The 56,798-nt window shown below is 62.3% G+C and carries 48 protein-coding genes and 4 pseudogenes; 20 read left to right on the top strand and 32 right to left on the bottom strand.

The features are described from left to right. The 5 genes and pseudogenes from OOJ09_RS29430 to OOJ09_RS29410 form a co-directional block, all read right to left on the bottom strand. Positions 1 to 728: pseudogene (locus OOJ09_RS29430) on the bottom strand (hypothetical protein); the annotation flags it as partial. A gap of 966 nt (positions 729 to 1,694) precedes the next feature. Beyond that, positions 1,695 to 2,087: a hypothetical protein gene (locus tag OOJ09_RS29425; RefSeq protein ID WP_269908569.1), complete on the bottom strand. Its 393-nt coding sequence runs from the start codon at positions 2,085 to 2,087 to the stop codon at positions 1,695 to 1,697. Positions 2,088 to 2,127: 40 nt separating this feature from the next. Further along, positions 2,128 to 3,468, bottom strand: coding sequence for a hypothetical protein (locus OOJ09_RS29420; protein WP_269908568.1), 1,341 nt, complete (start codon positions 3,466 to 3,468; stop codon positions 2,128 to 2,130). Positions 3,469 to 4,142: 674 nt separating this feature from the next. Next, positions 4,143 to 4,802 (bottom strand): acyl-homoserine-lactone synthase, encoded by a 660-nt coding sequence (locus tag OOJ09_RS29415; protein ID WP_269908567.1) that lies wholly within the window; start codon positions 4,800 to 4,802, stop codon positions 4,143 to 4,145. An 83-nt stretch (positions 4,803 to 4,885) separates the two neighbouring features. Further along, entirely contained in the window at positions 4,886 to 5,608 is a 723-nt protein-coding gene (locus OOJ09_RS29410) for a helix-turn-helix transcriptional regulator (protein ID WP_269908566.1), read from the bottom strand. A gap of 340 nt (positions 5,609 to 5,948) precedes the next feature. Between OOJ09_RS29410 and OOJ09_RS29405 the strand changes: the two are divergent. From OOJ09_RS29405 to OOJ09_RS29395, 3 genes and pseudogenes are all read left to right on the top strand, one after another. Then, positions 5,949 to 6,173 (top strand): annotated as a pseudogene (locus OOJ09_RS29405) (hypothetical protein); the annotation flags it as partial. Between the two features lie 225 nt (positions 6,174 to 6,398). Continuing rightward, entirely contained in the window at positions 6,399 to 7,019 is a 621-nt protein-coding gene (locus OOJ09_RS29400) for a hypothetical protein (RefSeq protein WP_269908565.1), read from the top strand. A 69-nt stretch (positions 7,020 to 7,088) separates the two neighbouring features. Further along, a pseudogene (locus OOJ09_RS29395) lies at positions 7,089 to 7,325 on the top strand (hypothetical protein); the annotation flags it as partial. Between the two features lie 45 nt (positions 7,326 to 7,370). Here OOJ09_RS29395 and OOJ09_RS29390 read toward each other — a convergent pair. Then, positions 7,371 to 8,057 carry a D-lyxose/D-mannose family sugar isomerase gene (locus OOJ09_RS29390; protein WP_269908564.1) on the bottom strand — a complete coding sequence of 229 codons (687 nt, stop codon included), beginning with the start codon at positions 8,055 to 8,057 and terminating at the stop codon, positions 7,371 to 7,373. Positions 8,058 to 8,348: 291 nt separating this feature from the next. On the opposite strand from OOJ09_RS29390, the gene OOJ09_RS29385 reads away from it, so the two are divergent. Beyond that, entirely contained in the window at positions 8,349 to 9,407 is a 1,059-nt protein-coding gene (locus OOJ09_RS29385; RefSeq protein ID WP_269908563.1) for a D-TA family PLP-dependent enzyme, read from the top strand. A 146-nt stretch (positions 9,408 to 9,553) separates the two neighbouring features. Beyond that, positions 9,554 to 9,844 carry a hypothetical protein gene (locus OOJ09_RS29380; protein ID WP_269908562.1) on the top strand — a complete coding sequence of 97 codons (291 nt, stop codon included), beginning with the start codon at positions 9,554 to 9,556 and terminating at the stop codon, positions 9,842 to 9,844. A 57-nt stretch (positions 9,845 to 9,901) separates the two neighbouring features. On the opposite strand, the gene OOJ09_RS29375 is transcribed toward OOJ09_RS29380, so the two are convergent. From OOJ09_RS29375 to hutI, 9 genes are all read right to left on the bottom strand, one after another. Next, a complete protein-coding gene (locus OOJ09_RS29375) occupies positions 9,902 to 10,660 on the bottom strand; it encodes a heme ABC transporter permease (protein ID WP_269908561.1) in 759 nt (252 codons plus the stop codon). A 107-nt stretch (positions 10,661 to 10,767) separates the two neighbouring features. After that, positions 10,768 to 12,549: a glucan ABC transporter ATP-binding protein/ permease gene (locus OOJ09_RS29370; RefSeq protein WP_269908560.1), complete on the bottom strand. Its 1,782-nt coding sequence runs from the start codon at positions 12,547 to 12,549 to the stop codon at positions 10,768 to 10,770. 519 nt (positions 12,550 to 13,068) lie between these two features. Next, the gene (locus OOJ09_RS29365) at positions 13,069 to 21,657 is read right to left on the bottom strand and encodes a GH36-type glycosyl hydrolase domain-containing protein (RefSeq protein WP_269908559.1); all 8,589 of its coding nucleotides are present in this window, start codon (positions 21,655 to 21,657) and stop codon (positions 13,069 to 13,071) included. A 267-nt stretch (positions 21,658 to 21,924) separates the two neighbouring features. Beyond that, positions 21,925 to 22,512: a HutD family protein gene (locus OOJ09_RS29360; RefSeq protein ID WP_269908558.1), complete on the bottom strand. Its 588-nt coding sequence runs from the start codon at positions 22,510 to 22,512 to the stop codon at positions 21,925 to 21,927. Between the two features lie 318 nt (positions 22,513 to 22,830). Beyond that, positions 22,831 to 24,501: a urocanate hydratase gene (gene hutU / locus OOJ09_RS29355; RefSeq protein ID WP_269908570.1), complete on the bottom strand. Its 1,671-nt coding sequence runs from the start codon at positions 24,499 to 24,501 to the stop codon at positions 22,831 to 22,833. Next, the gene (locus OOJ09_RS29350) at positions 24,501 to 24,875 is read right to left on the bottom strand and encodes a hypothetical protein (protein ID WP_269908557.1); all 375 of its coding nucleotides are present in this window, start codon (positions 24,873 to 24,875) and stop codon (positions 24,501 to 24,503) included. The genes hutU and OOJ09_RS29350 overlap by 1 nt, the downstream gene beginning before the upstream one ends. 27 nt (positions 24,876 to 24,902) lie before the next feature. Continuing rightward, positions 24,903 to 25,721, bottom strand: a complete 819-nt coding sequence (gene hutG, locus OOJ09_RS29345) for an N-formylglutamate deformylase (RefSeq protein ID WP_269908556.1) — start codon at positions 25,719 to 25,721, stop codon at positions 24,903 to 24,905. After that, positions 25,721 to 27,262, bottom strand: coding sequence for a histidine ammonia-lyase (hutH, locus tag OOJ09_RS29340; protein WP_269908555.1), 1,542 nt, complete (start codon positions 27,260 to 27,262; stop codon positions 25,721 to 25,723). The genes hutG and hutH overlap by 1 nt, the downstream gene beginning before the upstream one ends. Next, a complete protein-coding gene (gene hutI / locus OOJ09_RS29335; protein ID WP_269908554.1) occupies positions 27,259 to 28,491 on the bottom strand; it encodes an imidazolonepropionase in 1,233 nt (410 codons plus the stop codon). Before hutI ends, hutH begins: the two co-directional genes overlap by 4 nt. 98 nt (positions 28,492 to 28,589) lie before the next feature. On the opposite strand from hutI, the gene OOJ09_RS29330 reads away from it, so the two are divergent. Further along, entirely contained in the window at positions 28,590 to 29,942 is a 1,353-nt protein-coding gene (locus OOJ09_RS29330; protein ID WP_269908553.1) for a formimidoylglutamate deiminase, read from the top strand. Beyond that, positions 29,939 to 30,679, top strand: coding sequence for a histidine utilization repressor (gene hutC, locus OOJ09_RS29325; protein ID WP_269908552.1), 741 nt, complete (start codon positions 29,939 to 29,941; stop codon positions 30,677 to 30,679). The genes OOJ09_RS29330 and hutC overlap by 4 nt, the downstream gene beginning before the upstream one ends. A gap of 208 nt (positions 30,680 to 30,887) precedes the next feature. Here the strand turns inward: hutC and OOJ09_RS29320 are convergent, their stop codons facing one another. Next, the gene (locus OOJ09_RS29320; protein WP_091577489.1) at positions 30,888 to 31,232 is read right to left on the bottom strand and encodes a RidA family protein; all 345 of its coding nucleotides are present in this window, start codon (positions 31,230 to 31,232) and stop codon (positions 30,888 to 30,890) included. Between the two features lie 226 nt (positions 31,233 to 31,458). Here OOJ09_RS29320 and aztA point away from each other — a divergent pair, with 226 nt between their 5' ends. From aztA to OOJ09_RS29290, 6 genes are all read left to right on the top strand, one after another. Further along, positions 31,459 to 32,280 carry a zinc ABC transporter ATP-binding protein AztA gene (gene aztA / locus OOJ09_RS29315; RefSeq protein WP_269908551.1) on the top strand — a complete coding sequence of 274 codons (822 nt, stop codon included), beginning with the start codon at positions 31,459 to 31,461 and terminating at the stop codon, positions 32,278 to 32,280. Then, positions 32,280 to 33,155: a zinc ABC transporter permease AztB gene (gene aztB, locus OOJ09_RS29310; protein WP_269908550.1), complete on the top strand. Its 876-nt coding sequence runs from the start codon at positions 32,280 to 32,282 to the stop codon at positions 33,153 to 33,155. Before aztA ends, aztB begins: the two co-directional genes overlap by 1 nt. A 33-nt stretch (positions 33,156 to 33,188) precedes the next feature. Continuing rightward, positions 33,189 to 34,130: a zinc ABC transporter substrate-binding protein AztC gene (gene aztC / locus OOJ09_RS29305; RefSeq protein ID WP_269908549.1), complete on the top strand. Its 942-nt coding sequence runs from the start codon at positions 33,189 to 33,191 to the stop codon at positions 34,128 to 34,130. A gap of 145 nt (positions 34,131 to 34,275) precedes the next feature. Next, positions 34,276 to 34,698, top strand: a complete 423-nt coding sequence (locus OOJ09_RS29300) for a YeeE/YedE family protein (protein WP_269908548.1) — start codon at positions 34,276 to 34,278, stop codon at positions 34,696 to 34,698. 4 nt (positions 34,699 to 34,702) lie between these two features. Continuing rightward, on the top strand, positions 34,703 to 35,140 hold the full coding sequence (locus OOJ09_RS29295) for a DUF6691 family protein (RefSeq protein ID WP_269908547.1): 438 nt from the start codon (positions 34,703 to 34,705) through the stop codon (positions 35,138 to 35,140). 67 nt (positions 35,141 to 35,207) lie between these two features. Next, positions 35,208 to 35,546, top strand: coding sequence for a TIGR01244 family sulfur transferase (locus OOJ09_RS29290; RefSeq protein WP_269908546.1), 339 nt, complete (start codon positions 35,208 to 35,210; stop codon positions 35,544 to 35,546). A 10-nt stretch (positions 35,547 to 35,556) separates the two neighbouring features. Here the strand turns inward: OOJ09_RS29290 and OOJ09_RS29285 are convergent, their stop codons facing one another. Next, positions 35,557 to 36,024, bottom strand: a complete 468-nt coding sequence (locus OOJ09_RS29285) for an Lrp/AsnC family transcriptional regulator (protein ID WP_269908545.1) — start codon at positions 36,022 to 36,024, stop codon at positions 35,557 to 35,559. A gap of 139 nt (positions 36,025 to 36,163) precedes the next feature. Between OOJ09_RS29285 and hppD the strand changes: the two genes are divergently transcribed. Next, positions 36,164 to 37,273, top strand: a complete 1,110-nt coding sequence (gene hppD, locus OOJ09_RS29280) for a 4-hydroxyphenylpyruvate dioxygenase (protein WP_269908544.1) — start codon at positions 36,164 to 36,166, stop codon at positions 37,271 to 37,273. Between the two features lie 55 nt (positions 37,274 to 37,328). On the opposite strand, the gene OOJ09_RS29275 is transcribed toward hppD, so the two are convergent. The 5 genes from OOJ09_RS29275 to hmgA all read right to left on the bottom strand — a co-directional run bounded on the left by OOJ09_RS29275 (position 37,329) and on the right by hmgA (position 41,466). Continuing rightward, the gene (locus OOJ09_RS29275; RefSeq protein ID WP_269908543.1) at positions 37,329 to 37,871 is read right to left on the bottom strand and encodes a DinB family protein; all 543 of its coding nucleotides are present in this window, start codon (positions 37,869 to 37,871) and stop codon (positions 37,329 to 37,331) included. Between the two features lie 4 nt (positions 37,872 to 37,875). Continuing rightward, positions 37,876 to 38,169 carry a hypothetical protein gene (locus OOJ09_RS29270; protein ID WP_269908542.1) on the bottom strand — a complete coding sequence of 98 codons (294 nt, stop codon included), beginning with the start codon at positions 38,167 to 38,169 and terminating at the stop codon, positions 37,876 to 37,878. A gap of 14 nt (positions 38,170 to 38,183) precedes the next feature. Beyond that, positions 38,184 to 39,197: a fumarylacetoacetate hydrolase family protein gene (locus tag OOJ09_RS29265; RefSeq protein ID WP_269908541.1), complete on the bottom strand. Its 1,014-nt coding sequence runs from the start codon at positions 39,195 to 39,197 to the stop codon at positions 38,184 to 38,186. A 90-nt stretch (positions 39,198 to 39,287) separates the two neighbouring features. Further along, positions 39,288 to 40,142 carry an MBL fold metallo-hydrolase gene (locus tag OOJ09_RS29260; RefSeq protein ID WP_269908540.1) on the bottom strand — a complete coding sequence of 285 codons (855 nt, stop codon included), beginning with the start codon at positions 40,140 to 40,142 and terminating at the stop codon, positions 39,288 to 39,290. 10 nt (positions 40,143 to 40,152) lie between these two features. Further along, a complete protein-coding gene (hmgA, locus tag OOJ09_RS29255) occupies positions 40,153 to 41,466 on the bottom strand; it encodes a homogentisate 1,2-dioxygenase (RefSeq protein WP_269908539.1) in 1,314 nt (437 codons plus the stop codon). Positions 41,467 to 41,582: 116 nt separating this feature from the next. Here hmgA and OOJ09_RS29250 point away from each other — a divergent pair, with 116 nt between their 5' ends. Next, a complete protein-coding gene (locus OOJ09_RS29250; RefSeq protein WP_269908538.1) occupies positions 41,583 to 42,020 on the top strand; it encodes a MarR family winged helix-turn-helix transcriptional regulator in 438 nt (145 codons plus the stop codon). Between the two features lie 78 nt (positions 42,021 to 42,098). Here the strand turns inward: OOJ09_RS29250 and tdh are convergent, their stop codons facing one another. Continuing rightward, on the bottom strand, positions 42,099 to 43,133 hold the full coding sequence (gene tdh / locus OOJ09_RS29245; RefSeq protein ID WP_269908537.1) for an L-threonine 3-dehydrogenase: 1,035 nt from the start codon (positions 43,131 to 43,133) through the stop codon (positions 42,099 to 42,101). Between the two features lie 52 nt (positions 43,134 to 43,185). Continuing rightward, positions 43,186 to 44,373 (bottom strand): glycine C-acetyltransferase, encoded by a 1,188-nt coding sequence (locus tag OOJ09_RS29240; protein ID WP_269908536.1) that lies wholly within the window; start codon positions 44,371 to 44,373, stop codon positions 43,186 to 43,188. Positions 44,374 to 44,683: 310 nt separating this feature from the next. Here OOJ09_RS29240 and OOJ09_RS29235 point away from each other — a divergent pair, with 310 nt between their 5' ends. Continuing rightward, positions 44,684 to 46,753, top strand: a complete 2,070-nt coding sequence (locus OOJ09_RS29235; protein ID WP_269908535.1) for a putative bifunctional diguanylate cyclase/phosphodiesterase — start codon at positions 44,684 to 44,686, stop codon at positions 46,751 to 46,753. A gap of 72 nt (positions 46,754 to 46,825) precedes the next feature. On the opposite strand, the gene OOJ09_RS29230 is transcribed toward OOJ09_RS29235, so the two are convergent. Next, entirely contained in the window at positions 46,826 to 47,254 is a 429-nt protein-coding gene (locus OOJ09_RS29230; protein ID WP_269908534.1) for a MarR family winged helix-turn-helix transcriptional regulator, read from the bottom strand. Positions 47,255 to 47,368: 114 nt separating this feature from the next. On the opposite strand from OOJ09_RS29230, the gene OOJ09_RS29225 reads away from it, so the two are divergent. After that, entirely contained in the window at positions 47,369 to 47,776 is a 408-nt protein-coding gene (locus tag OOJ09_RS29225) for a hypothetical protein (protein WP_269908533.1), read from the top strand. 151 nt (positions 47,777 to 47,927) lie between these two features. On the opposite strand, the gene OOJ09_RS29220 is transcribed toward OOJ09_RS29225, so the two are convergent. Beyond that, a complete protein-coding gene (locus OOJ09_RS29220) occupies positions 47,928 to 49,121 on the bottom strand; it encodes a phytanoyl-CoA dioxygenase family protein (protein ID WP_269908532.1) in 1,194 nt (397 codons plus the stop codon). A gap of 112 nt (positions 49,122 to 49,233) precedes the next feature. Here OOJ09_RS29220 and OOJ09_RS29215 point away from each other — a divergent pair, with 112 nt between their 5' ends. After that, on the top strand, positions 49,234 to 50,253 hold the full coding sequence (locus tag OOJ09_RS29215; protein WP_269908531.1) for a LacI family DNA-binding transcriptional regulator: 1,020 nt from the start codon (positions 49,234 to 49,236) through the stop codon (positions 50,251 to 50,253). A gap of 12 nt (positions 50,254 to 50,265) precedes the next feature. Here OOJ09_RS29215 and OOJ09_RS29210 read toward each other — a convergent pair whose 3' ends face one another. Beyond that, positions 50,266 to 52,311 (bottom strand): NADH:flavin oxidoreductase, encoded by a 2,046-nt coding sequence (locus tag OOJ09_RS29210; protein ID WP_269908530.1) that lies wholly within the window; start codon positions 52,309 to 52,311, stop codon positions 50,266 to 50,268. Between OOJ09_RS29210 and OOJ09_RS29205 the strand changes: the two genes are divergently transcribed. Together OOJ09_RS29205 and queF are read left to right on the top strand one after the other, a co-directional pair. Further along, positions 52,301 to 52,456, top strand: coding sequence for a hypothetical protein (locus tag OOJ09_RS29205; protein WP_269908529.1), 156 nt, complete (start codon positions 52,301 to 52,303; stop codon positions 52,454 to 52,456). The two genes, OOJ09_RS29210 and OOJ09_RS29205, sit on opposite strands and share 11 nt — an antisense overlap. Continuing rightward, positions 52,453 to 52,914: a preQ(1) synthase gene (gene queF / locus OOJ09_RS29200; protein WP_269908528.1), complete on the top strand. Its 462-nt coding sequence runs from the start codon at positions 52,453 to 52,455 to the stop codon at positions 52,912 to 52,914. Before OOJ09_RS29205 ends, queF begins: the two co-directional genes overlap by 4 nt. Before the next feature lie 29 nt (positions 52,915 to 52,943). On the opposite strand, the gene OOJ09_RS29195 is transcribed toward queF, so the two are convergent. The 5 genes and pseudogenes from OOJ09_RS29195 to OOJ09_RS29175 all read right to left on the bottom strand — a co-directional run. Then, the gene (locus OOJ09_RS29195; protein ID WP_269908527.1) at positions 52,944 to 54,128 is read right to left on the bottom strand and encodes a mandelate racemase/muconate lactonizing enzyme family protein; all 1,185 of its coding nucleotides are present in this window, start codon (positions 54,126 to 54,128) and stop codon (positions 52,944 to 52,946) included. 8 nt (positions 54,129 to 54,136) lie between these two features. Beyond that, positions 54,137 to 54,745, bottom strand: a complete 609-nt coding sequence (locus OOJ09_RS29190; protein ID WP_269908526.1) for a hypothetical protein — start codon at positions 54,743 to 54,745, stop codon at positions 54,137 to 54,139. Between the two features lie 4 nt (positions 54,746 to 54,749). Continuing rightward, positions 54,750 to 55,229 (bottom strand): DUF3828 domain-containing protein, encoded by a 480-nt coding sequence (locus OOJ09_RS29185; RefSeq protein WP_269908525.1) that lies wholly within the window; start codon positions 55,227 to 55,229, stop codon positions 54,750 to 54,752. Positions 55,230 to 55,408: 179 nt separating this feature from the next. Further along, complete coding sequence (locus OOJ09_RS29180; RefSeq protein WP_269908524.1) at positions 55,409 to 56,518, bottom strand: mandelate racemase/muconate lactonizing enzyme family protein; 1,110 nt, start codon at positions 56,516 to 56,518, stop codon at positions 55,409 to 55,411. Positions 56,519 to 56,617: 99 nt separating this feature from the next. Continuing rightward, a pseudogene (locus tag OOJ09_RS29175) lies at positions 56,618 to 56,798 on the bottom strand (cobalamin-binding protein); the annotation flags it as partial.

Below are 56,798 nucleotides of genomic sequence, written 5' to 3'. Positions count from 1 at the left end.
AATACCCAGCCAGTGTCCGTTGCTCTGGGGTCTTTTACTGCGATGTCGACCTGTAGCAGACGCACAGTTCGGAGCGACCGCTGTTCGACGGGACGAGAATCGCTACCTGACCCCGCAGCATCGATAATCGCGTCAAATTCAGGAGCGTCCTTGAGATAGGCAACGTCGTCCGTTGAGGCGTCTGTGAACAGAAACTTCACCGAGGCAGTGTCTGCGGGAAACTTCAACGCTACCGGAAGGGAGGGATTGCACGGTTCGGCAAAGATGTCTCCCAGAACGACGGCTCCCGGAAGGTTGTAAAACCCGACGGCCCAGACCTGATATCCAGCGGCACTTGTTTGAGACAGATCACCAGGGTTCGGGCCGCGCTCTTTCGTGAGACCCATGTGAGGTTCTCGGCCCGATGTTCCATAGTCGAGCCACTCCGAAATCCACCAGGGTTCTTTGCCAGTGCCTACCAACCGGCGATCCTTGAGGCTAAAGGAATCTCGGGCGCTTTTCAGAACCGCGTTCATATAATCCACGGGCTGAGTGGCAAAGTTGAAACGCTCCCATGCCTGCATGTCCTTAGGGTTGGGATACCTAACTGGGTAGTCGGTACGCCAGTTGGCGGTAGGAACCTCCCTGTGCCCCTTCATCGTGCTTCCGACAAATGACTGACAAAGCTCAGCTTTAGCCGACGCACAGACAAACAATACTGAGGCAATGGCAAACAGGATACGTCTCATGGATACCTCCTGATCTTCCTCAAAACCATTGGCACCGCCGAGCGCGGGCGTGAAGGCCCGCCACCGGGGCAGCGGGCATTCCAAGCGGCTATTTGCACTCGCTACACGAGCAGCTGCCTCCAGAGGAGCTGCAACTGCAGCTCTTTCCAGCCTCGCAAGTTCTCTCGCAGCCAGTTCCGGATGAACATAGCGGCTTGAACTCGCCACCGCCACTTTTCCGAGACCTCAACTTGTCCCACTCCACTTCTAACTTCTTCATAAGACTTACCATTTTCGGAGTTGGCTTAGATTGTTGAGCATGTACTGGCATGGATATGAGAAGCGCGCATACCAAGATTGAAAATATCGACAACACTCTCATCTTGCATTCCTCCCAATAATAAACGTTGAGAAGTATTTTCCTAAAAAATGATCCTGTCAACGGTGGCGGCACATCACGACGAGCCCCCTCTAAACTTCTGCAGCCCGGCGTGTTTACCCGCTCGAACATGGAAAAGCCCGCCACCGTGAGGCACGGGCTAAATATTCCAGGCCGGAAGAATTAGAAGCGATCCAGGCGCCTCCCGGCGCGAAGATTGTCACCTGATCGGGGTCGCGGCCGGTACAGGCCCCGCCTGCAAAGCATCTCCCTGCTTCGCGAGGCCCCCGCAAACCCGGTTATTATCGCAGCCGGTGTCGCGGTGCTCTCGGTTGCGTTAAGACACCACGTTCTTCCACCGCCCCATCCGAGCCACGGCTCGCAGTCGCCCTTGTCGAGTGATGGGCTATTCGAGCATTCAAGTCACGTTCGACACTTACGGACACCTTTTCCCGGCAGTCGACGAGGCACAGGCCTTGGCCGATGTTGAAACCCTCAAACTAACATAAACGCGACATGACAGGTAACCACTCTAACGTCTTCAGAGGCAATCAAAGGCCTCTGACTCCGCTAGTCCTGGTTCGCTATGGCAGTTCCAAATTGGTCGATCATACCTCAGGCATGCCATTGGTCAGCCACCAGCGAATATTGGCATCCATTTCGACTCCGGTGATGAGAAGGCCGCCGCCTAACGTCACCGCATAACCAGCGTCTGTGATAAACGGCCCACCTCGTGGCATCTGTCGCATATTGCACCAGCCTGCTGGAGCGACCAATGCCTGGTAGAATGGACACTGCGCTGGGTCGCTATTCACGATTGGCACATCCTGCCCCTTGCAGGTCTCGTCGGGAACAAAGCCTGTTATGAATTCATGATAGCTAACGCGCCAAAAGCGGGCATGCCCTGCGTCATCTACTTTCCGTGTATTCTTTGGATTGTCCGCAATACCATCAAGATAAGACTGGATGTCGGCAAAAACGATACGGTTCGCGTCTACCATTCATAAATCTCCATTGCTGCCCACAAATTGAGACGGCATCCTATTTCAGCGCTTGCACATATTTGACAATGTCCGCAATCGTTTGGGCATCCAACTGTCTACCCTGGGGCATATGGCTTGCGTTATCAGCTGGCAATTGTACGTACCTTGCGATGGTCCGCCAACGGTCTGCGACGGCCTGCTTGTCAAAAACGCTGTAGAGGACTGAACTGTGGCAGCGGAAACAATATTGATCGAGAAGCCCTAGAAGCGCGCGATCATCTTGCGTATCCTGCCAGATTGCTGATCCGTTTTCCAAATCCAAAGCCCTAGCTAACGCGGGCACCGGGTCAGCGCTGGTTTGATGCAATGCCAGCCACTTGTCGACAGCCTTGATCTTGAATAGGTCTATATCACCGGAGTGGACGCTTTCCGAATTTTGATTACGGATGAAGTTATTCAGCTTCCTGATCACATCAAAAGCGGCTCCGTATGCGCCGGTTGAATGGTCCAGGCCACCATCGAAAAGTACATCGTAAGTTCCGAGCGTCGAAGGAAACTCTCCGAACGCCATCATGTCGTACCATTGGTCTGTGTCGAGATAGTTCAGCTTGGCATAAGGAAAAACCCCGTTTGTGGGACCGCCACCTTCCTGATCGTGTCCGTGACATTGCGCGCAGGCCGTAGGTACATAGTAGTTCCTTTTGGTTTTCTCGGGATGGTTTGGATCTTGGGCGACATCGAAGGCCGCCGAGAGGAAATCGTGAATCTCGTAGCCACCTGTCCTTGTATCAAAATCTAGGAAATACGCCGAGTCTTCTCGCCCCATCGCGAAGGTCCTTGGGACGATGATGACCTGAGTATTCACCGACTCGCTGAAGGATGTCCCGTCAGGAAATGGTGCGTCGGTCAATTGCATCTGCACATAGTTGAATAGCACATAGGCGGCCTCCAGGCCTGCGGAATCAGCACCTGAACCCGGCAATGCTGTAATCCGAACAAGCTTTCGCCACCCTACACTATATGGATATTGTGTATCGGCGGATTTGACGTTGAAATCGACGATCTTTGGGGCGAAGAAACGCGAGACCAAAAGCTGGTCATTAGGAAATGTTGCCATGAGGTCTGAGGGCGATTTGAACTCAAGGTCCTCTGCCGTTAGTGACCGGTAACCAAGATGCCTAAGCAGTGCGGTAAGACTTGGGAGATCCCGCCGCGTGTCGGCCACACCGAGTTTGGTGGAGATGCGTTCATAGTACGTCGTCGTCTCTGCTTGTGACCCCGGAGCCACCCGAATACCAATTCCTGGATCTGAAATAACTTCATCAGCGCTAGCAGCAGTCGCCCCCCACGCCAAAAGCAACACAGTCCACAGCGTCTGAAATCCCTTCAACAATCTCATATTCACAGCCTTTGAGAGAATTTAGACAAGGCCAGATATACGTTTTTTGAACGAATTTATAGCCTATCTTGGCGTTTTCGGCGAATTTGTATCGTACTCGCATTACTGACCGTATGGTAGAATTACTTAGTCTTAGGCACAGCAACCTGCGCCCGGACAAGCGGTGGAGTCAGAGCAACAGCTATTGCAACATGTCACATAGCAACCGTTCCCATAAGAAGTGCAGCAGGCATATGTGCCATACATATCTCCCATCCTGGCTTCCGCCTCTTTAGGAGACGCTCTGGAAATGGAGCCGCGGGGAACCGCGCCTTTTGCCCCTAAGGTGCTCGCTGTCTGAGCGTCATCGCCCAACCAGCCCTCGGCCTGCACCTCGAAGACGCTGCCGTTATACTTTGATACCTGCACCCATGCTATGGGCACCTCGCCCTGAGTCTGAACCATTATACAGAGGCGATTTTCAGGGTTGACAACTCTGTTTGTGCGCTTTCCAACTTCAACGGTTGCAAAAACTCCTTTTTTTACAATACTTTGTATGTAACGACCGGCAACCTCCACACTTATCTTGAATACGTCCATTCTATCTACTCCTCTGAGGCTTCACATATTGTCCGACGTTACGCAAATCACCCCATAAAGTCACGTTTCTATATCTCCTAGAGCTATTCAGTCTCTCATTTTATGCAGAAGTCCTGCACGGCCCGTCTATTAGCAAATGGTAGTTGCACTCCGCGGCGAGCTAGCAAGTGGTAATCGATGCCAAGAATCTTCCGCACACTCGCCAGCGCCGCCTCATTCACCTCGATATAGGCGACGATGTACCATTCGCCGTTTTCTTCCCGCGCCAAGCCCAACGGCTCGGCCCGCCACTTCAGCGCACCGTGATGCGGCATGAAGTAAGTTTCCTGGACGCCTCCGACCGCGCTGAGGCCCTCGTCGAGCGCGTATTCCATCACCGCGCAGCACAGCTGTGTCAGCGTGCCTCGCAGCCCGGTCGAGCGTTTGTCGGGAACGACGAATGTGCGCGTCCATTCGGCCCAATCGGGGCGCCTTGGGACGCCCGATTTTTCGCACATGTGGGGAAAGACTTCCGAGACCATGTGCGGCTCGCTCGTTGGGATCAACCGAGCCGAAGTCACCACGCGACCGTCTTCGATACCCAGCAGGTAAGTCGCGGCGTCAGTATCGAACTGGTCCAGTTCGCGACCGTCGGGGCTCGGAGGACGCCAATGTTTCTGGTGCACGAAGAAGTCGTGCCGCCGGCGCAAAAATTCGTCGAATTCGTTTTCGTAGAGACGCTTGTTCTGCGCGTTGACGACATGGGCAGTTATCATGGCGCGATCCCCCGATCGTTCTTGAAAGGATATTCGCAGTCCCGCTAATATACGTCACCTGTCCGATGGGACAGTTGACGCGTTTAGGGGTGGATCAGACGCCGGCGCACCGCTTCGACGACAGCTTGTGTGGTGGTGGCGACGCCGAAGGCTTCCCGGGCTCGGGTGGAATGCCATTTGACGGTGCGCTCGGTGAGGCCAAGAATTTGGGATGTTTCCGATGAGGTCTTACCGGCCGCGGCCCACAAAAGCACTTCCCTTTCCCGATCGGTCAGCAAGCCCTCATCGTCGTCACCATCATCCGACAACGCCTGGATCGACATGCCGGCGTATACCGCCATGGTCACCAGTTGTACCTGATGGCGTGGCGAGAGCGTGCAGGACTTCGCGGAAGAGGCGAACGACAGCACGGATTGCCAATGATGGACACTGAGCATCGGCACGGCAAAACCGCTCCAGATGCCAAACTCCGTCGCTTCCCCAGCAACGCGTCGGGAACCTTCGGTATCGGACCATTTTGCCGGTACGTCGGCCCAAAGAAACGGCTTGAGTGTCTTCGCCGAGTAGATGCAAACGCCGTCCACGGTGGCATGCTCGGCCTCGACATAGCGTTCGAACCACCCGGCTGGCCAGCCGTTCAGTTCAACCATCGGTGCAAGTTTCTGCCCACCGAGAGGTACGCCGCTCAAGATAAGGTGCTCGAAGCCAAGATTTCTTACGGTTTCGAGAAGGTCGCTTAGGAGCGGGCCGGTTGCAGTGTGCTTCCTGCAACGCTCGACGAAGTCGAACACCTCGGAATCGATCATACGAGAGCCCCGCCCCTATATCACAAAGGAATATAGCGCAAATTAGAGACTAAGAATATACGAGTACGCTAAAGGATTGGCGATTTTTCTATCGATTGCTGTGGCCGACTTGAGACTTTCCCGGGGGCCTAATCATCATGTTGGCCATGAGTTTTTCCTCCTGGAAACAACACTTTATGGCGTTGTGGAGTTGATCTTCATTTTGCCAGTATATTTTCGAGACTGAAGTTGATCCCCCGTTTTCGTGGACTTTTCATGCATGAATCTTTAGAAAAAGCGACTGTCTTGGCTGATCAGGCACAATTACTTGGGGGCACAATCACAGCGGTGGCGATTGCCCCACGCGCAAGTGGCCGAGCAGGTCTATCGCGACGATCTTGGCTTGAGCGGCAAGGTGCAGCGCTGCGCCCAGCGTCCGAACAATGTCTGGGCGCGGCACGGGCTGGTGGAATGCCTGGAACGGCGCGGCGAGACCGAGGAGCTGCTGGCGCTGCAGGTAAAGCTCGCCTTGGCGCTGGCCAAAGCGGACGTGCCGATCAGCTCGTCCTGTCTATGCAGTACGAGTGCGGTTTTATGTAGCAAAAGCACCAAGTTTTCCCTCGCCGCTACAGTCCCTGTAATCGACTATTGCGGGCATGGTATCTTCGGTGCGCAAGCTGTCGTCTTGCACATCATCGCACCCCGCGTAGGCTGATTGAAGCAGGTGAGATTTCCAGAGCGAAAAGATTGGTGGCCGCGGGTGCGTTCCACTGGCTAAGCTCCGTGACAGTTTCCTGCGCTGGGCTCCATAATGGTCACTGACACCGAGTTTATTCTCGACGGCATCAATCAGGGCTGCGTGATGCTTGCCGATGGCGAGTTCTTCATCGACAGGCTGGTGAAGTATGTCGGCAACGGAAGGACCCGGTGGCACGTCGAGTTTCGTGGGCATCGCGTCGAGTTCACGACCGGCCAGCTAAAGAAGCAGCCTACCTTCCGCAGGAAGATGCTCGAACAGGCCGGCGTGCTACCGCCCCAGCGTGCTGGGGGCGACTACAGGCGATGGGCCATCGAGTTGAGGAAGAATGCCATCGAGCTTCCGTGGCGGGATAGGCCGGTCGATGCCGGTTTCTCCATCGACGGCCTTGTCAGTCTTGGAGGCGACCGCTGGACGGTTGAATACCAAGGCAAGGTCATCAAGTTCACAACGACCAAACTCCGCAGGCAAACCAGTTTCCGCAAGCGTATGCTGCTCAAAGCCAAGGTGCTGCCGCCCCAGCTGGACACGGTTGCCTATCGGAAGTGGGTGGACTGGCTGATTCAAAACGCCACAGATGCCGCACCGCAGGGCGGCGATATCTCGATCACCGAGAAGAGTTGGCTTGACGACCTGCCAGAGCTGGCTGGCTGGCAAAACGAAGAGACCAAGTAAGGGCGGCTGGCGCGCCGCCCTTCGCATCCCATCAGCACCAAAACAAAAACCGCGACCTGTCGTCGCCCTGAGGTCTACCACGACGATCTGGGCCTGAGCGGCAAGGTGCAGCGCTGCGCCCAGCATCCGAACAATGTCTGGGCGCTGCACGGGCTGGTGGAATGCCTGGAACGGCGTGGCGAGAGCGAAGAACTGCCGGCGCGGCAGGAAAGGCTCGCGGTGGCGCTGGCCAAGGCGGACGTGCCGATCAGTTCATCCTGCCTGTGCAGGACGAGCGTGCAGCCAGCGCCAGGCTGCTGTCATTGAGGCGACCTTGAGCGCCGACCCCGGCGGGCGCCTTAGCGTCTGGATCTAGCCCAGCCACTTCTCGTAGTCGGACACCAGCAGGTGCATCGGCGCTGTATCCTCGTCGATGTTGGAGAAGCGTCCGATCGGCTCGCGGAAGACATTGTCGGTAAGATCGTCGTTGACGGTCGACACCTCGCCGATCAGCACATCCTTGCCCTCGGCCCAGAAGGCGTGCCAGACGCCAGGCAGCAGCGTGACGCTCTGGCCCGGGTCGAGCTTCAGCAGCCCGCCCGCCGGCAGCCTGTGGATGGTTCCGTCGACAGGCACCGACACCTCGGCCTTGGGATCGATGCCGCCGTCGCGATCGTGCATGAACAGTTCCAGCACCAGCTTGCCGCCGCCACGGTTGATGATGTCCTCGGCCTTGATGTTGTGGCGGTGCATCGGCGACAGCTGGTCCTTGCGCGAGATCATGATCTTCTCGGCGTAGAGCATGCCCATGCCCTTCTTCATGTCCTCGTAGCGGCCATTGCGAACGGTGAACAGGAACAGACCGAGCTCCTTGAATTTCTCCTGGCCGTAATCGGTGATGTCCCAGCCGAGCCGGGAGGTAAAGATGGCCGAGGAATCGACCTGGCGCGCCTTCATTTCCTCGGGCGACCAATAGGCGAAGGGCGGCATGATGTAGCCGAACGAGCGGATGAAAGCGTCGGCTTCGCGGATGATGTCGTTGATGGCGGAGCGTTTCATGGTCATGGTCCTTCGTGTCGACTTTGCTCAAGCGTGTGGCGTCCGACGGAGTTCACGCGATACGCTCCAGCTTGTTAGCATGCCTGTCGTTGTCTCAAAACCGCCACGCACTTTTGGACGACATGCATTGGTAAACCGCATAGCCGAACGCCGATGCGGTGTCGATCCATCTCACCGCCCGGCGCCGCCTTGCGGCCTGAGCGCATGGACCACAGATCCACTCGGCTGGCCGCGTGACATCGCGCGCTTTCAGGGTCATAACCCCTGCGGATTTTCACAGGGTGACAGATGATGCCGACCATCCACGACCTCGATACGCCCTCGATCCTGATCGACGCGGCGCGCGCCGAAGCCAACATTGCCCGCGCGCAGGCCCATGCCAACAAGAACGGGTTGAAGCTGAGGCCGCATATCAAGACGCACAAATTGCCCTACTGGGCGAAGAAACAGGTCGCGGCCGGCGCCGTCGGCATCACCTGCCAGAAGATCGGCGAGGCCGAAGTGATGGCCGACGCAGGCCTTGCCGACATTTTTCTTCCCTACAACATCCTAGGCCGCGCCAAGCTGGAGCGGCTTCTGGCATTGCATCGCCGTGTCACCCTTTCGGTGACGGCGGACAGTTTGGAGACGCTGGAAGGGCTTGCGGCGACTTTCACCGACGCCGGCCATCGTCTGCCGGTGCTGGTCGAATGCGACACCGGCATGGGCCGCTGCGGCGTGCAGACAGCCGGCGAAGCGGTTGCGCTGGCAAGACGGATCGACAAGGCTGGCGGCCTCGCCTTCGGCGGGCTGATGACCTATCCGGCCGTCGGCCGCGCGGCCGAGGCCGAGGCCTGGCTTGCTGACGCCAGGCAGGCGCTGGCCGCATCGGGCCTCGCCTGCGAACGCATCTCCAGCGGCGGCACGCCGGACATGTGGCGCTCCAGCGACGCATCGGTCGTCACCGAGTACCGCCCCGGCACTTACATCTATCTCGATCGCTATCAGGTCGCCAAAGGCGTCGGCACTCTCGACGATTGCGCGCTGACGGTGCTGTCGACGGTGGTCAGCCATCCGACGCCGACCCGCGCCATTCTCGATGCCGGCAGCAAGGCGCTGTCAAGCGACACGCTGGGGCTCGCCGATTTCGGCGAGCTGCTCGGCGTGTCGGGTGCGCGGGTGACCGGCTTGAGCGAGGAGCACGGCACCGTCACCCTTTCGGGCGACGGTAAGCTGCGCATCGGTGAACGCGTCCGCGTCGTGCCCGACCATTGCTGCGTCGTCACCAATCTGTTCAACGAGGTCAATCTGATCGACGGCGACAAGGTGCTGGAAACGCTGCCGGTGGCTGCACGCGGCCGCACCGGCTGACGCGAACATCCAAACCCGTGTCCAGGGCATGGTGCATGGTCGACCCTGTCTAAGGTCCTGCTTGTCCCCGGTGTTCCCTTGCGTCAATCTGGCTTCAGCAAGCCGGCCATTGGATGGTTTGCGGCTTGCTCGGGAGGAAAACAAAAATGGCTTACGCAATCACGCATTATTTTCCTGGCGGCACGAAAGAGCAGTACGAGGCGTCAATCGCGGCGGTTCATCCAGCAGGCGGAAAAAGCCTGCCAAAAGGCCAAGTCTTCCATGTTGCCGGCCCGTCGGCCGGTGGCTGGTCAATTGTTGCGGTTCACGAATCCAAGAAGAGTTGGGAGCAGTTCCGGGACGATATCCTGATGCCTCAAATGAAAACGGGCATCAAGGGTGGGTTCATCTCGCCGCCTCAGGAGACCGCGTTCGAGGTTCACAATCTGCAGAAATGACAAGCTGTTCAGAGACGATGAACGCTTGATCTGTCGGTGCACCGTCGCAATCGCGCCTTAGATCCGCTCGGCCTGCCTGGCGGCGACGCGACGCATTGCGATCACCCGGCGGCGGCGGATTTCGGTGCGCATCGCCATCAGGTGCAGTGCGAAGAACAGCACCGTGAAGCCGACAGCCATGACCAGCAGCGGCCACAGCAGGCTGGGATCAATGGTCGGCCCGCCGAGCCGGAACACCGAGGCCGGCTGGTGCAGCGTGTTCCACCAGTCGACCGAGAATTTGATGATCGGGATGTTGATGAAGCCGACCAGCGTGATGATGGCGGCGGCCCAGGCGGCGCGTCCGGCATCGTCGAGCGCACGGGTCAGCGCGATGATGCCGAGATACATCAGGAACAGCACGAAGACCGAAGTCAGCCGCGCATCCCAGACCCACCAGGTGCCCCACATCGGCTTGCCCCAGATCGAACCGGTGACCAGCGCCAGCGCGGTGAAGACAGCCCCGATGGGGGCCGCGGATTTCAGCGCGACATCGGCCAGCGGATGCCGCCAGACCAGCGTGCCAAGCGCGGAGACCGCCATCAGCGTGTAGCACATCATGGCGAGCCAGGCGAAAGGCACGTGAAGGTACATGATGCGGACGGTGATGCCCTGCTGGAAATCCTCGGGCGCGGCGAAGCTCATATAGAGCCCGATGGCGAGGATGAGCGCGGCGATCGTCGCCAGCCATGGCACGACCTTGTCGGCCAGCCCGACAAAGCGCGTCGGGTTGGCAATATCCATCCAGCCGGTCGGGCGTGAAGTCATGTCGCTCATGCGGCTCTACATAGACCGCCGTCGCGTTTGGGGCAATCGAGCGGTGGTGTCGCAGGCGGGTCTTGCCTTCTCCCTCTGTGGGAGAAGGCGGAGGCAGCGCTACCCGATCAGGCGGCGGCTTCCTGCTGCTGCTGCACGGTGCGGCTGAGGCGGCGAACCTCCTCGTCGTTGAGCAGGCCACCGGCACGCAGCAGGCTGGCAAAGCGGCCATTGCGCATCGACAGTTCCGCGAAGCCGCCCATCTCGACCACCCTGCCCTTGTCCATGAACACAACCAGATCGGCGTCGCGAACGGTGGTCAGGCGGTGGGCGATGATGAAGGTGGTGCGGTCGCGCCGCAATTCGTCGATCGCTTCCTTGACGCGGTCCTCGGTCTCGACGTCGAGAGCGCTGGTCGCCTCGTCGAGCACCAGGATCGGTGCGTCCTTCAGTACGGCGCGGGCAATGGCGATGCGCTGGCGCTCGCCACCCGACAGCTGGCCGCCGCGTTCGCCAACCAGCGTATCGTAGCCGCTGCTCTTGGCCAGGATGAAGTCCTGCGCGGCAGCCGCGTTGGCGGCGGCATGGATTTCGTCATTGGTAGCATCGGCGCGGCCGACGCGGATGTTGTCCTCGATCGAGCGGTTGAGGAGGCCGGCATCCTGGAACACGGTGGCGATCGAATGACGCAGCGACTTGCGGGTCACGGTGCGGGTGTCGATGCCGTCGATCAGGATACGCCCATGGGACGGCGAGAAGACGCGCTGCAAAAGGTTGATGAGCGTGGTCTTGCCGGCGCCTGTCGGGCCAACGATGGCGACCGTCTGACCGGCCTGAACCTCGAACGACACGTCGTCGATGCCTTGTCCCGAATTGGCGAATTCGAAACCGACATTCTCGAAGCGGACATGGCCGGTGACGTTGGCCAGATCGCGCAAGCCATCCGGCTCGGCGGCGTCAGCGGCGGAATCCTCGAGATGGTAGAAGTCCTCGAGCTTGGCGCGGGCCTCGGAAATCTGGTTGGCGAAGGCCGACATCTGGTCGAGCCGGGCGATCAGCAGCGTGGCAAAGCCGGTGAAGGCGATGACGTCGCCGATGCGCAGCTGGCCATGGGTGACCAGATAGGCACCGATCAAAAGCACCACCATCATTGAAATGGTCGACGACAGGCGGTGCAGCGCATTGGCCATCGCCCACCAGTCGAGCACCGGGTTCTGGGCGTCGAGCAGGTTCTTGACGTAGCGGCGCAGCGTATCAGCCTCATGGCCGAGGCGGTTGTAGCTCTGCAGCACGGCGACGTTGCTGACCGAATCCGTGACATGCGCGAACACCTGGTGATAGTGGCGCTCCACGGCGGCCTGACCTTCCTTGGTGCGCTTCATCACCAGCCGGCCGATGCCGACATAGAGCACGCCGAGCGCCAGCAGGACCAGCGACATGCGCAGATCCATGCTGATAGCCGTCGGCACCAACAGGACAAGGGCAACGGCAGTGGACAGATGCTGACGCATGAATTCGAGCCACAGGCTGAACAGCGTCTCGACCGCGCGCAACAGCGTGTGCAAGGCGTTGGATGTGCCGCGCTGATGGTGCCAGGCGAGCGGCATGGTGATCACGCGCTCGAAAGACTGGCAAAGCACCTCGCTGCGCCGCTTGTGGGCGAAGCGGTCGGCGCCGCGCGCAACCAGAACGAAGGCGACGATGTTGAAGGCGCCCAGGCCCGCCCACAGGGCAAGCGTGGTAAACACGGAACCGCGCTCGGAAATCGCATCGATCACCCGGCCGAACATGATCGGCTCGAGAATGGCGATGATGGCGAGAGCGACGTTGGCCGAACAGATCAACGCGACGCGTTTCCTGTCTTCGGCCAGATAACCGAGCGCTCTCCAGTAGATTTGCAGAAGGGTCACCCCAGTTACTCCGCCACGCTGTTTATTGTGCACTGCATCATTCAACCCGTACCGCTTGATACGTCGCAAAACAATGGCCGTGTACCTCTTCAGTTCCCTTAGAGCGAACAAAAGATGGCGACGTTCCGAAATCTGCCGTGATCATCTAACGGTTTGAGAAGTAAGGTAAAATGTCAGGCATGCGGCGGAATCATGGCAGACGGCTCGTGCTGCCGAAATTTTAATCACGAAGGATGTCGGGCGGATGACCAGGGGCTGAAATCGCGTTCTGAACAGTACGGGTAAAGTAACGCGCCCTGGCGGCTCCCAAGGATCGCCGGGAGGCCAGGATCCACCGCGGGGGGAACGCCCAGGCGGAGCGCATCAAAGCATTGATTATAAATAATTATCGGTCCTAATCCGGGTCGCGTTCTCGATCGCGGCGCCAACCGGCCTGGTGCTTGTTCCATCGTGTCGCCGTCCCGAAGACCGCTCGCCCCCCGGGGGTCAACCCGAGGGCGAGCCACCAGGCGACATGCGTCAGGCCGGGATTCTGATGACGACGTCAGCAACGTCGCCACTTTTCAGCTCAACCGTCGAAACCTTGGTCTTTGCCCCATTCAGCTCCAATGAAACCGTCTTGGTCTTATTGTCGCGGATGACGCGAACCCTGAGTTCCGCCCCCAGCATCTTGAGGGTCGCCGAATACCCGTCCCAGTGGCTGGGGAGCTTCGGCTTGAACTGGACACGCTTGCCACGCCGTTCGATGCCCAGGATGCCTTCGACCGCCGCCCTGTAGAGCCAGCCGGCGGAGCCGGTGTACCAGGTCCAGCCGCCACGGCCGCCCTTGTCGCCGCCGGCATAGATATCGGCCGCAACCACATAGGGCTCGACGCGATAGTGATCGGCCGAGGCCTCGTCGGTCGCATGGTTGACCGGATTCAGCATCGAGAAACAGCGATAGGCCTCATCGGTGAGCCCCATCTCGGCGAGCGCGATGACGAACCATGTGGCGGCGTGGGTGTACTGGCCGCCATTCTCGCGAACGCCGGGTGGATAGCTCTTGATGTAGCCCGGGTCCTTGTCCGTCTTCGAGAAGGGCGGCGTGAACAGCTTGACGATCTTGAGCTTGTCGTCGACGAGCAGCTTCGTCGCCTGCTCCATCGCCGTCGTCGACCGCGCCGGATCGCCCTCTCCCGAAAGCACGCTCCAGGATTGGGCAATCGAGTCGATCTTGCACTCCTGCTGGGATCGCGACCCGAGCGGCGTGCCGTCATCGAAGCTGCCACGCCGGTACCATTCGCCGTCCCATGCCGTACTCTCGAGCGCCCGCTTCAGCGCATCGGCATGCTTTGCCCAGGCTTGCGCATGCTTGGCATCACCCTCGGTCTTGGCAACGGCTGCGAAGTCGCCCAGCGTCTTCAGCAGGAACCAGCCCAGCCAGACGCTTTCGCCCTTGCCCTGCTCGCCGACGCGGTTCATGCCGTCGTTCCAGTCGCCGCCAAGGATCAGCGGCAGCCCGGCGGGGCTGCTGCGCTTGATGGCGAGATCGAGCGCTCGCGCGCAATGATCGTAGAGCGAGGCCGTCTTCTTCGAAACTTCCGGAGTGAAGAATGCATCGTGCTCGCCCTCGCCCAATGCCTGCCCGTCGATGAAGGGCAGCTGCTCCTTGAGGATGGCGGCGTCGCCGGTCACCAGCAGATAGCGCGCCGTGGCATGGGCCAGCCAGACCACGTCGTCGGAGATCATGGTGCGCACGCCGGCCCCAGTGCGCGGCAGCCACCAGTGCTGCACGTCGCCTTCGGGGAATTGCCGCCGCGCGGCGTTGAGGATCTGGTCACGCGCCAGTTGCGGATCATGCGCCAGCAACGCCAGCGTGTCCTGCAGCTGGTCACGGAAGCCGAAGGCGCCACTTGCCTGATAGAAGGCGGAGCGGGCGCGGATGCGACAGGCCAGGCTCTGATAGGGCAGCCAGTGGTTGACCATGGCGTCGAGCGCCTTGTCCGGCGTCTCGACCTGGATGGTGTCGAGAAAGCCGCGCCACTCGCGCTCGTTGTCGGCCAGCCGCTTGTCGAAATCCTTGCCCCGGTGCTTTTGCACCAGGGCGCTGGCCTCCTCGACGGACTCGGCATCGCCAAGCAGCCAGAGCAGCGTCACGTCGCCGCCGGCCGGAATCTCGATGTCACGGGCGATCGCCGCGCAAGGATCGTCTCCAGCCTCGACACGGCCCGAAAGTGCCGCGCCACTCAGCACCGCGTGCGGAAGCTCGCTGGTGCCATGCCGGCCGAGGAACTCCGAGCGGTCGGTCGTCACCGAGTGCACGCCGCCGTCGGCGGCCAGGAAGGCCACCCGCTCGCTGAAATCGAGCCCGTAGGGGTTTTGCGCCAGCAACGCACCGGTGGCAGCGTCGCGGGACGGGACGATGGTTGCCGCCGTGCGCGACCGATGCCCGCCGAGCACCCATTCGGCGTAGGCATAGACACGCAGCCGCGCCGGCACCGAACCGGAATTCTGGATGCGCAACCGCGAAACCTTCACCGGATCGACCGGGTCGACGACATGGGTAAGATCCATCGACAACGGCCCACGCCTGGAGCGGAAGGTCGAGAAACCCTGGCCGTGCCAGGCCTCGTAGGTCATCGAGGGATCGCGCACCACGGCGGCGAGCGGCGAGAACGCCTTGCCGCTGGCCTGATCGTAGATGTAGAGGCCCTCACCCGGTCGGTTCGAGACCGGGTCGTTCGACCACGGTGTCAGCTGGTAATCGCGGCTGTTGCGGCTCCAGGTAAAGGCAGCACCCTCGGCCGAGATATGGAAGCCGAACGAAGCGTTGGAGACAACGTTGATCCACGGCTGCGGTGTGGTGCGCCGGCCGGCGAGGCGCACGACATAGTGCCGCCCGTCGCCGTCGAAACCGCCAAAGCCGTTCCACTGGCTGAGCCCGCTTCCGTCGGCATTGGCATCCGTCACCGCCTGCGAGGCAAAGGCAGTCACCATCGGCGTAAGCGGCGGCAGTTCGCGCGGGACCGGCGATCCTGCTGGCTGCAGGGGTTCGCGCGCCTGCAGGGCAGCCGCTTCTGCCCGCTCGATCTGATCGAAGATGGTGCCGTTGCGCGTGTGCAGCACCACGCGGGCGACGGCGAGCAGCGTCTTGTAGGTTGTCTCGTCCATCAGGTCGCGGCGGACCGCGAAAATGTGCTGGCGAGGCCCGAGTTCCTTGCCGCGCAAGCGGCTGTTTTCGCACAGCGTCTCGACCGCACGCTGCAGGTCCTGGACGTAGGAGGACGCCTGCTCGTTGACGACGACGAAATCGATCATCATGCCGCGGGTGCGCATGTACTCCTGGAAACGCAGCGCCTGGGCGACGATCTCCAGGTCGGCGACGTCGCCGATCCTGACCAGGAAGATCGGGAAATCGCCTGAAATGCTGGTCGGCCACAGGCTCGACTGCTTGCCCAGCCCCGAGGCGATGGACTCCGCGGGGAGACGCAGGAACGGATCCGGGTAGATCAGGTAGCGTGCCAGCTTCTGCACGTTTGCGGCATCGGTCAGGCTGAGGCCCATATGGCGGGTCTGCACCTGGCTGCGGGTCCAGGCGAGCATGGCCTGGCGAGCGAAACTCTCCGGGTGGTCGAGCCGTGCGACGGCCTCCTCCAGTTCAGTGCGGCTGGCGCCGACGACGGTCCAGAAAGTCAAGGATATCTTCTTGTTGGCGGGCACGCGCACCTGGCGGCGCAGCGAGGCGACGGGATCGAGCGTGAAGCCCGAATGGCCCCCAAGCCTGGCGCCCGGATCGAAAGCGGCCGCGTCGACGATGGTGCGGCCACGGCCGATGAAGGCACGCCTGTCGGTCTCGGCCTCGGCATCACGCGCCGATCCCGACGGATCGGTGACGAAATGCACCATGGCGACATCGGGCTCGCTGGTTTCGCGCTTGCGCCGCGTGGCGAAGATCGCACCGTTGTTCGATGCGATCTCGGTCTCGACGAACATCTTCGAGAAGGCCGGATGCGCGTTGTCCGATGCCTCCAACCCGAGCACCAGTTCGGCAAAGGAGGTTACTTCGATGTGACGGTCGGATGGGCCGTCATTGTAGAGGGTGACCCGACGGCCTTCGCCATTTCCTTCCGAAATGACGATGCATTCGACCTCGGAGCGCAAGGTGCCCACCGATTTGACGAAGCTCGCCTTGTCGTCGGAGAACAAGGTCTGCGCCTTTTCCTCGGCCGCGCGCTTCGGTTCCGCGGTCGCCGACCACCAATCGCCGGTGTCGGCATCGCGCAGGAAGATGTAGGAGCCGAGCCGGTCCTCGGTAGGGTCCGGCTGCCAGCGGGTGACGGAGAGATCGCCCCAGCGGCTGTAGCCGGACCCGGTCGCGGTGACCATCACCGAATAGCGGCCGTTGGACATCACACTGGTCGAACGCAGCGCCCGCAACGGATCGAGCACGATGCGGGTGTCGGGGCTCTCGATCTCGGTCTCGTCCTTGGCGCGTTCGTCGGCCTCGGTCCTGACGGTCGCGGTCGGAATGTCGCGCGGCGCCCGCTCCTGCAGCAGCAGTTCGGCGGATTCGATGACTGGATCGCTGTGGAACCGGTCGCGCATTCGGCCTTCGAAGATGGCATCGGCAACCGCAACGATCGACATGCCCGAATGGTGGGCCATGTAGTTCTGCACGACGACATGATCGGTGCCTTCCGGCACGCGCTGCGGCGTGAAGTCGACGGCGTCATAGTAGCCGTGGCGGCCAAGCGCGCCGACCTCCCGCAACCGGGCGAGGTTCTGCACGGCTTCACGCGGGTTGAACTGCGCCGCCAGCACGGTCGCGTAAGGCGCGATCACCGTGTTCTGGCCGAGACCCCGCTTCAGCCCGAGGCCAGGCACGCCGAAATTGGTGTACTGGTAGGTCAGTTCGCGGTCGCGGGCGTTGTAGGCCGCTTCCGAAATGCCCCATGGCACGTTCTTCTGGCGGCCGTACTGGATCTGACGCTTGATGATCAGCTTGCTGGTCTGGTTGAGAATGCTGCCTTGCGGCTCCTTCATCACCAGCGGCGGCATCAGATACTCGAACATCGAGCCGGACCACGACATCAGCGCGCCCTGGAAGCCGATCTCGACGATCGGCCGGCCAAGACGGAACCAGTGCTCGGTCGGCAGGTCGCCCTTGGCGATGGCGAACAGGCTGGTCAGCCGCGCCTCGGAGGCGAGAAGATCGTAACAGCTTTCATCGAGCTGGTGCTCCTCGACGCGGTAGCCGATCGACAGCAGCTTGCGTTCAGGCCGCATCAGGAAGGAGAAATCCATTTCGAAGGCAAAGCGGCGCGTGCGCTCGCGCAAGGTCAGGAGCTTGGCGCGCAGGGCCTCGACGGCGTTGTCGTCGCTGTGCGCGTCATGGACATGCGCCTCACAACTGGCTTCCAGCCTTGCCGCCCAATCAACGATGATGTCGCTCTGGGCCGATGCGGCCTCGGTGTGGATGGCAGCGGCGAGTTTGCGGATCTCGCCGGCCAGCACGGCCAGATTGATGGTGCGGATCGAGGCCATTTCCGGCTGCGCCTTGATGGTGTCGACCGCGCGCCGCATGCCATCGAGACGGTCCGCCAGGCGCTGACGCAACGGGCGCAGCTGGCGGCGGTCGTCAGGCAGATCGTCGAGGCTTTCGCTGAGGATGGTGACCGTGTCGAGAATGCCTTCGAAATCGCCCTGGAGGTGGACGGAGGGCGCTTCCGCCCACTCGGCACAGGCTGCCGCCACCGCCACCAGATGGCCGGCAAGATTGCCGCTGTCGACGGCGGAAATATAGAGCGGATAAAGCGGCTTCAGCGTTGTCGTGTCATACCAGTTGAAGAGGTGGCCACGGTCGCGCGGCATGCCCTCGATGGTGGTCATGGTGGCATCGATGCGGGTAATGGCATCGGACAGGCTGATCCAGCCGAAGTCGCGCGCCGAGACGACGGACAGCAGATAGACGCCGATATTGGTTGGCGAGGTGCGTGGCGCCACGACCGGCGCCGGGCTTTCCTGGAAGTTGTCCGGCGGCAGATTGTGATGCTCGGCGGTCACGAAGCTTTCGAAATAGTGCCACGTGCGCCGCGCCACCGTGCGCAGCGCATGGATGTCGGCGGCCGAGATGCGCAGCCGGTCCTCGGTTTCGGCCGAACGGCTGATCCAGGCGGCGATGGCCGGCGAAGCGATCCAGAACAGGGCGAAAAAGAAAGCGACGAAGGCGCCGGTGGAATCGGCCAGCACCGGAATGGCGAGACCGACGAAGCCAATGATCACGGCGCCATACATCATGCCGTAATAGGAGCCGAGATCATTGTCGCCGCTCTTGTGCGCCTGCGAGGCGGTGCGCCATTCGAGCAGGTTCTGGCGGCTGACGAACAGCCGGTAGAGCGTGCGCACGATGGCGTCGCCCATCATCCAGGCGAGATGCGCCATCAGCACGATCTTGAGCGCCACCATGGCGGTGCCGAAGGCGACGTCACGCGCCAGCGCCGAGAAATGACCGCGCGGCGTCTGGTCGCCGCTCTTGGGCAGGATGGCGTTGACGACGTCGAATGTCGGCGCCATGAACAGGCTGAGGATCAGCAGGGCCTGCCATTGAGCGGCCTGCGTGAAGGGCAGCAGCGTCCAGCCGGCGATCGCCGCCATCACCCAGAAGATCGGCGTCAGCGAGCGGCGCAGATTGTCGATCATCTTCCAGCGCGACAAGGCCGGCACGCCGGAGCGCGGATCGAGGATGAAGCCAAGAAGCTGCCAGTCGCCGCGCGCCCAGCGATGGTGACGCGAGGCGTCGACCGAATAGCGTGTCGGGTAGTCCTCGACCAACTCGACGTCGGTGACCAGCGCCGAGCGCGCCAGCGCACCTTCGAGCAGATCGTGGCTGAGGATGGTGTTTTCCTCGATGCGGCCCTGCAGCGCCGCCTCGAAGGCGTCGACATGGTAAAGGCCCTTGCCGGTGAAGGAGCCGTCGCCGAAGACGTCCTGATAGAGATCGGACACGGCAAACACATAGGGGTCGAGGCCGCGATTGGCCGAGAAGACCCGCTGGAAAAACGACGCGTCGTCGCCGCTGGTCAGCGAGGCGGTGATGCGCGGCTGCAGGATGGTGTAGCCGGCCGTCACCACCCGCTTGGTCGCGTCGAAATGCGGACGGTTGAGCGGATGGCAGAGCTTGCCGACGAGGGTCGCGACGGCGTCGCGGGTGGTGCGCGTGTCGGCATCGAGCGTCATCACGTGGACCACGTTTTCCGGCAGCGGCACGTCGAGCGGCAGGAACGTGGTGTCGCTGTCGCCGCGCAGCAGAAGGTCGAGCTCGTGCAGCTTGCCGCGCTTGCGCTCCCAGCCCATCCAGGCGCCCTGGGCGGCGTTGAAGAGCCGGCGCCGGTGCAGGATGTAGAAGCGCGGTGCGCCTTGCGAGGGATAGCGGGCATTCAGGCGGGCGATCTCGGCGCGGGCGAATTCGAGTATTTCGGTGTCCGCCGCATCGATCTCGGTCTTGCTGTCGGGCCAGTCCGACAGCAGCGCGAAGTAGATTTCGTCCGCCGTGTTGGCGAGGTGATGCACCTCGATGTTGCGGATGTTTTCCTCGACGTCGTCGCGCGAGCCGATCAGCGACGGCACCACCACCAGGGTGCGCGCCTCGTGCGGTACACCGTGCTTGTAGTCGTAGCCGACGAGGCGCGTCGGTTTCAGGAACAGCGATACGACGGTGTTGAAGAAGGCGAGCGCGCCCTCGCTGGCCGGCACTGCAAACAGCGCCAGCATCAAGACGATCGACGGCACCGACAGACCCAGATTGGCCAGTGCGTTGCCGGAGAGGACGAGAAGCAGGGCCGTCAGCGCGAACACCGGTACGACGATGCCCAGCCATCCGGTCTTGCGGAACGCGCGTTTGGTTGTCTGGCTGACCGTCGGCCGGTAGCCGATCGCCTTTTCCAGTTCCAGCCGGCGCGGGCCGACGAGAAAGAACCCAACATCGGTGTGGGCGGATGCAGCCGGAGCGGCATCGCCTCCACCATCACCAGGGATGGTCCCGCTGGCGGCGTGACCGGCCAGTTCGATGGCCTTCTCGGCGACGCGATATTCCGAAAGGTTCGAGCGGCGCGCCAGTTCCTCGATCGCGGTCCGGTACTGGTCACGCGAGAAGAAGTCGAGCGCGGCGAAATCGGTGCGCTCTCGCAGCACGGTATCGATGCGGCTGACGCCTTCGAACCACACCGTCCAGTCGACGTCGTTGATGAGGCGCAGGCCGCGGATGATATTTCCGGTCGTCACATTGCCGCTGGACAGCGTGTGATGTTCGGAAATGATGATTTCCTCGGCGTCGGAGCCGGTTTTTTCGAGCTCGCCTTCCAGCCACTCCAGGGCCTTGCCGGCGTTCTGCGATCCATCGCGCAAGCGATAGAGCAGCTGGGTGGCGAACGTGGTGTCCTGCGCGTGGGCGCTGAAGTTGGACAGGATCGCCTGCCGGTTGGGGGTGTCGTCGGTCGCCAGAACCCTGTCTGCCACGTCGTTGGCGATCTGGCGCATCTGGCGGGTGCGATTGACCCTGACCGCCAGCCGGCGGAGATTTTCGATCAGGACGAAGCGCAACAATGACGGCAGCGCCCAGAGTTCGCCGATCTTCAGCGGCTCGACCGACTGAAAGCCCTGGACGATCGACTTGAACATCGTCGCCGAGACGGAACTGTCCGAATGCGCCACATAGGTCCAGGCCAGCGCCAGCGCGCGCGGCACGCTGCCGCCATCCGGCATCTTCAGGGTTGGCAGCTGGCGGTAGAAGCGGCGCGGCAGGTCGCGCTTGACCTGGAAAATGGTTTCTTCGACCAGATAGTTGTTGTCGAGCAGCCACTGAGCCGCCGGCGTGATCGTCTCACCCCTCGCCTGCGCGGCATTGGTCGACCGGTAGACTTCCAGGATCCTCTTGGCGCTGTCGCGGATACGCGCCTGAAAATCGAAGGGCGCCAGGCCGAACAAATCGGTGAGGTCGCCCTTTGCCAGGCTTTCGCCAAGGACACGAAGACGCTCTTCGGGCAGGAAATTGGATCGGATCGGCTCTTCAGTGATGGCCGGGAAGCTCGCGCTCGTCTTCTCGATTTGTGCAGGGTTCGTCTGAATATTCATTGAAAATTCCGTATGCGGACACTGAGCGGCGTCACCGCCACGGCAATGGCCCTAAAACCGATTCAAATGCAATTGGTTGCATAAACCCACTTGCCGAAAGTTTGTTTCCGCACCACGACAGGGCGTCATCTCTCAGCAAAAATTCAAAGACGTGCGCCCCTCTTCCCGTCAAGATCGATCGACGAAGAGGATTCAGGCTTTTTCGTGATGCCGCCAGCAGCTTACGCTATATTTCGCCGGCGTCGCGATCATGTTTGGAAACAAGCGTTAATCGTTGCCGGAGATGCTGTCGATCCGGATCACGAACAGCGTCGAGTCATGGACGGGTTGGATGAGCAGGCTGGCGGTGTCCGAGCCAGGCAACAGCGTGTCCAGCGGCCCGAGGCGAACCGGTTCGGTGCCGGGTACCGTGATTTCCCCATTCAGGCACAGGATGAGGGTCATCCTCGCCCTGGTCTTGATTTCCACCGGCGCCGAAACCGCCAGGCGCTCTACCGTATGCGTCATCCGGCTTCGGCGGGTCATGACATTGAGATCGGTGATCGGTCCGCCAATCAGCGCGGCCGCGGTCGGCATGTCGGCCGGAAAGGAAAGCGGGGCGGTCAGCCTGGTGACGGGGGACGGCCGGCGACCGGCAATGTCGAGGACGATGCCCTCGCCCTCGAGCACGGCAAGCGTGCGATCGACCCCGGCAAATTGCGAGAACGGGCCGCTGCCTTCGACGCGCGCCATCGAGACGCGCCAGTCGAAGTCTTCCAGCCCGGCGCCGGCAGGCGAGACGGCGATTTCCGTCGTCACGCCACCGCCGTTCTTCCACGGCATCGACCGGTAGCCGGCGGCACGAAGGATTTTCATTTCCGATGCCATTTCTGCGATTTTGTTTCCGTTATGTTCCGAATCGTGCTAGGGCTACCGGTGGATTGAAGAGTCATCCCAACTGAGGCTTTGAAAATGGTCAAGCAACCTGGACTCGATGGTCGCCATAGGGATGAGAATGGGCGCATCAGCGAGAAACATGGTAACACTCTCATTGGCAGCTTGAGGGAAACCTACGGCGACAATTTTGCGGAAGGCCGTCGCTCGGATATGAAGCTGAGCACTCTTTTGAGCGAGACGAGAGCCGAGTCATTGAGCGACTATCTGAAAAAGAACAGATAGCCGCTCTTACGTCCGTCAGCCCAAAATGCCCGGCAGATTGAGCTGGTGCTCCTTCGCGCATTCGATGGCGATGTCGTAGCCGGCATCGGCATGGCGCATGACACCGGTTGCCGGATCGTTCCACAAAACCCGCTCCAGGCGTTTGGCCGCCTCGGGCGTGCCGTCGGCGACGATGACCATGCCGGCGTGCTGCGAGAAGCCCATGCCGACGCCGCCGCCATGGTGCAGCGACACCCAGGTGGCGCCCGATGCCGTATTGAGCAGCGCATTGAGCAGCGGCCAGTCGGACACCGCATCCGAGCCGTCCTTCATCGATTCCGTCTCGCGGTTCGGCGAGGCGACCGAGCCGGAATCGAGGTGATCGCGGCCGATGACGACCGGCGCCTTCAGCTCGCCCTTTGCGACCATCTCGTTGAAGGCGAGGCCCAGCCTATGCCGATCACCAAGACCAACCCAGCAGATGCGGGCCGGCAGGCCCTGGAAGGCGATGCGCTCGCGCGCCATGTCGAGCCAGTTGTGCAGATGGGTGTTGCCGGGGGTGAGTTCGCGCACCTTGGCGTCGGTCTTGTAGATATCCTCCGGGTCGCCGGAGAGGGCTGCCCAGCGGAATGGGCCGATGCCGCGGCAAAACAGCGGGCGGATATAGGCCGGCACGAAACCGGGGAACGCGAAGGCGTTCTCGAACCCCTCCTCCTTGGCCACCTGGCGGATGTTGTTGCCGTAGTCGAGCGTCGGCACGCCGGCGTTCCAGAACGCCACCATTGCCTCGACATGTTCGCGCATCGACGCGCGGGCGGCTTTTTCAACCGCTTTCGGGTCGGACGTCCGCTTCTCTCGCCATTCAGCCAGCGACCAGCCCTTTGGCAGATAGCCGTTCAGCGGATCATGCGCGGAAGTCTGGTCGGTGACCATGTCGGGGCGAACGCCACGCCGCACCAGTTCCGGCACGATGTCGGCGGTGTTGCCGACCAGGCCGACCGACTTCGCCTCACCGGCCTTGGTCCAGCGCTCGATCTTCTCCATCGCCTCGTCGAGCGTATCGGCGCGCTCGTCGACATAGCGGGTGCGCAGCCGGAAATCGATACGGTCGGGATCGCATTCAATGGCGAGACAGCAGGCGCCGGCCATGACGGCGGCCAGCGGCTGAGCGCCGCCCATGCCGCCGAGACCACCGGTCAGGATCCATTTTCCCTTGAGATTGCCGCCATAGTGCTGGCGGCCGGCCTCGACAAAGGTCTCGTAGGTGCCCTGCACGATGCCCTGCGTGCCGATGTAGATCCACGAGCCGGCCGTCATCTGGCCGTACATCATCAGGCCCTTCCTATCGAGCTCGTTGAATTTCTCCCAGGTCGCCCAGTGCGGCACAAGGTTGGAGTTGGCGATCAGCACGCGCGGTGCGTCGGGATGGGTGCGGAAGACGCCAACCGGCTTGCCAGACTGGACCAGCAGAGTCTCGTCATCCGCCAGCGTCCTCAGGGAGGCGACGATGCGGTCGAAGTCGTTCCAGGTGCGTGCCGCCCGGCCGATGCCGCCATAGACGACCAGCTCGTTGGGGTTCTCGGCGACGTCGGGGTCGAGATTGTTCATCAGCATGCGCAACGGTGCTTCCGTCAGCCAGGAGCGGGCGCTGATTTCCGCGCCACGCGGGCTGCGGACTTCACGGATGTTGTGGCGAGGATTGTTCATCATTGTCCCTTTCGAATGAGGTGCGCGGCGTTGCGGTGGCCGTCGGCGCTGATCCAGGTGACCTGCTCATGGGCAGGGTCGGAAGTATCGATGGTCATGGCGTAGCAGGCCCAGACGTCCGAGGGCGGCCACAGCGAGCAGTATTGGTCGCCACGCACGTCCCAGCGACCTTGCGACTGGGCGCCGCCTTTCGTGTAGATCGTGGCGCCGCCATCGTCGAAGCTCTGCTCCCAGTCAGGGCCTTCGACACGGGCGCCCTTCAAGGTGGCGAGAATGTCAGCGCCCTTCATGGCCACTTCGGCGGCAGCCGCCGAAACGACCGCGGCCGACAACAGCCCGACGGCAAGAAGAAATGTCCTGGCATGTCCGGTCATGGCATCCATCCCGAAAGCGTTGCCTGATCAGCGTTGCGCCCAGGCAATCGCGGTCTTCAGAATCTTTTCCAGCGTGGCGCGGATCGGCGCCGCGAACTCGGCATCGTAGGGAACCGGCCAATTGTCAGGCGCGCCCTTGCCTTCCGGCTCGCGCATATAGCCACGGTTTGACAGCTCCATCTGCAATGCATGGACGCCATCTTGAGGCTGACCGAAATGGCGCGTGATCCAGCCGCCCTTGAAGCGCCCGTTGACAACAGAGCTCTCACCGGTTTCGGCCATGATCCGACCGACCATCGCCTGCAAGTCCGGGTCAGCGCTCTTGCCGTCGTTGGTGCCGAGATTGAACACAGGCAGCGTGCCATCGAACAGGCGCGGCAGCACAGAGCGGATCGAGTGGCAGTCGTAGACGACGATCGTCTGGTGCAAGGTTCGCAGCCTGTCGATCTCGGCCTGCATGGCGGCATGATACGGCACGAAGAATTTCTCGCGCCGCTCATCGACCTCCGACGGCCCCGGCTCCTCGCCCTCGCGGTAGAGCGGATCGCCGTCGAAAGTCTCGGTCGGGCAGAGACCGGTCGTCGTCTGGCCGGGGTAGAGCGAGGCGCCGGACGGGTCGCGATTGACGTCGATGACGGTGCGCGAGATCGCGGTGTGAACGACAGTCGCTCCGAGGCCTGCGGCGAAATCATAGAGCTTGTCGATCCACCAGTCGCAATCGCGGCGGCCGAGCCAGGGCGACACCAGCCGATTCTCGAGGCCGGCGAGGTCGATGCCGGTGTGCGGGATCGATACCAGCAGCGGTGCCGTGCCGCGCGTTACCGTAAGCCAGGGCGTTCTGGTCATTACGCCGCTCCCGAAATCGACGGCAGCGCTATCGCGCCGGCTGCCCTGACTGTCGCGCCGCTGCGCACCATGGCGATGGCCTTTTCCATATCGGGGTGGAAATGCCGGTCATTGTCGAGATGCGGCACCTCGGCCCGGACCAGCTTGCGCACCGCTTCGAGCGCGGCGCTCGACGCGAGCGGCTGATGGAAGTCGCAGCCTTGCGCGGCGGCCAGCAATTCGATGCCGATCACCGCCGTTGCATTCTCGATCATGCCGATCAGCCGGCGCGCGCCATGCGCGGCCATCGAAACGTGGTCTTCCTGGTTGGCCGAGGTGGGAATGGAATCGACGCTGGCCGGATAGGCCTTCTGCTTGTTCTCCGAGACGAGAGCAGCCGCTGTCACCTGCGGGATCATGAAGCCGGAGTTCAGGCCCGGCTTCGGCGTCAGGAAGGCCGGGATGCCGGACAATGCGGGATCGACCAGCATGGCGATGCGGCGTTCCGACAACGAGCCGATCTCGCAGACGGCGAGCGCGATCATGTCGGCGGCAAAGGCCACCGGCTCGGCGTGGAAGTTGCCGCCGGAAAGTGCCGTGTCGTCCTCGGCGAAGATCAGCGGATTGTCGGTGACGCCATTGGCCTCGGTGCCGAGCGTGTCGGCTGCCTGCCGCAGCACGGTGAGTGCCGCACCCATCACCTGCGGCTGGCAGCGCAAGCAATAAGGATCCTGCACGCGCTCGTCGCCAACCCGGTGCGATTCACGGATGGCGCTGCCGGCCATCAGATTGCGCAAGGCGCCGGCCGTCTCGATCTGGCCGCCGTGCTTTCTCAGCAGGTGGATGCGCGGATCGAAGGGGGCGTCGGAACCCCTTGCCGCGTCGGTCGACAGCGCACCGGCGACCAGCGCCGACTGGTAGAGCACTTCGGCCTCGAACAAGGCGGCGAGCGCATAGGCCGTTGAAAACTGCGTGCCGTTGAGCAGCGCCAGCCCTTCCTTGGCGCCCAGCGTCACCGGTTCCAGCCCGTGCGAGACAAAGGCGACCTTGGCGGGGAAACGGCCGTGCGGGGTAAAGCATTCGCCGACGCCGATCATCACCGCTGTCATGTGCGACAGCGGCGCCAGATCACCCGACGCGCCGACCGAACCTTGCGCCGGCACCACCGGGATGACGTCGTTGGCCAGCATCGCTTCGAGCAACTCGATGGTTTGCGGCCGCACACCGGACGCGCCCTGCGCCAGGCTGGCGAGCTTCAGCGCCATCATCAGCCTGCAAACAGCGACCGGCATCGGCTCGCCGACGCCAGCGGCGTGCGACAGCACGATGTTGCGCTGCAAGGTCTCGAGATCCTCGGCGGGGATGCGGACGCTGGCCAGCTTGCCGAAGCCGGTGTTGATGCCATAGACCGGTTCACCCTTGGCAACGATCCGCGCGACAGCCTCGGCGCTCGCCTTGATTTTTGGCCTGCAGGCATCGTCCAGCTTCGGCACGGCGCCGCGATAGATGGCGCGCCAGTCGGCCAGCGTCGCATTGCCGGGCTTGAGGGTCAGTTCGGTCATTGTCCTCTCCAGATACGGGCATGCAGCGGGTTGAAACCCATGCGGTAAACGAGTTCGGCGGGGCGCTCGATGTCCCAAATCGCCAGGTCGGCGGATTTGCCGGCCTCGAGCGTGCCGGTTTCGCCAAGCAGGCCCAGTGCCCGGGCGGCCTCACGGGTGACACCGGCAAGGCATTCATCGACGGTCAGGCCAAACAAGGTCGCCGCCATGTTCATGGTCAAAAGCAGCGAAGTCAGCGGCGAGGTGCCGGGATTGTTGTCGGTGGCGACAGCCATCCTGACGCCGTGCTGCCGGAACAGGCCGATCGGCGGCTTCTTTGTCTCGCGGATAAAGTAATAGGCGCCAGGCAGGATCGTCGCCACGGTTCCCGCCTTCGCCATCGCCGCCGCACCGGCCTCGTCGGTGTATTCGAGATGATCGGCCGACAAAGCGCCGTAGCGGGCTGCGAGTTCGGCACCATGCAGGTTGGACAGTTGGTCGGCATGAAGCTTGACCGGCAGGCCGGCAGTCTTGGCGGCGTCGAAGACACGCGCCATCTGCTCAGGCGAAAAAGCGATACCTTCGCAAAAGCCGTCGACGGCATCGGCCAGCCCTTCGGCAGCGACCGCCGGGAGAATTTCTTTTGCGACCAGATCTATAAATGCGTCCTTGTCGCCCCTGGCTTCCGGCGGCAGCGCATGGGCGCCGAGGAAGGTTGTCCGGATCGTCACCGGCCGCCTGTCGCCCAGTTGGCGGGCGGCCCGCAGCGACTTCTGCTCATTTTCGAGATCGAGCCCGTAGCCGGACTTTACCTCCACCGTGGTTGCGCCCTCGGCGATCAGCGCATCGAGGCGAGGCAGCGACTGCGCGACCAACTCATCCTGGTTGGCGGCACGCAGCGACTTGACCGAGGAGACAATGCCGCCGCCCGCTTTTGCGACTTCTTCATAGGTGGCGCCGGCCAGCCGCATCTCGAACTCGTTTGCACGGTTCCCGGCGTGGACAAGATGGGTGTGGCAATCGATCAGGCCGGGCGTGATCCAGCGGCCCTCGCAATCGATCCTCTCGTCCTGAGCAAGCGTTGCAGGCATCTCCGATTCGGGGCCGGCGTAGACAATGCGGCCGTCACGCGCGGCGACCGCGCCATGTTCGACAACGCCAAGTCCGGCAGAACTTTCGGCCATGGTGACAAGGCGCGCATTGCGCCACAGGCGAAGCCCCCCTGCCCGGCCCTTGCTCTCTGCAACCATCATCTTTTCCGTTTCAATTGGCGGCAATTATGTATATACATATTGAAACGCACTGCAAGCGCTATCATCGCATGGACGACAGAGAACCGGAGAGAAAAGTGACTGATATCTTCGCGGAACAGGCGCTCCTTCCCGATGGCTGGCACAACAATGTGCGGATCACCCTCGCCAAGGGATGCATCGCAAACGTCGAGCCTGAAAGCACTGCGTTGGCTGGCGACGAACGCCACTCCATCCTGCTGCCCGGCATGCCCAATCTGCACAGCCACGCCTTTCAGCGCGGCATGGCCGGATTGGCCGAGCTTCGCGGCCCCTCCGCCGACAGTTTCTGGAGCTGGCGCGAGGTGATGTATCGTTTCGCGCTGTCGATGACGCCCGATCAGGTCGAGGCAGTTGCCGCGCAGCTCTATGTCGAGATGCTGGAGGCGGGTTTTTCACGAGTCGGCGAATTTCACTATCTGCATCACGACCGCGACGGAAAGCCCTACGCCAACCTCGCCGAGATGGCCGAGCGCATCGCGGCTGCGGCCGGCGAAACCGGTATAGGCTTGACTCTATTGCCGGTGTTTTACGCACACTCCTCTTTTGGCGGCGCGGCCCCCAATGAGGGCCAGCGGAGATTCATCAACGATGTGAATCGGTTCTCCCGGCTTGTTGAGAAAAGCCGCGAATGCGTTGGCACTTTGAATCAAGCCGTCGTCGGCGTCGCCCCGCACAGTTTGCGTGCCGCGACACCTGAGGAACTCGCCGCAGTCGCAGCGATGGCACCCGATGGGCCAATCCACATCCATATCGCCGAGCAAGTGAAGGAAGTCGAGGATTGCCTTGCCTGGTCCGGCGCACGTCCGGTCGAGTTTCTGCTTGGCCATGCCAAGGTCGACCAGCGCTGGTGCCTGATCCATGCCACGCACATGACAGATGCGGAAACGGTCGGGATGGCGAAGAGCCGCGCCATCGCCGGCCTTTGTCCGATCACCGAGGCCAATCTCGGCGACGGTACCTTCGCCGCGCCGCTGTTTACAGAACATGGCGGCCGCTTTGGCATCGGTTCCGATTCCAACGTCCTGATCGGCTTGCCCGACGAGTTGCGCCAGCTCGAATATTCGCAACGCCTCGCGCATCGTGCCCGCAATGTGCTGGCGGTCGCCGGTGGCTCGACCGGCCGCGCGTTGTTCGACGCCGCACTTGCCGGTGGCAGCGCCGCTCTTGGCGCCGGCGCGTCCGAAATTTCCGCCGGCGCATCCGCCGATCTCGTCTCGCTCGATGCCAATGCCCCCTCATTGGCCGGCAAGACTGGCGACGCGATCCTCGATGCATGGATCTTCGCCAATGGCAGCAAGGTCGACTGCGTCTGGGTGCATGGCAAAAAACAGGTCAGCGGCGGCCAGCATGCAAGGCGCGAGGCCATCGCCGAGCGTTTTCGCAACGTGATGACGGCGCTCTCGGCATGAGCGTGATCGAGACGGCGGACGCTGAAGGTGGCGGCTCGCTGCACCAGCGCATCCTGTCCAATATCAGCGAGAAGATCCTGTCCGGCGCCTGGGCGCCCGGTCACCGCATCCCGTTCGAACACGAATTGACGACCGAGTACAATTGCTCGCGCATGACAGTTAACAAGGCGCTGTCGCAGTTGGCCAAGGCCGGACTGATCGAACGCCGCCGCCGCTCAGGCAGCTTCGTCCGCCGGCCACAGTCGCAGGCGGCCGTGCTGGAAATCCAGGACATCCGGCTCGAGGTCGAGGCGCTTGGCCTGTCCTATCGCTACGAGCGCGTGGCGCGGCACAAGAGGCGCAGCAGCGCCGAGGATCGCAGTCTGCTGGAGCTCGATGCCGTCGGATCGGTGCTGGCGCTGGAATGCCGGCATTTCGCTGGCAAGCGGCCGTTCGCGCATGAGCAGCGGCTGATCAACCTGGCCGCCGTGCCAGAAGCGATCGACGAGGAATTCCTGGCTATCGCGCCTGGCCCGTGGCTGATCGGCCGCGTGCCATGGAGCGAAGCCGAGCACCGCATCCGCGCGGTTGCCGCCGACAGGCACATCGCGGCGGCGCTCGACATCGAGGCCGGCGCACCTTGCCTGGTGGTCGAGCGCCGGACATGGAGCGCCGAGCACCCGGTCACCCACGTCCGCTTTACCTACGCGGCCGAGAGCCACACGCTGGTGGCGCGGTTTAGGCCCTCGCAGGGGTAGCGCCATACCTTCTCCCCTTGTGGGAGAAGGTGGATCGGCGCTTTAGCGCCGAGACGGATGAGGGGTGCTGGAAGGAATGAGGCGCCAGAAAATCCAAGGATTTGAAGCCTTTAATTCTTCAACGTAGCGATCCGCCCAACACCCCTCATCCGACCGAGCTTCGCTCGGCCACCTTCTCCCACAAGGGGAGAAGGCAAAGCGCTGGCGCTCAGATCGCCGCCGTGATGATGATTTCGACCAGATATTCCGGTCCGGCGAGCTTTGCTTCACCGGTGGCGCGGGCCGGAGTGTTGCCCTGGGGCACCCACTTGTCCCATTCCGAGTTCATCTCGGCAAAGGTGCTCATGTCGGCCAGCCAGATGATCGCCTGCAGAATCTTGGTCTTGTCCGAGCCGGCCTTGGCCAGCAGCTCATCGACGGCCGACAGGATGTCCCTGGTCTGCGAAGCAACGTTCCCACCCGGCTGACCAACCTGACCGGCCAGATAGACGGTATCTCCGTGAATGACGATCTGGCTCATGCGCGGGCCAACATCGATGCGACGAATGCTCATGGGGCGTTCCTTCCTGTTGTCGGTGGCGCCTCTTTAGAGTTGGCGCCGGCTTCGGGCAAGGCCGCCCGGTCAAATCCGCTTGGGCCAACGGCGTATGACATCCATACACAGCAAGTTGACCCGGCAGCCGCAACTCCGCCCGGGCGGGTTGTTGACTAATGTAATAACATCACATATCCAATTGACCGCTGGCAGCAGCCGGATTTCGCCGCCCCCATGGAACGACATGACCCAGACCTGCCTGACATTCCGCGACCTGACGCTTGGCTACGGAAGCCACCCGGCGATCCATCATCTCGACGGCACTATCCGCAAGGGCTCGCTGACAGCCGTGGTTGGCGCCAACGGCTCCGGCAAATCGACGCTGATGAAGGGCATTGTCGGCGTCTTGAAACCGATGGCCGGCGAGGTCATCCGTGCCTCCGGGCTGCGTGCCGCCTACCTGCCGCAGCAATCGGAACTCGACCGCTCCTTTCCCGCCCGCGTCGTCGATCTGGTCTCGCTTGGCCTGTGGCCACGGCGCGGCCTGCTTGGCCGCTACACCAAGGAAGATCGCGATGACGTCAGCAAGGCGCTGATGGCGGTCGGCCTCGGCGGCTTCGAAAAACGTCCGATCGATACGCTGTCGGGCGGCCAGTTGCAGCGCACGCTGTTTGCCCGCGTGCTGTTGCAAGACGCCGACCTCATCCTGCTCGACGAGCCGTTCAACGCCGTCGACGCCAAGACGGTCGGCGACCTGATCGCGCTGATCAAGCGCTGGCATGGCGAGGAACGCACCATCATGGTTGTGGTCCATGACCTGGATCTGGTGCGCCAGAATTTCCCCGAAACGCTGCTGCTGGCGCGCCAGCCGATCGCATGGGGCGAGACCAGGGAGACACTGAAGCCGGAAAACCTGTTGCGCGCCCGCCGCTTCCACGAGGCCTGGGAAGAGAACGCGCCCTGGTGCGAGCCCGAGGGCCATGATCATGCCCATGATCACGGTCATGGGCATGCACATGATCACAGCCATGATCACCATCACGGCGCCGGACCGAGGGCTGCCTGATGGACATGCTTTACGGTCTCTTCATCGCACCCTTCGCCGACTTCGGCTTCATGCAGCGGGCACTTGTCGGCTCGCTGATGCTGTCACTCGGGGCCTGCCCGGTCGGCGTTTTCCTGATGCTGCGGCGCATGAGCCTGTCCGGCGATGCCATGGCGCATGCCATTCTGCCGGGCGCGGCCGCCGGCTTCCTGCTCTATGGGCTGGAAATCCTGCCGATGACCATTGGCGGCCTGATCGCCGGCATCATCGTGGCGCTCGGGGCAGGTGCTGTCTCGCGCTTCACCATCCAGCGCGAGGATGCATCGATGGCCGCCTTCTATCTGATTTCGCTCGCCATCGGCGTGCTGATGGTGTCGATTCGTGGCTCAAGCGTCGATCTCATGCATGTGCTGTTCGGCACCGTGCTGGCGCTCAACAACGAAGCGCTGACGCTGATCGGCGGCATCGTCGCGGTGACTTTGGTGAGCCTCGCCATCTTCTGGCGCGCGCTGGTCGCCGAGTGCCTCGATCCGCTGTTCCTGCGTTCGGTCAGCCGCTTGGGAAGCCCCGTGCATTTCATCTTCCTCGGCCTCGTCGTGCTGAACCTCGTCGGCGGCTTCCAGGCGCTCGGTACCTTGCTGTCGGTCGGACTGATGATGCTGCCGGCCGCAGCCGCCCGCTTCTGGACCGTGCGGGTCGAGCCGATGTGCGTGTTGGCGGTGCTGATCGGCTTTGCTTCCTGCATCGCCGGGCTGCTCTTGTCCTATCACGCGTCGCTGCCGTCCGGCCCGTCCATCATCCTGTCCGCCGGCGTCGTCTATTTCGCCTCGATCCTGTTCGGCACGCGTGGCATTTTGCGCGCGCGCGTCATTCATCACCGCCACAGAACGGCCTGATCCTCACGCCGCCCCCTAAAGGAGAACCCGCTTATGCTGAAATCGATCCGCGCCGCCCTGGCGATGAGCGTTATAACATTAATTGCCTTCGGTGCATCGTCGGCCTTCGCGGCACCGCTGAAAGTGGTCGCCAGCTTCACCGTCATCGCCGATTTCGCCAAAAATGTCGGCGGCGACCGCATCGATGTGACCACCATCGTCGGGCCGGATGGCGACGCTCATGTGTATGAACCGAGCCCGGCAGACGCGGTGGCCATGGCCAAGGCCGACATCGTGCTGGTCAACGGCCTGCATTTCGAAGGATTTCTGCAGCGGCTGGTCGATGCCAGCGCCACCAAGGCCTCGATCGTCACCCTGACCAAGGGCGTGACGCCGATCGATTTCAAACCTGAATTCGCCGACGCCGACGCGGCCGAGGGCGCCGGTACCGGCGGCGGCAAGACGGTCACCGATCCGCACGCCTTCCAGTCGATCGCCAATGCCAGGATCTATGTGAACAACATCGCCGAAGCCTTCTGTGCGGCCGACTCCGAAGGCTGCGTCAGCTACCAGACCAATGCCGCCGCCTACATCAAGAAGCTCGATGCGCTGGAGGGCGAAGTGAGAGCCGCGATCCAGTCGATCCCCGAGGCGAAACGCGCGGTCATCACCTCGCACGACGCCTTCGGCTATTTCGAACACGAATACGGCCTGACCTTCCTGGCCCCGCAAGGCATCTCGACCGACTCCGAGCCGTCGGCCGCCGATGTCGCCAAGCTGGTCACCCAGGTGAAGCAGGACAAGGCAGCGGCGATCTTCGTCGAGAACATCACCAACCCGCGCCTGATCGAGCAGATCGCCAGCGAAACCGGCATCAAGGTGGGCGGCACGCTCTATTCGGATGCGCTGTCGCAGCCCGACGGCCCGGCTTCGACCTATATCGACATGATGCGCAACAACATCCGTCAGATCAAGGGCGCCATTCTCGGCAGCTGACCCGGGCCTCCTCGGAAAAGCGGAGCCAATCTCCGCTTTTCCGTTTCCGCTCCGCGCAGCGCGAGTTGGATTCTCCGCCGGAAAAGTCTATCTGCGCTATCGATCCGCGCAGAGAAGCGGATCGACCGCGGATCGAAAGCTTGCCATGACAGATTTCACGCCTTTCCAGTCGCTGCTTGGCGGCGCCCTCATCGGCCTGTCGGCAGTGCTTTTGATGGCGTTGCATGGCCGGATTGCCGGGATGACCGGCATCCTGACCGGAGTCATCCCGCCGCTTTCTCCTGAATGGCGTTGGCGGGCCGCCTTTCTCGCCGGCGCCGTGGCAGCTCCACTTCTCTATCAAGCCGTTGGCGGGCACATCGCCTTCAGCGTGCCGGTGCCGACGCTGGCTCTTGTCGGTGGCGGCTTCCTGGTCGGCATCGGCGTGCATTTCGGCGGCGGCTGCCCGAGCGGCCACGGCATTTGCGGCATGGCGCGGCTGTCGCCACCCTCCGTGATTGCCGTCGCGACCTTCATGATCACTGCCTTCGCGACCGTGTTCATTGTCCGCCACGTGATCGGAGGCTGAGGCCATGAACAAGCTCGTCTCGGCCTTCCTGATCGGCGGCGTCTTCGGCCTCGGAATCGCTGTCTCGGGCATGATCAATCCAGCCAAGGTGCTGAACTTCTTCGATATTGCCGGCACGTGGGATCCAAGCCTGATCTTCGTCATGGGCGGCGGCCTCGCCATCGCCTTCGCCGGTTACCGCCTGGTGTTCCGCCGCCGCGAGGCGCCGGTGTTCGAACCCGCTTTCGCGCTGCCAACGAAGCGCGCGATCGACGCGGAGCTGGTCGGCGGCGCCGCCGTCTTCGGCATCGGCTGGGGCATTGCCGGCTTCTGTCCCGGCGGTGCCATCCCGGCGCTTGGTCTCGGCTATTCCGCGACACTGATCTTCGTCGCGGCGGTGATCGCCGGTATTATCGTTGCTCGTTTTGCCCGGACGCGCCTCGTCCAGCCGGCTGCGACATAGGATTCAGTTGCCGGCCACGTCAGGGAGTGGCAAGACTCCCGCCAAATCAGATCGCGAGGACATCGTCATGGAATATCGTGAGATCAGCGAGGACTATTCGGTCTCGGGCCAGATCCAGCCCGAAGACGTCGTCGCCATCAAGGAAGCCGGCTTCAAGAGCGTCATCTGCAACCGGCCGGATGACGAGCAGCCAGGCCAGCCTTCGGCCGATACCGTCAAGGCGGCGGTGGAAGCCGCCGGTCTCGCCTTCCGCTATATCCCCGTTGTCAGTGGCCAGATCACGGCCGAGAATGTCGAGGATCAGGCCGAGGCGCTCGATGAACTCAACGGCCCGGTCTTCGCTTATTGCCGGTCCGGCGCGCGCTGCACCAACCTCTACGGGCTGATCCAGCAGTCGAAGGGGTGACGGCCTAAGGTCAGATCGGCAAGGCGCCGGTTTCCTTCAGCGTTTCGAGCACGATCGCCGTCTTCACATGCTGCACGGATTCATGCGGCAACAGCACGCCGTTGACGAATTCCGACAGCGACTTCAGGTCGGGCGTCACGACCTTCAGGATGTAATCCATCTCGCCGGTCAGCGCGTGCGCCTCCTGCACCTCCGGCAGCCGCGCTACCAATTCGCCGAAGCGCCGTGCGTTGTCGCGGTTGTGGGTGGCCAATGTCACCGAGATGACGTTGACCAGCGAGAAGCCGAGCTTGTCGCGGTCGAGCACCGCGCGATAGCCTTTGATATAGCCGTCTTCCTCCAGCCGCTGACGGCGGCGCGAGCATTGCGACGCCGACAGGTTCACCCGCTCCGACAGATCGTTGTTGGTCAATCGCGCGTCGCCCTGCAAGAGCGCCATTATCTTGCGATCAAAATGATCAATGCGCGCCTCATCCATGGTTTTTCCTCATATCATGCACGATTCACGCATCACATGACCATTTCAGGCGTTTGAATGCAAGCACCATGCAGCCCGTCCGCGTTATCATGGCGCCGAATGGCCGGTCCCAGGCCAAGCCAGCTTCCGGAGGAATATCATGGGTCCTTTCCCGCATGACGCCCCGCCCGCCAAGATCAGCAAGAACAACCCAGCCGGCACCGATGGCTTCGAATTCGTCGAATTCGCGCATCCTGAGCCGGAGAAGCTGGCCGAGCTGTTCACCCGCATGGGCTACGTGGCGGTGGCGAAGCACCGCACGAAGAACATAACCGTGTGGCGCCAGGGCGACATCAACTATGTCGTCAATGCCGAGCCCGGCTCACATGCGATGAAGTTTGTCGACAAGCACGGACCATGCGCTGCCTCGATGGCCTGGCGGGTGGTCGATGCTAAGCATGCTTTCGATCACGCCGTTGCCAAGGGTGCCACGCCCTACGAAGGCAGCGACAAAGCTCTCGACGTGCCGGCTATTGTCGGCATCGGCGGCTCGCTGCTCTATTTCATCGAGACTTATGGCAAGAAGGGCTCGGCCTATGACGCCGAGTTCGAATGGCTGGGTGCGCGCGACCCGTGGCCGCAGGGCGTCGGCTTCTACTACCTCGACCACCTCACCCACAATGTCTATCGCGGCCAGATGGACAAATGGTGGGATTTCTACCGCAATTTGTTCGGCTTCAAGCAGATTCATTTCTTCGACATCGACGGCAAGATCACCGGACTGGTCAGCCGCGCCATCACCTCGCCCTGCGGCAAGATCCGCATTCCGCTCAACGAATCCAAGGACGAGACCAGCCAGATCGCCGAGTATCTGAAGAAGTACAATGGCGAAGGCATCCAGCACATCGCCGTCGGCACGGACAAGATCTACGAGGCCACCGACAAGTTAGCCGCCAACGGGCTGAAGTTCATGCCCGGTCCGCCGGAAACCTATTACGACATGTCCTATGCCAGGGTGAACGGCCATGACGAGCCGATAGAGCGGATGAAGAAGCACGGCATCCTGATCGACGGCGAAGGCGTGGTCGACGGCGGCATGACCAAGATCCTGCTGCAGATCTTTTCCAAGACCGTGATCGGCCCGATCTTCTTCGAGTTCATCCAGCGCAAGGGCGACGAAGGCTTTGGCGAGGGCAATTTCCGCGCGCTGTTCGAATCGATCGAGCAGGATCAGATCAAGCGCGGCGTGATCAAGGTCCAGGCGGCGTAACAGATCTCAAGTCGAGCGGATTGCGCATGCTCCCTGGTTGGGATGATGCGCGAAATCAGATCTCTAACCCCAGCCGCTCGACCTCTTTCGCTCTCAGCTTCACATCGTAGTCGAGCAGGAACTCGTCGAGCTGCGGCGGCTTGACCGACGTGCCGGACAGCATCGCGTGCACCTGGCCGCGATGATGGATATCATGCAGGAAGACGTGGGCGAGGATGTCGCCGATGCGCTCGGGGATCATGCCGTCCTCGCGCCGGTCGGTGACGATACGGCGGTCGAGGTCGGTTGCCGAGAGCCGATCGCAAAAAGCGATCAGCCGCCGGTCAACAACAAGCTGGGCGGCATGGAGTTCCGGCGGCGCGTCGAAGGGCACGAAATCATCGTAGGCGGAAGCGCCGACACCGCCCTCTTCCAGAAAATCGAGATAGAGATGATCGACCGCAAGGATGTGGTTGAGCGTCGCCTTGATCGACGGAAAAAAGCTGGTGCGTTCGGCTTCGAACTCACCGGGCTTGAGGGCAAGTACGGCACGATAGAGCCGGTCGTTCGACCAGAGATTGTTGCCGGCCATGCGGCGCAGATGGTCGAGCAAGGTCATGACGTCATCCCGCAGAGCGAACCAGATACAGACCTGCCCACATCACCGCAAATCCGGCGAGAACGATCAATAGCAGCCCATTCATGCGTCGCCTCATGGCTTGCGTTTGCTCGTCCCGCGAGACTTTCATGTTTGTGATGGTGTGAAACAACATCGCCTTGCGGGGAAAGGCGCCGCGGTTGGTCAGGTCCGGCGAGCGTGCCTCGATGCGATAGCTCAGCCGGATCGCAAGGATGAAGACGACCAATATGGCGATCGCCCAGACGCCGCACAGAAGATAGAATGCCTCGCCCTTCATTCCATTACTCCGCCCTACCCCTCGTATTTCTCGACCTTCTGCTCGATGGCGCCAAAGATCGAGTGCCCGGCCTTGTCCTTCATCTCGATGCGCACCGTGTCGCCGAAGCGCAGGAATGGCGTTTTCGGTTCGCCGCTCTCTATGGTCTCGATCATGCGTAGCTCGGCGATGCAGGAATAGCCGGCGCCGCCTGCCGACACTGGCTTGCCCGGCCCGCCGTCGAGCTTGTTGGAGACGGTGCCAGAGCCGATGATGGTGCCGGCGGTCAATGGTCTTGTCCTGGCGGCGTGAGCGATCAATGCCGGAAAATCGAAGGTCATGTCGATACCGGCATTGGCCCGGCCGAACGGCTTGCCGTTGAGGTCGGCGAGCAGCGGCAAGCTCACCTTGCCGCCATCCCAGGCGTCACCCAGTTCGTCCGGCGTCACCGCGACCGGAGAGAAGGCCGAGGACGGCTTTGATTGAAAGAAGCCGAATCCCTTGGCCAGCTCCGGCCCGGTGAGCGCGCGCAGCGTCACATCATTGACCAGCATGACCAGCCGGATCGCGGCGCCCGCTTCATCGAGGCTTGCGCCCATCGGCACATCGTCGACAACAACGGCGACTTCCGCCTCCAGGTCGATGCCGAAGGCTTCGTCGGCCATGCGGATCGGGTCGCGCGGCGGAACGAAACCGTCGGAACCGCCCTGGTAGATCAGCGGATCGGTCCAGAAACTTGCCGGCATCTCGGCGCCGCGTGCCTTCCGCACCAGCTCGACATGGTTCACATAGGCCGAGCCATCGGCCCATTGATAGGCGCGCGGCAGCGGCGAATGCGCGTCATGTTCGTGAAAGCGGGCCGACGGCACCGCATTGGTTTCCAGCGATTCCGCCAGTGTCGCGAGGTGCGGCGCGATGCGGCGCCAGTCGTCGAGCGCCGCCTGCAGCGTGCGCGCCAGGAACGAGGCATCGGTATACTGCGTCAGGTCGCGCGAGACGACGACGAGTTTTCCGTCGCGCGTCCCGTCCTTCAAGGTGGCAAGCTTCATGCGGTTTCCTCTCCTGATATGGCTTTGGCGCCACTTTGGATTTTTGTCTTACGCATGACCTTTGCGAAAACCGGTTCCCACTTTCAGGGATCATGCGAACTCCACAACAAGGCCGTCGCGGGCGATCGTCAAGTCGCCGGCCCATGTTTTCCTGACAGCGGCAGTCCAGTCGGCCTCGCCGATCCCGGCATCGTCGGCCGGGATGAGGTGGTTGAGCACCAGCCTCCTCACGCCAGCTTCACTGGCGATGCGTCCAGCCTCCTCGGCAAAGCTGTGGCTGGCGAGCAGATGTTCTTTCAGCCGCGCGCCATTGCCGGTTCTGGCCACCAGCCGCTCGATGCCTTCCTCCAGCATGGCTTCATGGACCAGGATATCCGCACCTTCGGCAAAATCGGCGAGTGGTGGAAAGAACGCTGTATCGGCGGAAAACACCACGCTTTTCCCGCCCTGCTCAAAGCGCAGCGCAAAACAGTCGGTCACCGGCGGATGGTCGACGCGCAGCGCCGAAACCTTCAGGCCGCGCTGCTCGACCACCTGGCCTTCGCCGAATTCGACGATCGAAACCAACTCGCGGATATCCGGCCGGCCCTCATCGGCAATGCGGATCTCGATGTCGAATTCCATCGCCTGACAAAAGCGCCGCCAGTAATGGCCCGTGCCGGGCGGGCCAAACACACTGACTAACGTGGCCAGACCCGCCGTCCAGGCCGTGTGAAGCAAAGGCCCCAGTTCCAGCACATGGTCTGAATGCAGATGCGTGATGAAGATCAGGTCGAGCGCCTTCAGGCTGACGCCGGCATCGACCAGGCCGCGCGTCACGCCAAGCCCGCAGTCGACGACGATGGTTCGCCCGCCGATCTCAAGCAGCGACGAACTCGGCCACGGCCCGCCTGGCCGCAGCGCCGGGCCGCCCTTGGAGCCGAGAAGCACCAGCCGGTCGCTCATCGGACGAGCCTCAAGACCAGTCGCCCTCGGGCGTGCCGTTGAAACGCTTTTTCAGGTCGGCCCAGCAGTCGATGTAATTGTCCTGCCGGGTTTCGAGTTCAGCACCGTAGCGGGTGAGCATCTGTGGGAATCGGGTCTCGAACATGAAGGCCATAGTGTTGTCGAGCTTGACCGGTTTCAGGTCCGCGCGCGAGGCCTTTTCGAAACCGGGCGCATCCGGACCATGGGCCAGCATCAGATTGTGCAGGCTGATGCCGCCGGGAACGAAGCCTTCTTCCTTGGCGTCATACTGGCCGTGGATCAGGCCCATGAACTCGCTCATGATGTTGCGGTGATACCAGGGCGGCCGGAACGTATCTTCGGCCACCAGCCAGCGCGGCCGGAAGATGACGAAGTCGATGTTGGCGGTGCCCTCCTCGCCGCTCGGCGCGGTGAGCACGGTGAAGATCGACGGATCGGGATGGTCGAACAGGATGGCGCCGACCGGGGAAAAGGTCGCCAGATCATATTTGTAAGGCGCGTAGTTGCCGTGCCAGGCAACGACATCGAGCGGCGAATGGCCGATCTCGGTGACATGGAAATTGCCGCACCATTTCACCGTCAGCCGGCACGGCGTTTCCTTTTCCTCGAACCAGGCGCAAGGCGTCTTGAAATCGCGCGGATTGGCCAGGCAATTGGCGCCGATCGGACCTCGATCGGGCAGCGTCAGCTTGGCGCCATAGTTCTCGCAGACATAGCCGCGCACTTCGGCATCGACCAGTTCCACCTTGAAGACGAGGCCGCGCGGCAGCACGGCGATCTCGCCGGGCCTGAGTTCGATGACGCCCATCTCGGTGACGAAGCGCAAGGCGCCGACCTGCGGCACGACCAGCAACTCGCCGTCGGCGTTGAAGAAATGATCGTCGACCATCGAGCGGTTGGCGACATAGACATGCGCCGCCATGCCGGTCTGCCCCAACACGTCGCCGGCCGTGGTGATGCTGCGCATGCCGGCGATGAAGTCCGTCGGCTGCTTCGGCATCGGCACCGGATTCCAGCGATACTGGCCGAGCGCCAGCTCATGATCGCCGACATTCGGTGCGCTCTTCCACAGCGGATAGTTCGCGGCCTTGAAGCGGCCGGTGTGCTTCACGCTCGGCCGGATACGATAGAGCCAGGAGCGCTCATTGGTGCCGCGCGGCGCGGTGAAGGGCGAGCCTGAAAGCTGTTCGGCATAGAGACCGTAGGCCGGCCGCTGGGGCGAGTTCCGCCCCTGCGGCAGCGAGCCGGGCAACGTTTCGGTTTCAAAATCGTTGCCGAAGCCCGGCATGTAGGAAAAGGCCATAGCTTCCTCCCTTGCGCATCCAGCAAGACGCGGCGCGTCCCGATGGATTGACCAAACTGGTTTCATTTGTAACCATCGAAAATGTAACTATCAATCTTCCGATGTGGCGGTACCCGATGGAAATCCTCGAGTTGGAAAACTTCCTGCCCTATCGGCTCTATCGCCTCGCCGATGCGGTCAGCCGGGAATTCTCGACGATCTACAGGGAGCGCCATGGCCTGACGCGGCCGGAATGGCGTACCCTTTCCGGATTGGGACAGCGCGGCACGATGACCGCGACAGCGCTCGGCGAGCAGTCGGCCATGCACAAGACCAAGGTCTCACGCGCCGTCGCCGAACTCGAACGGCGGCGCTGGCTGACGCGAACCGCTGACGAAAACGATCGCCGCGTCGAACATCTGACGCTGACCAAGGCCGGCCTTGCCGCCTATCGCGAAATGGTGCCGCTCGCCAAGGCGTTCGAGCGGGAGTTGCTGGCAAAGCTGAGCGCCAGCGAGCGTGCAGCGATCAGCGATGGATTGGCTGCGCTGGAGGGCGCGCTGGGCAAAGGCTAAGCCGGCAGCAGAAAAGGCATGTGGCGCGAAGGATCGCTACGGAAGAGTTATCCCTGGCGCTGCATTCGACCAATTGCCTCACCAATCCATCACCACCTTGCCGGAACTGCCGCTGCGCATCGCATCGAAGCCGGTCTGGAAATCGTCGATGCCGATGCGGTGGGTGATCAGGCCGGTCACGTCGAGCGGGCCCTGCACCAGCGCGATCATCTTGTACCAGGTCTCGAACATCTCGCGGCCGTAGATGCCCTTGAGGTGCAGCATCTTGAAGATGACCTTGTTCCAGTCGATCTCGAAGCCGGTCGGGGCGATGCCGAGGATGGCGATCTTGCCGCCATTGTTCATGGTGTCGATCATGTCGCGGAAGGCGGGCGCGGCGCCCGACATTTCGAGACCGACATCAAACCCCTCGGTCATGCCGAGCGCCGGCATCACATCGCGCAGTCTTTCCTTGGAGGCATCGACGACATGCTGGACGCCGAGTTTCTTCGCCAGCGCGAGCCGCACCGGGTTGATGTCGGTGATCACCACCTTTCGCGCACCCACACATTGGGCGACGAGCGCGCCCATGATGCCGATCGGCCCGGCACCGGTGACCAGCACATCCTCGCCGACCAGATCGAAGGACAATGCGGTGTGAACCGCATTGCCCAGGGGATCGAAGATCGCGGCGATCTCGTCCTGCACGTCGTCGGGGATCGGCACCACATTGTGCTGCGGGATCGCAAGATACTCGCCGAAGGCGCCCGGCCGGTTGACGCCGACGCCAAGCGTGTTGCGGCACAGATGCCCCCTGCCCGCGCGGCAGTTGCGGCAATGGCCGCAGACGATATGGCCTTCGCCCGACACACGCTGGCCGACCTTGTACTCAGTGACCGCGGCGCCGAAATCGGCGACCGTGCCGACGAATTCATGGCCGGTGACCATCGGTACCGGCACCGTCTTCTGCGCCCACTGGTCCCAATTGTAGATGTGGACGTCGGTGCCGCAGATGGCGGTTTTCCTGATCTTGATCAGCACATCATTGGGGCCGATCTCCGGCACCGGCACCTGTTCCATCCAGATGCCCGGTTCGGCCTTGGCCTTCACCAGCGCCTTCATCATGTTCGACATTTCATTGTCCCTTGAATCTCTTGATCCGGAATCGCTTTTCGATTTCGGCCTTTCAGGAAATCACCCCGAGTTCACGCCCGACGGCGGCAAACGCTTCCACCGCACGGTCGATGTCGGCGGTGGAATGCGCGGCCGACATCTGGGTGCGGATGCGTGCCTGCCCCTTCGGCACCACCGGGAAGGAAAAGCCGATGACATAGATGCCGCGCTTCAGCATGCGTGCCGCCATCTCCTGCGCCAGGCTCGCATCGCCCAGCATCACCGGGATGATCGGATGGTCGGCGCCGGCCAGCGTGAAGCCGAGCCTGCCCATCTGCGACCTGAACCGCCCCGCGTTGGCATAGAGACGCTCGCGCAAGGCGTCGCCATTGCGGACCAGTTCGAACACCTTGATCGAGGCGCCGGCGATCGCCGGCATCAGCGTGTTGGAAAAGAGATAGGGCCGCGAGCGCTGGCGCAGCCAGTCGACCACTTGGCTCTTGCCCGAGGTATAACCACCAGATGCGCCGCCGAGCGCCTTGCCGAGCGTGCCGGTGATGATGTCCACCCTGCCCTCGACGCCGCAATGCTCGGCCGAGCCGCGACCGTTCTTGCCAACGAAGCCGACCGCATGGCTGTCGTCGACCATCACCATGGCGTCGTATTTGTCTGCGAGATCGCAGACCCCCCTGAGATTGGCGATGATGCCGTCCATCGAAAACACGCCATCGGTGGCGATCAGCCGGAAGCGGCAATCCCTGGCCTCCTTCAGCCGCGCCTCGAGATCGGCCATGTCGTTGTTGGCGTAGCGGAAGCGTTTGGCCTTCGACAGCCGCACGCCGTCGATGATCGAGGCGTGGTTCAGCGCGTCGGAAATGATCGCGTCGTCCTCCCCCAGGAACGTCTCGAACAGGCCGCCATTGGCGTCGAAGCAGGAGCCGTAGAGGATGGTGTCTTCCAGGCCGAGGAAGGATGAAATCGTGGCCTCGAGCTGTTTGTGTTCCTCCTGCGTGCCGCAGATGAAGCGCACTGAGGCCATCCCATAGCCATAGCGGTCGAGCGCCTGCTTGGCAGCGTCGCGCAAGTCGGCGCTGTCGGCGAGGCCGAGATAATTGTTGGCGCAGAAGTTCAGCACCTTCTGGCCGCCGACCTCGATCTGCGCCGACTGGGTGGATGTGATCACCCGCTCGGATTTGTAGAGGCCGGCCGATTTGAGCCCCGCAATCTCGCTGTCGATGTGGGAGAGAAATGCTGCGGTCATGATCGGGCCTCGTTTGATGTGGGCAGACTGTCGTCCCGCCCGCTTGAAAAATCCATCGCAAAAACGACCGGATCGGTGGCTGGGCAGCACCAAACCCGAACGTCGGACGATCACGCAAGCCACGCATCGACAGTGGCGACGGTCGATGACCGCTCAAATGCAGGCGCATCGCGAAAGGACCCGATAACCATTTCGCGATCTTTCGTAGTCTCGCGCCGGCCTGCCGGCTGTGCATTTCCGGACCTGTTAACATTTGCTGGCCAATGGTCCTCACAGCAGGAATCCGTTGGCGAGAGGGCCGCCCCCGAAAATGTCGCAGCAGCCGGTGCATAGCGTTTCGCGCAAGCTCATACTGCTGATCAAGAGCGGCTACTGGCTGGCGCTGCTGATCATTGCCGCCATGGTGATGGCCTCCTTCATCCTGCTGCAGCAGATGATGGCCGCCCAGCAACGCAATGAGACGTTGCAAAATATCGTCAGCACGCAAAAGGCGCTGTCGCAGCGCATCGTCTTCCTTGCCGGCGCAACGGGCGCCGCATCGCCAGACAAGCAGCTGGCGCTGGTTGCCGCGCTCAAGCAAGCTACCGCCGAATTCGAGACGAATTACGATCTCCTGCTCGACCAGACGGGCGCCGATCCGATGTCGCAGGTACGGTTTGATCCCAAGTCGATCGAAAATGTGCTTTTCGCCAAGCCGTTCCACCTCGATTACTTCTCGGTCGGGCTGATCGCCAATGGCAAACGCTTGATCTCATCGTTCGAATCGAAGCTGGCAAACAGCGGCGAGGGCTACAAAGGCGGCGCCGAGCGCGTCAATCTCGACGCCTCCGTCGCCAATGCCACGCTGTCGGGCTATGCGGCACTTGGCCAACGCATCAGCGCCTATGCCGATGCGCGCTCGGAACAGCTGCTCGACCTCCACCGCACCCTGTTCTTCGCCACCATCGGCGTCATCGTGCTGGTTGCGCTGTTCATCTTCCGGCCGATGTCCAAGGCCATCCTGCGCAAGACGCATGAGCTTGTCGACGCGCGCAACTCGATGGCCTTCATTGCCGTGCATGACGGGCTGACCGGGCTGCACAACCGCACCTTCCTCACGGATCATTTCGACACGCTGATCAAGGGCGCGCATCGCCGGCGCGAGCGGCTGGCGGTGATCCAGCTCGACCTCGACCGCTTCAAGCAGATCAACGACACGCTTGGCCACGCCGCCGGCGACTATGTGCTGGTCGTCACGGCACAGCGCATGCGCGATTCCTGCCGGGCGTCGGACCTCTGCGCGCGCCTTGGAGGCGACGAGTTCGTGATGATTCTGAACGGCGCAGGCGGCACCGAAGACATCAACATGCTGGCCAGGCGAATCCTGGAGCAGATCAACGAGCCGATCACCTTCCAGGGCACGACCATCCTGCCTGGCGCCAGCGCCGGCATCGCCGTCTATCCGATCGACGCCGACAATGCACAGGATCTGCTGGTTCATGCCGATCTGGCGCTCTATTCCGCTAAAAAGATGGGTGGCGGCAACTTCTCGTTCTTCTCCGAGGAGTTGCGCCGCGAATTGGACTATCGCAAGCAGCTCGAGCACGACATCAAGGTCGCCATCTCCGAGCGGGCCTTCCAGGTCTATTTCCAGCCGCAGGTTTCGCTGACGGATGGAACAATCAGCGGCATCGAGGCGCTGGTGCGCTGGAACCATGCCGAACGCGGCATGATCGCACCGGGCGAGTTCATTCCGGTCGCGGAGAAATGCGGCTTCATGCCTGAGATAGGCCGCATCGTCATCAGCAAGGCGATCAACGAAGCCGCCGAATGGAACCGCGCCGGCATTGCCTTCGGCCGGCTTGCCGTCAATGTTTCGGGCACCGAACTGCGCGAGCACGATTTCGATTCATTTCTCTTCGAAACGTTGGAAAAGGCCGGACTGCCGCCACAGAAACTGTCGCTTGAGATCGTCGAATCCGTCATTCTCGACGACGAGAAGACAGGCATCGCGGCAAAGCTGCGCCACATCAGGGCCGCCGGCGTCCATCTGGAACTCGACGATTTCGGCACCGGCTACGCCTCGCTCAGCCATGTCAACCCGAACGAGATCGACCGGCTGAAGATCGATCGCCGCTTCGTCCAAAACATCCATGAGAACGGCGACAACTCGAAGATCGTGCGCGCCATCACCGAACTTGCGCGCGGTCTCGGCATCTCGATCGTTGCCGAGGGCGCCGAAACCGAGGCCGAACTCGATTCGCTGATGGCGATCGGCTGCGACCAGGTGCAGGGCTATTCCATCGCCTTCCCGATGCCGCAGGACAAGGCGCTGGAATGGCTGACGGCCCGCATGCCGAAGAAAGCCAAGCTGACAGTGCTGCAAGGAAGCCTAGCGTAGGCACTGCCCAAAGCGTCGCGCTTGGACGGCTTCGTGCAACGCGCTCCGTGCATGTCGTTGTCCTAATTCGACCTATCCTTCGACATTGGCCCGCAACGCCGCCAGCACCTGCGCAAACTCCGCCAGCCTGTCGTCGGACAATCCCGTACGCAATCGCCTATCGAAGACAAGCGCGGCCTTGCGCAATGTCTCGAACATCGCGTCTCCGGCTTCAGTCAATTCGACCAGATGAACCCGGCGATTTTCAGGATCACGGCGGCGCGTCAGCAGGCCCTGCGCCTCCATCGCGTTGAGATGGTGGGTCAGCGTCGCCCCCTGGATACCGATCATGCCGGCGAGCTCGCGCTGGTTGGCTAGCGTGCTCGACTTGACCGACAGCAGAGTGAGCCAGACCGGCAACGTACCGCCAGCTTCGACCAGGGCGGCGTCGAAGGCCTGGGCAACCAGCTTGGCGGTGCGGCCGAGATTCATGCCGACTGGCGGGCGGTCAAAGGGCGTCATTGTCAGACACTAGACGGTGTTCCCTGCGGATGGAACTGGCCTCAGTTTATAGATTGACATCTAATCATTTGATATCTAACTATCGCGCATGGCGGGCGAAAGAGGAATCCGGTCATGCAATATGTCTACATCGTCGCTATCGCTCTTCATGTCATGGCAGGCGTATTCTGGGCCGGCACCACAATCACGCTGGCGCGCGATCCCGATATCCGGGCCGAGCGCTTCATCCAGCCGCAGATGGGCGCGGCCGGCATGGTTTTCCTGACCGGAGCGCTGCTCTGGTATTTCTTCCACGGTGCCTATTTCGGTTCGACGGAAATGGTGCTGGCGCTTGGTATTCTGGCCGCTTTCGCCGCCGCCGGCGTACTCGGCGCGATGGTCAGAGCGCCCAGCAGACGACTTGCCGGCGCGAATGCGGAAACCGAAACACAGCTGCGCGCCAGAATGGCAATTGGCGAACGCATTGCTGCATGGCTGCTGGTCGTCACGGTGCTGTGCATGGCCACCGTCAGGATGTTCTGACGCACACCACGTGACACAAGCTCACAGAAAAGTACGTCATCCGGCAACGAGCCAATGACGTGCGGGCGCGCGGTCAGGCCAACGTACACGGGCTCTCGTACGCAAGTTCGACCGCGCGCCACCAAAATACGATTTGCGCTGGCGAAGCCTCTCAGGTCAGCTTTTTACGTGCCTGTTTTTCCAATGCCTCCAGGAAGACGGCAGGCTCCCATCTTGCATCGAGTGCGCGGTGGAAAAGTGCTTGCTGTGTTTCCGGTGCAAGACCGCCAAGCGGCGGGTCACGATCCAGGTTGGTCGGAAAGGAATACCCCTCCGCCGAAGACGCTATGGCATTGTCAGCCGCCGCCCTGGTCAGGCCGCCATCGCCCAGCATGCGCTGCAGAACGGGATAAAGAACCGCACTCATGCGGGTCCGATCCACACTCTCCATGGCGCGGCCATAGGCCGACGACACCTGCAACAGGTTCGCCATGCGCTGGATGTTCGCGGACCGGTTGGTGCCGGCGGCATGGAACAGGGCCGGATTGAAGAAGGCCGCGTCACCCTTCTTCAACGGCAGCTGAACATGGTGCTCGGCGAAATAGGCCTGGAACTCCGGGCGGTTCATCGCAAGGTAGCCCGGGAGATAAGTCTGCGAATAGGGCAGGTAAAGCGTGGGCCCGCTTTCCACCGGCATGTCGCAATGGGCGACGGCGCCCTGTAGCGTCAATACCGGCGAAATCCGATGGACATGCACCGGATAGCGTTCGATGACCGACGCGGTCTGGAAGCCGAGGTGATAATCCCGGTGCGCCGACTGCGCCGCCCCGCCCGGCCTGACATTGTTCACTTGGGACGTCAGCTGGTAGGCCGGACCAAGCCATGCTTCCGATATCAGCGCCACAAGGTCATTGCCGTAGTAGGCGGCAAAGGTCGTGGGATCGCGCATGCAGAGCTTCTCCAGCGCGTTCCATATCCGGTCGTTGGCGCCGGGCTTGGCAAAATGGTCGCCACCGCCTGCCCCGGCCGCGCGCTTCTCGGCGATAATGGCGTTGAACGCTTTCGTCGCGGCCTCGACCGGAGCCACATCCTCGAAGGCACCACGGAAGACGACCACGCCCGGGCCGTCGGTCATCGCCTCAACCCACTCGGCGAGAAGAGCCTTGCGGCTGGCCGGGTCGCCTGCCGCCGCGCGCACCGAAGCACCGTCGTAGATCAGCACGTTTTTCTGAACTTCGGACGCAAACGGATAGTCCGCCGGATTTGTCGTGCGTTGCGTCAACGCGGCGAAGTCGTCGATGCTGCACATGTCGGCGGTGAGCCAGACGCGATCGGATCTGAGCTTGGCGGAATTATCGGCTTTCATGGCATCCTCCCCTGGTCTTGTTTCAATTGGATGGCGGAAGTATAGCTTCGGCTGAGATGAGGCATACGGCTGGAACACCTCAAAAACACCTCATGGTTGATCAGGCAGGCCAATGTCGCATCCATTTCTGGTGAAGGACATCGCCCTGCAGGCCGGCGTCAGCATCGCCACGGTCGACCGTGTTCTGCATGGGCGCGGCGGCGTGCGTCAGCACACCATCCGCCGGATCGAGCAAGCGATCCGCGAATTGGAAACGCAAAGCTCCCAGGTCGGCTTGTCAGGGCGTAAGTTCATTCTCGATGTCGTCATGGAGGCTCCGGTGCGTTTTTCCGAAGCGGTGCGCGCGGCGCTGGAAGCCGAAATGCCAAGCCTCCAGCCAGCTGTGTTCCGGGCGCGCTACCACCTTGCCGAAATGCGTGCGGCGACGAACACCGTCTCGCTGCTTGATGCCATTGCCCGTCGCGGCAGCAACGGCATTTTTCTGAAGGCGCCGGACGTGCCTGAGGTAGCCGCCGCGGTGGACCGGATCGTTCAGTCAGGAATACCCGTCGTGACGCTGGTCACCGATCTGCCAAACAGCCGCCGGCTGGCCTATGTCGGCGTCGACAACCGCGCCGCCGGCGAAACGGCTGCCTATCTGATCGGCGCATGGCTCGGCGAAAGACGCGCCGATGTCCTCGTCACCTTGAGCAGCAACCGGTTCCGGGGCGAGGAGGAGCGCGAAATCGGCTTTCGCTGGGCCGTGCGCGAACACTTTCCCGACCTTGGGATCGTCGACGTCAGCGAAGGGCACGGCATCGATCGCGCGACGGGCGAGTTGGTCAGCACCGCGCTGACAAATCATCCCGACATCGCGGCCGTGTATTCCATCGGCGGTGGAAACGCGTCCATCGCGCAGGCTTTCGCCGAATTGAAACGGCCCTGCCGGGTATTCATCGGACATGATCTCGACGTCGACAATCTCGAATTGTTGCGAAGCCGACGGATCTCGGCCGTCCTGCATCACGATCTCAGGCAAGACATGCGGACAGCGTGCATCCACATCATGCGGGCGCAGGGCGCATTGCCGAAGCCGGTCGCGCCGGGCGCTTCCAACATCCAGATCATCACGCCGTTCAACCTGCCGGTCTGAACGAGCCGCGCATCAGATCCGCAAGCCGAACCTGATGCCGTCATAGATGGCGGCATGGATGTTGCGCGAGGCGACCGCGTCGCCGATCCTGAACAGCATGAAGCCGCCTTGCGGGTTGCGCGCCGGAAAGATCTCGCCGCCGCTCACCAGACGCTCGTAGTCGACCGCGCCGCCATTCTTCGACAGCGGCTTCAGCGCGAGATAGAGCTCGTCGAGCGGCGCCGTGCCGTGCTCGACCACCACCTGGTCGACCCGCCGCTCGCCGCGCCAGCCGTCGGCGAAATCCGAAGCCAGTTCGGCGATCAGCTGATTGCCTTCGCGCCGCACCGAGCGCAGCCGCGTGTTGATGGTTATGGTGACGCCCTTCTCCTGGAAGGCGCGCATGTAGGGCACGTGGTTCATGCCGCCCATTTCGGGAGCGAAGAAGCGCTCCGGCGAAACGAGTTCGAGCTTCGAGCCGGCATTGGCGATCAATTCGGCCGCGCCCATGCCCTGATGGCCGCCATTGTCATCATAAAGCAGCACGTTTTCGGCTGGTTTGACGCTGCCGGCCATGATGTCCCAGCTCGAGGTGACAAGGTTGTCGCCAGCCGTCAATGGCGGGTTCTGCGGCAGGCCACCGGTGGCGACCACCACCACGTCTGGCGCCAGCGCCAGAACATCGTCCTTCTCCGCCCAGGTGTCATAGCGGATTTCGACGCCGAGCCGGTCGAGTTCGGCCAGCCGCCAGTCGATGATGCCTATCAATTCCTTGCGGCGCGGGTTCTGCGTCGCCAACCGCACCTGGCCGCCCGCCTGTGACGATGCTTCCAGGACCGTGACGTGATGGCCTCTCTCGGCTGCGACACGCGCTGCCTCCAGCCCGCCGGCGCCGGCACCGACGACGATGACCTTTCTTCTCGGTCCCTCGGTCTTGGCGATGATGTGCGGAATATCGGCCTCGCGGCCAGTCGCCGCATTGTGGATGCAGAGCGCCTCGCCGCCCTCATAGATGCGGTCGAGACAATAGGTGGCGCCGACACAAGGCCGGATCTCGTGCTCGCGGCCTTCCATGACTTTGCGGATGATGTGCGGATCGGCGATGTGGGCGCGGGTCATGCCGACCATGTCGAGTTTGCCGGTGGCTATGGCATGGCGTGCTGTGGCGACATCGGAAATCCGTGCCGCATGGAAGGTCGGGAACTTTGTCGCCGCCCTCACCTCGCCGGCGAAATCGAGATGTGGCGAAGAGCGCATGCCGGCCACCGGGATGACCTTGGTCAGCGCCGCGTCGCTCTCGATCGAGCCGCGGATGATGTTGAGGAAATCGACCTTGCCGGAGTTGGCGAGCCGCCTGGCGATCTCGACGCCCTCTTCCTTCGACAGGCCCTTCTCGAAATCCTCGTCGGCGACCATGCGGATGCCAACGACGAATTTGTCGCTGACAGCCGCCCGCACGGCATCGAGCACCATGTTGGTGAAACGCAGGCGGTTATCGAGCGAGCCGCCGAACTCATCATCGCGATGGTTGGTTGCCGGCGACCAGAAGCCATCGATCAGATGGCCGTAGGCCTCGAACTCGATGCCGTCCAGGCCGGCTGCCTGGCAGCGCTGGGCAGCCGAAGCATAGTCGGCGACAATGCGTTCGATGTCCCAGTCCTCAATGGTCTTCGGGAAAGCGCGATGCGCCGGCTCGCGCACCGGCGAGGCCGAGAGCACCGGCAGCCAGTCGGCCTTGTTCCACCCGGTGCGGCGGCCGAGATGGGTGATCTGGATCATCACCTTGCAGTCATGTTCATGACAGGCATCGGCGAGTTCGGTAAGCCACGGCACGATCCTGTCGTCATAGACATGCAGATTGCCGAAGGCGGCCGGACTGTCGCGCGAGACGATCGCCGAGCCGGCGGTCATGGTCAGTGCCATGCCGCCCTTGGCCTTTTCGGCATGGTAGAGGCGGTAGCGCTCCTTCGGCATGCCGTCTTCCGAATAGGCCGGCTCGTGGCTGGTCGACATCACCCGGTTCTTCAGCGTCAGATGCTTGAGCTGGTAGGGCTGGAGGAGCGGATCGTTGCTGGTCATCGTTTTCCTGCTGTTTCAAATTGTGCTGAAGCAGCGCGCGCTGCTCCAGCTCGTAATTTCTGCATCGGATCTGTCCGAAAACCGCTGCGCACCTTTCGATCCGATGCTAATGAGCGGCAAAATTGAAAGAGGCCACCGCCCATGACCATCACCAAGGACCTTACCCAGCTCGGCGCGCACGTCGAGACGCCACAGAACCCCGATCAGGCGGTCCTGGAGACCGTTCCGTTTTCGCGCGGCGACGGTCCGCCGGCCATCGTGCGCTTCACCTGTCCGGAATTCACTTCGCTCTGCCCGGTCACCGGCCAGCCGGATTTCGCCCATATCGTCATCGACTACGCACCCGATGCGGCTCTGGTGGAATCGAAGTCGCTGAAACTGTTCATGACCTCGTTTCGCAACCATGGCGCCTTCCACGAGGAGTGCACGGTCATGATCGGGCGCCGCATCGTGGCGGCCACCAAGCCGCTGTGGTTGCGCATCGGCGGCTACTGGTTTCCGCGCGGCGGCATTCCGATCGATGTGTTCTGGCAGACCGGCGCGCCGCCCGAAGGGGCCTGGCTGCCGGACACCGGCGTCGCGCCCTATCGCGGGCGCGGCTGAGCGGCGGTTTCTGCGAGCGACGGGCGGCATCAGTTGAGCGGCAGCCGGCGGTAGCGGCCAGGATTGTTCGGATCGCTGAAATGCCCCATCGGCCCATGCTCGGCGAAGTGACCGGCCCAGCGTTTCATCGCCGCCGGATCGAGTTCGACGCCCAGTCCATGGCCTTCCGGCACGCGCACCATATTATCGGTCTGTCGGAACGGACCATCCTTGATGACATCGCCGACCTGCCAGGCAAACAGCGATTGCGACGCTTCGGTGATCCAGGGCGTTGCGGCCACGACATGCAGGTAGGCCGCGGTCATGATGCCGAGATCGTTCGAATAACACCAGAACCCCTTGCCCATCGCCTCGCAGGCGGCGACGAATTTCAGCGTTCTCGACAAGCCGCCGAGCGCCGCGAAATTGCACACGAAGTAGTCAGGCGCGCCGAGCGCGACGGCGCGCCTGAGGTCCGGAATGTGGGTTGAGAACGGGATGCGCGAGTGCTGGCGCAGCGCCGCCATCTCCTCGAAGGTGGCGACCGGATCCTCATAGTTGCGAATGTTGAAGGGCTCGATCTCGCGCAGCACCCAGCGCGCCGTGGTCAGCGACCATTGCATGTTGGAATCGAGCTTGATCTGCGCCTTTTCGCCGAGCGCCTCGCGCAGCATGCGCACCGTCCTGATCTCCAGCTGCGGATCGCCCATGATCAGCTTGCCCTCGAAAATGGTCGAGCCGTGCTCCTCGCGCATCCTCAGGCAATAGTCGACGATCGCTTCCGGGGTCATCTGGCCGCCTGCCCCGTCCTGCTCGGGGCGAAAGGCGAAATATTCCGAAAACGGAATATCCTTGCGCACCGCGCCGCCTAGCAGCTTGTGGAGCGGCATGCCGAAGACCTTGCCCCTGATGTCCCACAGGGCCAGTTCCACCGAGCCGAAAGCGACGGAGGCAGCGTTTTCCCCCGTGTTGGCGGTGATCTGCCAAGGCGGCACGCAGCGTGCCTCGCAGTCGGCTATGTCGAGCGGATCGGCGCCGATCAGCGCCGGCGCGATCTCGGCCTTTATCACCTCGCCGAAATGCCACCATGGCGCCTCGCCCAGCCCGACCACGCCCTGATCGGTCTCAACCTCGATGATCGATTTCGAGGCGCCGCCATACAGACCAGCCGTCCACCAGAACGGCGCGTCGAGAGGCACATTGACATGAGTGACGCGAATATTGGTGATTTTCATTTCGCTGCCTATTCGCACTGATATTGGCTGAGCGCCCATTCGCCGGTCACCGACAGCAGGTCCGATATCTTCCATTCGCCATCGATCTTCTTGAATTTCCATTCAAGGCGGTGCGGGTTGCCGGCGACGACGAAGGCGACGATGACCTTGGCCTGATCGCCATTGATCGCCTCGAGCGTCTTCAGGCTCTTGTCGATCTCGGCCTTGTCGTAGTCCGCATTGTCCAGCGCCATGTTGGGGTCGAGACACTCGCCCTGCCCGGATTTGCGCAAGGCATCGCTCTTGTCGAGAACGGTTCTCGCCGGATCGACGAAATGACCGCGCTGCGCCGGATCGATCTCCAGGCCGACCTGATCGTAAAATGGCCGCACCACCGCCGTCGGCGATCCCGGCTGGATGGGCGCGGGCGGCCCGCTGGGCGGCCATGCAACCGGCGGCGTTGCCGGTTCCGCCGCGCCGCCGGGTGCATTTGCGGGCGGCGCCCCACCGTCGCCCGGCGCGGTGTCGGCGGGGGCGTTTGCGGGCGGCGCGCCAAACAGTCCCTGGGCAGCGGCGCCGCTCAAACCCGCCGCCAGCAGGCACATGGCCGACAGTGCCAGGAGCGGGCGACGAACCATCGCATCACTCCGGTGTCTGGCCGGCGATGCATTCCAGCGCGCTGAGCTTCCAGTCGCTGGTCTTTGAGGCGATGTCCGATACCTTCCACTTGCCGTCGATCTTCTTGAGCGACCAGACCATCTCACGTTTGGAGTCATCGCCTTCCGAAAAAAGGCTGAAGGACGCTGTAACCTCGGCGTTGTCACCATCTTGCTTCTCGGACAATTTCAGGGTTTTCGATACCGATTTCTGATCGAAATCCTGGGCGTCGAGACCCGGATCGAAATCGATGCAGGCGACCTCGTCCGGGTGCTTTTTCGTTGCCTGGTCGTTCAGGTCGAACAGTTTCGTCACCGGCTCGGTGAACCGATCCCGGTATTGTTCGTCTGCCTCGAACTTGACGGCCGGCACATAGAAGAACTTCACGGCGTCGGACGCCGGGCCGGCGAAGGCGGCCGCCGGCAAGGCTGTCGAAAGGACGGCAACGAGCACTGTCAGTCTCATGCAGAATCTCCGGCTTTTGATGGCTTGAGGCTATCAATACCACGCATCCTGCATATCGGCTTTTTTGCGGCTCATGAAGTCCCGGGGCGCCAGCCTTGGATGCCCCGCCAGATGTTCTGGAGGTTCGCAATTGCCGACGATACTGGCCAGATACAATCGCCGCGAACGTCACAGGATCCTCAACCTCCGAAAATCGCGACCGGCGCTTTGAGCCGGGAGCGCTCAGGTTTGACACCAAGCCCTGGCATCTGGGGGACGCGTATATGCCCGTTTTCGATGACGATGGGATTTACGGGATCGGTATGACCTTCGATGTATTCCTGCGCTATCCAGGTGCCCTCAAAGCGTCTCGGCTCGACGGTAGCGGCCAGGTGCACGCATGCCGCGGCGATGACGTCCCCACCCCAGGCATCGTCGCAGCTGTGCGGAAGAGATCGTATCGCACACAGGTCGCGGACCGTGACCATATTGGTAAGGCCGCCAAGGCGTGTCACCTTTAATCCGAATCCGTCCGCGATACCTGAAGACACTGCCCGCAGGACGGCATTCAAATCCTCGGTGTTCTCGTCGAGGTAGACCGGGTGGGTAACGCGTCCCTTGAGGCTCGCGACTTCCTCCATGGTGTTGCAAGGCTGTTCGAATACGAACGGGATTCCCTGGCAAAGTCGGTCGATGTGCAGCGCCGCCGCGGCGGTGAGGCCACGATTGGCATCGACGGCTATCCGGGCCTTGAAGCCAACCGCTTCCCATACCTTGTGCACGGTGGCGACGTCTTGTTCGAGATCCCGTCCGCCTATCTTGATCTGGAGCCGTGGGTATCCGGCCTTGACCTTGTCGACGGCAACACGCGCGGTCTCGTCCGGCGCACCGACAATAGTGGAGTAGTAAGAGGGAACACGATCGGTGAGCGCACCGCCCAGAAGTGTTGAAACCGGAATGCCCAGCCGCTGGCCGGTGAGATCGAGGAGAGCTATGTCCAAGGCCGCCTTGGCATAGTTGTGACCGTTCAACCGCTCGTCCATTCTTTTCGCGAGGCGCCGCATGGACGCAGTGTCCTCACCAACGAGCCCAGGCGCTATTTCAGCAATTGCCGCTCTCGCGCCCAGAGCGTGTTGGGGCTGATAGACAGGGCCGACCGGGCAAGTCTCACCCCAGCCTGACAGCCCGTCCTCGGTGGTCACTTCAACGAGCGTGCTGTCCAGAGCCTGCACTGTATCGCTAGCCATCCGGTAGGCACCGCCTTTGACAGGCAGAAGCATTTGATAGACTTTGATCGACTCGATACGCATACGGACCTCAGCCCCCTTCGAGCCAAGCGATTCTGGCCATCTTGCCATCCCCGTGCATTAGGGCACTCTCGGCCGCGAACCTGGATCGAACTGGTGTGCTCAAGCGCGCACGTTGTGCTTGCGCTTCATGTAGTCCTTGGCGGTCTCGACCGCCACCGCGGCGTCGCGGCAATAGGCATCGGCGCCGACGGCCTTGCCGAATTCCTCGTTGAGAGGCGCGCCGCCGACCAGCACGACATAGTCGTCGCGGATGCCCTTTTCCTTCATCGTGTCGATGACG

Source organism: Mesorhizobium qingshengii (assembly GCF_027563465.1).
GTDB lineage: Bacteria > Pseudomonadota > Alphaproteobacteria > Rhizobiales > Rhizobiaceae > Mesorhizobium > Mesorhizobium qingshengii_A.
This window is presented reverse-complemented; position numbering and strand designations above follow the sequence as displayed.

What these genes read in the sequence shown, in the direction of transcription:
- OOJ09_RS29425 (WP_269908569.1), bottom strand. Translation starts at nt 2,087, where the DNA reads ATGGTAGACGCGAACCGTATCGTTTTTGCCGACATCCAGTCTTATCTT.
- OOJ09_RS29420 (WP_269908568.1), bottom strand. Translation starts at nt 3,468, where the DNA reads ATGAGATTGTTGAAGGGATTTCAGACGCTGTGGACTGTGTTGCTTTTG.
- OOJ09_RS29415 (WP_269908567.1), bottom strand. Translation starts at nt 4,802, where the DNA reads ATGATAACTGCCCATGTCGTCAACGCGCAGAACAAGCGTCTCTACGAA.
- OOJ09_RS29410 (WP_269908566.1), bottom strand. Translation starts at nt 5,608, where the DNA reads ATGATCGATTCCGAGGTGTTCGACTTCGTCGAGCGTTGCAGGAAGCAC.
- OOJ09_RS29400 (WP_269908565.1), top strand. Translation starts at nt 6,399, where the DNA reads ATGGTCACTGACACCGAGTTTATTCTCGACGGCATCAATCAGGGCTGC.
- OOJ09_RS29390 (WP_269908564.1), bottom strand. Translation starts at nt 8,057, where the DNA reads ATGAAACGCTCCGCCATCAACGACATCATCCGCGAAGCCGACGCTTTC.
- OOJ09_RS29385 (WP_269908563.1), top strand. Translation starts at nt 8,349, where the DNA reads ATGCCGACCATCCACGACCTCGATACGCCCTCGATCCTGATCGACGCG.
- OOJ09_RS29380 (WP_269908562.1), top strand. Translation starts at nt 9,554, where the DNA reads ATGGCTTACGCAATCACGCATTATTTTCCTGGCGGCACGAAAGAGCAG.
- OOJ09_RS29375 (WP_269908561.1), bottom strand. Translation starts at nt 10,660, where the DNA reads ATGAGCGACATGACTTCACGCCCGACCGGCTGGATGGATATTGCCAAC.
- OOJ09_RS29365 (WP_269908559.1), bottom strand. Translation starts at nt 21,657, where the DNA reads ATGAATATTCAGACGAACCCTGCACAAATCGAGAAGACGAGCGCGAGC.
- OOJ09_RS29360 (WP_269908558.1), bottom strand. Translation starts at nt 22,512, where the DNA reads ATGAAAATCCTTCGTGCCGCCGGCTACCGGTCGATGCCGTGGAAGAAC.
- hutU (WP_269908570.1), bottom strand. Translation starts at nt 24,501, where the DNA reads ATGAACAATCCTCGCCACAACATCCGTGAAGTCCGCAGCCCGCGTGGC.
- OOJ09_RS29350 (WP_269908557.1), bottom strand. Translation starts at nt 24,875, where the DNA reads ATGACCGGACATGCCAGGACATTTCTTCTTGCCGTCGGGCTGTTGTCG.
- hutG (WP_269908556.1), bottom strand. Translation starts at nt 25,721, where the DNA reads ATGACCAGAACGCCCTGGCTTACGGTAACGCGCGGCACGGCACCGCTG.
- hutH (WP_269908555.1), bottom strand. Translation starts at nt 27,262, where the DNA reads ATGACCGAACTGACCCTCAAGCCCGGCAATGCGACGCTGGCCGACTGG.
- hutI (WP_269908554.1), bottom strand. Translation starts at nt 28,491, where the DNA reads ATGGTTGCAGAGAGCAAGGGCCGGGCAGGGGGGCTTCGCCTGTGGCGC.
- hutC (WP_269908552.1), top strand. Translation starts at nt 29,939, where the DNA reads ATGAGCGTGATCGAGACGGCGGACGCTGAAGGTGGCGGCTCGCTGCAC.
- OOJ09_RS29320 (WP_091577489.1), bottom strand. Translation starts at nt 31,232, where the DNA reads ATGAGCATTCGTCGCATCGATGTTGGCCCGCGCATGAGCCAGATCGTC.
- aztA (WP_269908551.1), top strand. Translation starts at nt 31,459, where the DNA reads ATGACCCAGACCTGCCTGACATTCCGCGACCTGACGCTTGGCTACGGA.
- aztB (WP_269908550.1), top strand. Translation starts at nt 32,280, where the DNA reads ATGGACATGCTTTACGGTCTCTTCATCGCACCCTTCGCCGACTTCGGC.
- aztC (WP_269908549.1), top strand. Translation starts at nt 33,189, where the DNA reads ATGCTGAAATCGATCCGCGCCGCCCTGGCGATGAGCGTTATAACATTA.
- OOJ09_RS29300 (WP_269908548.1), top strand. Translation starts at nt 34,276, where the DNA reads ATGACAGATTTCACGCCTTTCCAGTCGCTGCTTGGCGGCGCCCTCATC.
- OOJ09_RS29295 (WP_269908547.1), top strand. Translation starts at nt 34,703, where the DNA reads ATGAACAAGCTCGTCTCGGCCTTCCTGATCGGCGGCGTCTTCGGCCTC.
- OOJ09_RS29290 (WP_269908546.1), top strand. Translation starts at nt 35,208, where the DNA reads ATGGAATATCGTGAGATCAGCGAGGACTATTCGGTCTCGGGCCAGATC.
- OOJ09_RS29285 (WP_269908545.1), bottom strand. Translation starts at nt 36,024, where the DNA reads ATGGATGAGGCGCGCATTGATCATTTTGATCGCAAGATAATGGCGCTC.
- hppD (WP_269908544.1), top strand. Translation starts at nt 36,164, where the DNA reads ATGGGTCCTTTCCCGCATGACGCCCCGCCCGCCAAGATCAGCAAGAAC.
- OOJ09_RS29275 (WP_269908543.1), bottom strand. Translation starts at nt 37,871, where the DNA reads ATGACCTTGCTCGACCATCTGCGCCGCATGGCCGGCAACAATCTCTGG.
- OOJ09_RS29270 (WP_269908542.1), bottom strand. Translation starts at nt 38,169, where the DNA reads ATGAAGGGCGAGGCATTCTATCTTCTGTGCGGCGTCTGGGCGATCGCC.
- OOJ09_RS29265 (WP_269908541.1), bottom strand. Translation starts at nt 39,197, where the DNA reads ATGAAGCTTGCCACCTTGAAGGACGGGACGCGCGACGGAAAACTCGTC.
- OOJ09_RS29260 (WP_269908540.1), bottom strand. Translation starts at nt 40,142, where the DNA reads ATGAGCGACCGGCTGGTGCTTCTCGGCTCCAAGGGCGGCCCGGCGCTG.
- hmgA (WP_269908539.1), bottom strand. Translation starts at nt 41,466, where the DNA reads ATGGCCTTTTCCTACATGCCGGGCTTCGGCAACGATTTTGAAACCGAA.
- OOJ09_RS29250 (WP_269908538.1), top strand. Translation starts at nt 41,583, where the DNA reads ATGGAAATCCTCGAGTTGGAAAACTTCCTGCCCTATCGGCTCTATCGC.
- tdh (WP_269908537.1), bottom strand. Translation starts at nt 43,133, where the DNA reads ATGTCGAACATGATGAAGGCGCTGGTGAAGGCCAAGGCCGAACCGGGC.
- OOJ09_RS29240 (WP_269908536.1), bottom strand. Translation starts at nt 44,373, where the DNA reads ATGACCGCAGCATTTCTCTCCCACATCGACAGCGAGATTGCGGGGCTC.
- OOJ09_RS29235 (WP_269908535.1), top strand. Translation starts at nt 44,684, where the DNA reads ATGTCGCAGCAGCCGGTGCATAGCGTTTCGCGCAAGCTCATACTGCTG.
- OOJ09_RS29230 (WP_269908534.1), bottom strand. Translation starts at nt 47,254, where the DNA reads ATGACGCCCTTTGACCGCCCGCCAGTCGGCATGAATCTCGGCCGCACC.
- OOJ09_RS29225 (WP_269908533.1), top strand. Translation starts at nt 47,369, where the DNA reads ATGCAATATGTCTACATCGTCGCTATCGCTCTTCATGTCATGGCAGGC.
- OOJ09_RS29220 (WP_269908532.1), bottom strand. Translation starts at nt 49,121, where the DNA reads ATGAAAGCCGATAATTCCGCCAAGCTCAGATCCGATCGCGTCTGGCTC.
- OOJ09_RS29215 (WP_269908531.1), top strand. Translation starts at nt 49,234, where the DNA reads ATGTCGCATCCATTTCTGGTGAAGGACATCGCCCTGCAGGCCGGCGTC.
- OOJ09_RS29210 (WP_269908530.1), bottom strand. Translation starts at nt 52,311, where the DNA reads ATGACCAGCAACGATCCGCTCCTCCAGCCCTACCAGCTCAAGCATCTG.
- queF (WP_269908528.1), top strand. Translation starts at nt 52,453, where the DNA reads ATGACCATCACCAAGGACCTTACCCAGCTCGGCGCGCACGTCGAGACG.
- OOJ09_RS29195 (WP_269908527.1), bottom strand. Translation starts at nt 54,128, where the DNA reads ATGAAAATCACCAATATTCGCGTCACTCATGTCAATGTGCCTCTCGAC.
- OOJ09_RS29190 (WP_269908526.1), bottom strand. Translation starts at nt 54,745, where the DNA reads ATGGTTCGTCGCCCGCTCCTGGCACTGTCGGCCATGTGCCTGCTGGCG.
- OOJ09_RS29185 (WP_269908525.1), bottom strand. Translation starts at nt 55,229, where the DNA reads ATGAGACTGACAGTGCTCGTTGCCGTCCTTTCGACAGCCTTGCCGGCG.
- OOJ09_RS29180 (WP_269908524.1), bottom strand. Translation starts at nt 56,518, where the DNA reads ATGCGTATCGAGTCGATCAAAGTCTATCAAATGCTTCTGCCTGTCAAA.